The following is a 57671-nucleotide window of genomic DNA, read 5'->3' as shown; positions in this document are numbered from 1 at the left end:
CGCTGTTAAGAATGAATATCTGGAATGACTGCTTGGCAGTCGATATTCATTCTTAAAGGCGAACGCTACGCTTCTTATGGATGATTTCTTTCCCTCCGCTCCGCCCGGATCGAGATCAATTAGCGCTCGTTAGGGGTGGGGCAGAAAAGATAAGGACAGCATGGTGTTCACTATGTAGACTATCCATATCAAGGCAGTCTACCAAGTCATATTTTCTGCTCACTTCTCCATCTGATTGAGATTGCGATCTGAACTATCAACCATAATGGTAGATATTTGCTTCAACTAAGAACTTATCAACTGAGTACAAATAAAGTGATTCTTCGTTCCAAGCGAAGGGACCAGAATCATCTGTGACCATAGCGAGGTATCTCAAGAATCACCAAATATTGATTTTCAAAGTTATCAATTTAATGTAATCACTACCTGATACACCTAGCAATATTAACTCAGCATCACCTAATCTAAGGAGGAACAAAAATAACATGATTAAAGCTACTGTCTACGTGACCATTAAGCAAAGCGTACTTGACCCACAAGGTGTTGCTGTTCAAGGTGCACTTCATTCTTTAGGATTCAATGAAGTCGAGAGTCTTCGCATCGGGAAGTACATGGAGATTGAATTGGATACAGATAATCGTGAAGAAGCAGAAGAACGCTTGAAAGTGATGTGCGAGAAGTTGCTAGCTAATACGGTTGTTGAAAATTACCGTTTCGAACTGGAGGGTTAAATCCATGAAATTTGCAGTCTTGGTATTTCCGGGCTCTAACTGTGATATTGACTGCTTCAAAGCAGTTGAAGACACTTTAGGGGAATCGGTAGAATATGTGTGGCACACAGCGACAGACTTATCAGCGTATGATTGTATTTTGGTTCCAGGTGGCTTTTCATATGGAGATTACTTAAGATGTGGAGCGATTTCTCAATTTGCTCCGGTGATGACTGAAGTGGCTAAAGCCGCAGAACAAGGCAAATATGTACTTGGGATTTGTAATGGATTCCAGATTTTAACTGAAGCTCGTCTGTTACCTGGTGCTTTACTTCGTAACGAATCGATGAAATTCCGTTGTCATGATACATTGCTAACGGTCGTGAATAACCAGACTCCATTTACTCGTGATTATGCAGATGGTGAAGAAATTACGATTCCGATTGCTCACGGTGAAGGAAACTACTATTGTGATGATGCGACGTTAAAACAATTAAAAGATAATAACCAGATCGTTTTCCAATATGGACATAATCCGAATGGATCGTTACATGATATTGCAGGGATTTGTAATGAACGTGGCAATGTTGTAGGCATGATGCCTCACCCTGAACGTGCAGTGGATGAATTGTTAGGATCAGCAGATGGCAAAAAAATGTTTACATCTATTTTGAAAGCTTGGAGGGATCAACATGACGCAGCAAACATCCGTTAAGGAACCGACGGCGGAGCAAGTCGCAGACCAGCAAATATACAAACAAATGGGTGTATCGGATAGCGAGTATGAGTTGATCTGCGGTTTTCTCGGACGGAAACCGAACTACACCGAAATCGGCGTATTTAGTGTAATGTGGTCGGAACACTGCGCATACAAAAACTCCAAACCGTTACTACGTCGCTTTCCTACAACTGGAACTCGTGTATTGATGGGGCCGGGTGAAGGTGCAGGGATTGTCGATATCGGTGACAATCAAGCTGTTGTTTTCAAAATCGAAAGTCATAATCACCCTTCTGCGGTTGAACCTTTTCAAGGAGCGGCAACAGGTGTAGGTGGAATCATTCGTGATATTTTCTCTATGGGAGCAAGACCTGTAGCGGTATTGAACTCTTTGCGCTTCGGTAAACTCGAAAGTGAACGTGTGAAATATTTGTTCGAGCATGTGGTATCCGGGATTGCAGGTTATGGTAACTGTATCGGGATTCCAACGGTTGGCGGCGAAGTGATGTTTGATGAAAGTTATGATGGTAATCCGCTTGTGAATGCGATGTGTGTAGGATTAATCGATCATGACAAAATTCAACGTGGTGTCGCTAAAGGGGTAGGTAACCCTGTATTTTATGTAGGGCCTCCTACAGGACGTGATGGAATTCATGGAGCTACGTTTGCCTCTGAAGAATTGACAGAAGAATCAGAAGCTCGTCGTACCGCAGTACAAGTCGGTGATCCATTTATGGAGAAACTGGTCATGGAATCTTGCTTGGAATTAATTGATTCCGGTATTGTGCTAGGGATTCAAGATATGGGTGCAGCAGGTCTAACATGTTCAAGTGCGGAAATGGCAAGTAAAGCAGGAAACGGTCTAGAATTGTATCTCGATCAAGTACCACAGCGTGAAGATGGCATGACAGCTTATGAAATGATGCTCTCTGAATCTCAAGAACGGATGTTGTTCGTGGTGGAGCCGAAAGACGAAGCACAAGCGATGGAGATCTTTGAACGTTGGGGCGTTATCTGTGCCAAAGTTGGTAAAGTAACCGATGATGGACGACTGAAACTATTGCATCATGGCGAAGTAGTAGGCGATATGCCTGTACATGCTCTAGTGGATGAGTGCCCTATTTATGATAAGCCTTCTTCAGTGCCAGCGTATTATGAGCAACAAGCACATGTGGATACCAATCGTTATGAAGAAGTGACTGATCTGAGTGGTGCTTTGAAATCGATTCTAGCTTCACCAACCGTAGCCAGCAAAGCTTGGGTCTATGATCAATATGATTATATGGTGCGTACAAGCACAGCTGTTCGTCCGGGTTCAGATGCAGCCGTTATTACGATTCGTGGTACACGCAAAGCACTCGCCATGACAACCGATTGTAATGGACGTTATGTGTATCTTGATCCAGAAGTAGGCGGTAAAATTGCTGTCAGCGAAGCCGCTCGTAATATTGTCTGCTCCGGTGCAGAACCGCTTGCGATCACAGATAATCTCAACTTTGGTAGCCCTGAAAAACCAGATATTTTCTGGCAAATGGAAAAATCAGTAGACGGTATGGCAGAAGCTTGTCGTGTACTGGATACTCCAGTCATTGGCGGTAATGTCAGTCTTTATAATGAAAATACGCGTGGAGCGATCTACCCTACGCCTGTTGTAGGTATGGTTGGCTTGATTCATGATACAGATCATATCACTACACAAGGCTTCAAAAACGAAGGCGATATTATTTTCGTACTGGGAGATACATTTGCAGAATTAGGCGGTAGTGAATTCCAGAAAGTGATTCATAATATTACCGAAGGTCGCCCGCCTGCACTGAATTTGGATATCGAAAAGAAATTGCTAGGTAGCGTACTGAGTGCAATTCAAAGTGGACTGGTGCAATCTGCACATGATCTATCTGAAGGTGGATTGTCTGTAGCTTTAGCAGAGTCTTGTATTAGTGGTAAATTAGGTGCAAGCGTAGCACTCAACAGCGATAACTTGCGTCATGATCTATTGCTATTTAGCGAAAGTCAATCTCGTATCTTGTTATCAGCAACACCTGCACAAGCAGATGCATTAGAAAGTCATATTCAATCTCAAGGTGTACCTGTACGTCGTATCGGTCAAGTGCAAGGCACAGAACTTCAAATCCAAGTGGACGGCAAACAAGTCTTGGCAGAGCAGGTGAACGATCTGCGCCAAGTCTGGGAGGATGCGATTCCATGTCTGATGAATTAAACAAACAGACGTTATGGACAGGTGATTATTATAATCAAGGCACCGGTCCGAATGATATTTTTGATACTTTAAAAGAAGAATGCGGCGTGTTCGGGGTCTACGGACATTCCGAAGCCGCTTCTCTTTCTTATTATGGATTACATGCACTTCAACATCGTGGTGAAGAAAGTGCTGGCTTATGTGTAAGTGATCGCAACCAATTTCATTACCATCGTGGGATGGGACTGGTCAAAGAAGTGTTTGATAAAGACACTTTAGGTTCTTTAACAGGTGATATCTCGATTGGTCATGTGCGTTATTCAACCAGTGGAGATAGCCGCCTTACCAATGCACAACCGTTAGTATTCCGTTATCGCGCTGGTGAATTAGCACTAGCAACGAACGGTAATATCGTCAATGCACCACAGATTCGGCGTGAACTGGAAGAAGCAGGTTCTATTTTTCAAACGACCAGCGATACAGAAGTTGTAGCTCACTTAATTGCACGTTCTAACAAGCCTCTGGTCGAAGCAGCCAAAGATGCATTTCGACAAATTGTAGGCGGTTTTGCTTTTATGATTATGACCAATGAGCAATTAATCGTTGCTTCTGATCCTAACGGATTGCGTCCAATTACGATGGGTCGTCTAGGGGAAGCGTATATTTTTGCTTCGGAGACCTGTGCTCTTGAAACGATTGGTGCAGAGTTAGTACGAGATGTTCAACCGGGAGAATTACTGATTTTGGATCAACATGGATTGATCGAAGATCGTTATATCGAACCGCAACGTAAAGCGCTATGTTCGATGGAATATATTTATTTTGCAAGACCGGATAGTGATATGAACGGTGCGAATCTACATGCCGCTCGTAAACGGATGGGTTCTGTGATGGCACAGGAATCATTTATCGATGCTGATCTAGTGACAGGTGTACCGGATTCCAGTATTTCAGCCGCTATCGGATTCGCGGAACAAACGGGTATCCCTTATGAACTTGGGATGATCAAAAATAAGTACACTGGACGAACATTTATCCAACCAAGTCAAGAATTACGTGAACAAGGTGTCAAAATGAAGCTTAGTGCTGTACGCCGTGTGGTGGAAGGTAAACGTGTCGTGATGATCGATGATTCGATTGTACGCGGAACCACTTCACGTCGTATCGTCAATATGCTACGTGATGCAGGCGCTACAGAAGTGCATGTACGTATCACTTCTCCACCTTTTAAAAATCCATGCTTCTATGGTATTGATACACCGGATCGCCGTGAACTGATTGCTTCCACGATGTCGATTGAAGAAATGCGCAAAGAACTGAATGCCGATTCACTTACCTTTTTGAGCTTTGAAGGCTTGATCAAAGCAGTCGGTGGCGACAACAGCACAGACTACAAAGGTGGCATGTGCATGGCATGCTTCGACAACGATTATCCAACTCAAACGGACTTCGGCGGCGAAGAACAATTCGGATGTGGATGTTAGTCGAAGGCTTTACATCTGGAAAGGTGGCTGGCGTTTGAGCTAGGGACCGCTATGGGACAGGAATGATCTTCCCGATCGCTGGTAAGACTTGGATATCTTGATTAACCGCCAAGCGGTTGATATCCAAATCTTAAAGGCGAACGCTACGCTTCTCACAGATTCATTCCTGTCCCGTCGCTCCGATGCTCAAAAGCCACCATTTCAGAGTGATGCAAAGTTCGATCTAGTGGGAGTGGCAGGGTAGATCAGAATGATCTAAAGCAGTGGATGTTGATGCTACTCTTTTGGTGCAAGTTGGAAGAATGGTAAGGCACTGTATTGTCCTGTCGTCCTCACAGTAGGGATTTTAGAACTTCTTGAACATTTAGAATGATGGATTTAAAAAAGATATCTATTTGTATCATATGTATAGTATTACTAGGTTTTAGAGGTTTTGTATGGAATGATATTCAATATTATTTGTTGAAGTATGAACAGAAAATTTAAGCAATCTAAGCTTTTTGGAAGTTATGAAAAGTATGCATTTTCTTTAAATGTTCATTATATTTTTACCTACTATGAGTCTATGGTGAATAGCGCTAGACTTTCTAAAAAAATGAATTAAGTTTTCAATATAAATAGCAATTTCTCAAAGATCACCTATATCTATTTAAATTAAAAAATATACACTTGTTCAACAAGCAACAACTACGAACCTATATACAATCCAACCAGCGATTACGAAGTAGAGCCTCACTACATTACCAAAACAACCTTAGAGAATTAGGGTCTGCTTTTAGAAAAGTTGAACCACGCTCAAGCGGAGAGGAAAAGGATTGTTCGAAAGAGCGAAGCGCTCGCCTTACAAGTTTTCGATAGAAAACTACATCGGAAGCATAAGCTAAGGTTGGATATCGACTGCCCAGCAGTCCTATCAAGATATCCAATCTTAACAGCGACGATAGAACAACCTTTTCCTCGCAGCGCTGTAGCTCACCAACTCTTCTACCCGCAACCCCATTTCCTAAGCCCAAACGAAAGGTGCGATGTACAGTGTCAGAAGCCTATAAAAGTGCCGGGGTCGATATCGCGGCAGGGAATGAAGCAGTAGAACGGATGAAAAAGCACGTTAAAACAACGTTTCGCCCGGAAGTGATGACAGAACTTGGTGGTTTCGGTGCATTGTTTGGCCTGAACAAAGATAAATATGATGAGCCTGTACTCGTATCTGGTACGGATGGTGTCGGCACGAAGCTGAAGCTTGCTTTTGCGATGGATAAACATGACACGATTGGTATCGATGCTGTTGCCATGTGTGTGAATGATATCGTGGTACAAGGTGCAGAACCGTTGTTTTTCCTTGATTATCTAGCATGTGATCGTGTGATTCCTGAAAAGATCGAAGCGATTGTATCCGGTATTGCTGATGGATGTCGTCAAGCAGGATGTGCCTTGATCGGTGGCGAAACAGCTGAAATGCCAGGAATGTACTCGGAAGGTGAATATGATATTGCTGGATTTACCGTAGGTATCGTAGATAAAGCCAAAGTGATCACAGGTAGTGAAATCGCATCTGGTGATGTCGTACTAGGCTTAGCTTCTAGTGGCATACACAGTAACGGCTTCTCACTGGTACGTAAATTGTTACTTGAAGATGGTGGATATGATCTCAAAGATACGGTAGCAGAACTTGATGGTGCTGTACTTGGAGATGTATTGCTAGAGCCTACTAAAATATATGTTAAATCAACACTTGCGTTACAAGAAGCGGTTAAAGTCAAAGGGATGGCACATATTACAGGTGGCGGATTTATCGAAAATATTCCACGGATGTTGCCTGAAAATGTGAATGTTGATATCGAATACGGAAGCTGGCCGATCTTGCCTATTTTTCAATTGATGCAAGCTAAGGGCGGTATTAGCCACAAAGATATGTTTACGACATTCAATATGGGTATCGGTATGGTGATTGTAGTTGCTGCGGATCAAGCAGAACAGGCATTAGCAGTTCTCAAAGAACAAGGCGAGACTGCATACAGACTTGGCAGTGTGCATGAAGGAACCAAAGTTGTGACATTTACCGGAGTCGATGTGTAATGAAGCCTTTTCGAATTGCTGTCTTTGCTTCAGGAGAAGGCACTAATTTTCAAGCGATGGTCGATGCATGGCAAAAGGGGTATTTCGGTGCAATAGAAGCAACAACGATCGAATTGTTAGTTTCAGATAAACCGCAAGCCCCTGTGGTTCAACGTGCGATACAAGCGGGTGTAGATACGTATGTTTTTCGCCCTAAAGAATACAGTAGTCGTGAACAGTATGAAATAGAGATTGTAGCTGAACTGGAACGCCGGGGGATTGATCTGATTGTGTTGGCAGGCTATATGCGTTTGCTTACACCGACAATCGTGAATCCTTATATGGGTCGGATGATCAATGTACATCCGTCTTTATTGCCTGCTTTTCCAGGAAAAGATGCATTAGGTCAGGCACTAGCATACGGTGTGAAATTAACAGGGATTACGGTTCATTTTGTAGATAATGGCATGGATACAGGGCCGATTGTGGCGCAACAAGCTATAGAAGTACAGCCACACGATACAGCAGAGACGCTAGCCGAACGGATACATGAGATTGAACGGAAATTGTATCCACAAGTGGTGGCTCAGATTGCACAAGGTAAAGTCACGCTTGAAGGACGACAAGTGATTGTGGAAACATAACTTTTTTCAAATTAAAGGAGGAATAAATCCATCATGAGTATCAAAAGAGCGCTAGTGAGCGTGTCTGACAAAGCAGGTGTGGTTGATTTTTGCCGCGAGTTGTCTCAATTGGGTGTTGAAATTATTTCGACAGGTGGGACTAAAAATCTGCTTGCTGAAGCAGGAGTACCAGTGATTGGTATTTCAGAAGTAACTGGATTTCCTGAGATTCTAGATGGTCGTGTCAAAACATTACATCCGGCAGTACATAGTGGTCTGTTGGCAGTTCGAGATAGCGCGGAACACCAACAGCAAATGAAAGATTTGGAATTGGGATATATTGATCTGGTCGTTGTGAATCTGTATCCTTTCCAAGAAACGATCTCCAAACCAGATGTAGCTTATGAAGATGCGATAGAAAATATTGATATTGGTGGACCTACGATGTTGCGTAGTGCTGCTAAAAATCATAAGTTTGTGAGTGTAGTCGTAGATTCTAATGACTATGCGCAAGTGCTAGAAGAAGTACGTGCAGAAGGGGATACAACACTGGATACACGTAAACGTCTAGCAGCTAAAGTATTCCGCCATACTGCGGCATATGATGCTCTAATCTCTGATTATCTGTGCAATGTATTAGGTGATCCTTTGCCAGAGCGTTACACAGTAACATATGAGAAGATTCAAGATCTTCGTTATGGCGAAAATCCACATCAAGCAGCAGCTTTTTACCGTAAGCCTATGGCACCAGCAGGTACACTGACGACTGCGGAGCAACTTCATGGCAAAGAGTTATCTTACAACAATATCAATGATGCCAATGCGGCTCTACAAATTGTTAAAGAATTTACAGAACCTGCTGTCGTGGCTGTCAAACATATGAATCCTTGCGGAGTAGGCGTAGGCGAGACAATCGCTGAAGCATACAACAAAGCATACAATGCAGATCCAACTTCGATTTTCGGTGGGATTGTAGCAGCTAACCGTACAATTGATGCAGAAACAGCGCAACCGCTCAGTGAGATTTTCCTAGAAATCGTACTTGCCCCAGATTTCACACCAGAAGCATTAGAAATTTTGACGAAAAAGAAAAATATTCGCTTGCTGAAAATGGGCGAATTGACTTCATCGGAAGCACGTACATCGCAACATGTGGTGACTACGATTGAAGGCGGTATGGTCGTACAAGAAAGTGATGTACATTCGATTACAACAGATGATCTAAAAGTCGTCACTGACCGTTCTCCTTCTGGAGAAGAATTGAAGCAATTGTTATTCGGATGGAAAGTCGTGAAGCATGTGAAATCCAATGCGATCGTATTAGCAGCCGATGATATGACCGTTGGCGTAGGTGCAGGTCAGATGAATCGTGTAGGAGCCGCTAAAATTGCGATCGAACAAGCAGGAGAGAAAGCAAACGGAGCTATTCTTGCTTCAGATGCCTTTTTCCCAATGGGCGATACGGTCGAATTGGCAGCCAAAGCAGGTATCAAAGCGATTATTCAACCGGGTGGATCGATCAAAGACGAAGAATCAATCAAAATGGCTAATGAATATGGTATCGCTATGGTATTCACAGGCGTACGTCATTTCAAACATTAATCGTATAGGAATATGATTTGGCACAAATGGAAATAGATTCACTGAGAAATACTACAGAATCGGATGATAGATAGTTATAAAACAATGTTTGTACTTCTATAAATTCGCTTGCAATACGCAACAAAAAAGACCGAATTTTTCTTGTTCGGTCTGTTGTTTTATTGGCTTGAAAAATCCTTCTCTATAGTAAAGGAGCGTGACGTGATGGATATTTTAGTGGTTGGTGGTGGAGGACGTGAGCATGCAATCATCTGGTCGCTTGCCCAAAGTCCAAAAGCAGATAAAATTTACTGTGCTCCTGGAAATGCAGGCATTGCACAACTAGCGGAATGTGTACCGATTCAAGTGAATGAATTTGAGAAATTAGCTGATTTTGCGGAAGAACAAAAAGTAGGCTTGGTTGTGATCGGTCCAGATGATCCACTAGCTGATGGGATTGTAGATGTTTTTGAACATCGTCAAATTCCAGTATACGGTCCTCGTAAAAATGCAGCACTTATCGAAGGTAGCAAAACCTTTATGAAAGACTTACTTCATAAATACAATATTCCAACAGCCGCTTATGCAAAGTTCGATGATTATCCGTCTGCTCTTCAGTATCTTCAACAACAATCGATGCCTATCGTGATCAAAGCCGACGGACTTGCCGCAGGTAAAGGGGTAACGGTTGCGCACAGTATGGACGAAGCGGTCGATGCGTTACAGTCGATTATGCAAGATAAAGTATTTGGTGAAGCAGGCAGTAAAGTAGTGATTGAAGAATTTTTGGCTGGACAAGAAATGTCGATCTTAGCTTTTGTTGATGGAGAAACGGTTCGTCCTATGGCGGCGGCGCAAGATCACAAGCCTGCATATGATAACGATCTAGGTCCGAATACAGGTGGAATGGGAACCTATTCGCCGTTACCACATATCCAACAAAGTATTATTGATGAAGCAATAGAGACGATTATTTTTCCAACTGCCAAAGCGATGGTTGCCGAAGGTCGTTCATTTAGCGGAGTATTATTTGCAGGATTGATGATCTCACCAGATGGCACGCCCAAAACGATTGAATTTAATGCACGCTTTGGTGATCCTGAGACGCAAGTGGTCTTACCACGTCTACAAAGTGATCTGCTAGAGATTTTCCTAGCGACGATAAATGGTACACTTGCCGATATTGAGATCCAGTGGAGTGAGCAAGCCGCTGTATGTGTAATCCTTGCTTCAGGAGGTTATCCTGCTGCTTATGCTAAAGGATTGCCGATTAGTGGGCTAGAACATACAGATGAGCAAGCACTGGTATTTCATGCAGGTACAGCATTAAGCACAAATGGTGAAGTGGTGACCAATGGCGGACGTGTACTGGGTGTTGTAGGATTAGGAACAGATATTGCAACAGCACGTGCCAAAGCGTATGAACATGCTGAAAAGATTACATTTGAAGGTAAGCATCAGCGTAGTGATATTGCGGCTAAAGCGATGCAAGATCAATAAAATAGATAAGCCGTCTGAGTTAAAAAAGACGGCTTTTTTTATTGGCTACATACTTTTATTGTAACAACTAATTAAGACTGTGAAATATAAAATGATGGTATAACATATTTTACAGAAAATTTACGGTTATTTTCCATAATATTGTTGACTGAATTGCCATATATTGATTAGATAGTAAGGTCTATTCTTTTTAAGGAAAAGATATAATAAATCTAAAGAAGATTGTCATTAACAAAGGGAGGGTGAATAAAGAAGTAGTCACCGTGCAAAATATGCTAACTAAGTTGTATGAGTTACAGATATTCAAAAGGGAGAGAAGCGAAAAAAATGAGAAAGATTAGCACAATGATAGCCATAAGTATGATGAGTATGTTACTTACAGCTCCACTAATGTATGCAGCAGAATATCAATATGATGATCTAGGTCGAGTCACTTCAGTTACTAAAGATGGCAAGCAAACCACATATACGTATGATCAAGGTGGAAATATATTAAGTGTCAAATCCAGTACTAGCAGTAAGTCATTACGTCAAACGTCCAATGTGATGACAGGTTGGACAGCTTATGCTACAAAAGGAATCAAAGCGAGTTATCGTACAGCAACAGAAGATGTATACGCACCTACAACCACCACAATACCTCAATCAGTTGTACATAATGTGTATGGCGACACTACCGTAGCAAGCGATGTATACCATTCCTCTTCTTCTATGATGAACACACAATGGATCGAAGTATCGTCTAAACGTACAGGCGCTGCGAATATTTATCGTGATATTTCTGTGAAAGCAGGGCAAGCTTACTCTTATAATGGGTGGGTACAGACCCAAAATGTAAAAGATGCTGTCGTGCAAGTCATCATCAATTATTATGATAAAAACAATAAATTAGTGCATTACAACAACATTTTGAACCTCAAGCAAAATACAGACTGGCATACGTACGGTGCCAACTTAAAAGCTCCAGCACAAGCGGTCAAAGCCCGTGTTCATTTGCAGATTGTTCTGCTCAAATCAAATGGTACAGCACAAGCCGGATTTGCTGATCGTACATTTGAACAGACATCACAGGGGGATAACCGTTAATGAAAAATAAATATCTACGGTTAGCCTTATTGTTTGTTGTTTTATTTGCTGTAGTCGCAGGGTTCAAAATGAATTCTGCTTCTGCGGAGACCGGCGTATATACATTAGGTCCTGGAAGAACAATGGATTTTACATATACAGCTTCTTCCTCTGCAACTATTTATGTGACAGGTACCAATTATGATTATGTAAAGTACTTAGCAAGCGGAGATGTATCTGGTTTCTATACTAAAACAGCATATGTTCCAATTACTTTATCTATTAATCAGACCGTGCGAATAACGAATAATTCGTCTTCTAATATGACAATAGATATGAAAAGTAAAACATTTCAACTCTCGTCTCAAATTTTTAAAGCACTGACTCGATATTCTGTACAACCGGGAGCTAGCGCTTATGTGAAAAATGGTAATTTAGACTACTCTTTATCGGTTGATATTGGTGGTATTAACTCGAATATTCATTATAGTGCAGATGGAGAATTGATTGTTTCTTCTTTCACTCGTAAAGATACGGGTGGAGGAGAAGTTGTCGAAAAGGGTGGCACTATTCTTGTTACTAACCGTGACAATGTAGCATTCGAAATTGTAGGTCCAACCATTCCGATAGATATTACTGGAACTAGTTCAACAGCTGATTTCAGATACAATCTAACTAAAGGTGGTTCTGTACAAGCAACTAATAATACGACCAAAAACTTCTATGTGTATATTGACGGCACAGATAATTATGAATTTTCAATCTTTGATGAGGATGGAACACTGGCTTCATCAGGAGTAACCAAGACTCCAACTAAATATGTTAAAGCAGGGCAAAGTATCGTTTTGACTAATCCTAGCGATGCTTCTATGTTGGTTACAGGTGCATCTCCTGCATTCTATACCACAACCCAAGTTGAACCGCCGATGATTACCAAAACGTTAGCACCCGGCAAAAGTATTAAAGTGCTTAACAACTCTGGCGATACCATGAAACTGTTAACCGATGATATAGGCAATGGTTTCCAGATTGCAGAGTACAAATCCAATGGCGCTGTAGATAGTTACGATATTTTAAATACAAGTGCTAACTACATTATGGGAAATGGTAACTATGTTGTGATTACCAATCCTGCTTTTAATACACAATCAATTAAGATTAAGATTCCTAAATTGAATTCAGTGATATCCGATTCAGCTAACCCTGCTTTATTGGATCAAGATATTTCTCCAGGCCATTCGGTAGAAATTAAAAACGTATCGCCTACCAAAACAGGAATATTTGTATCTGGTGAATTTGATTATGCTCTGTATGATAGTGCAGGCATTAATGAGTATGCACCTGTAGTGAAATCTTCAAATATTTATCCTGATCCAGGTGAAAAAGTAGCTATTACCAATACCAGTAACAGCAATACAAACACAAGTATCCATGCTCCTTATGAAGCATTTGTAGCGACTGCTCGTACGCAACCCGTCACGTTTAATCGTGTACTGAATGTAGGCGAAACATTAAAAACAATCAACACCTCTAATTATTCATTCTATATCAATGCAAGTGGGCAACATCACTATGCTGTCTACAAAAAAGATAATAATAAAGTTGATGATTTTGATAATCCGATCGTAAGTGCAAGACATCTGATTAGCAAAGATGAGAAAATGATCACCACCAATAGTGGTAATCAAGCGATGACGGTATCCGGTCCTTATGACGCATTTGATATCAGCAGTCGCGCTGAACCTGCTTTATACAAAGGTTATCTCAATGCAGGACAAAGTGCGAAATTAACAAATACCAGTCCGGCGCTGTTCAGTATGTTTACGGATGGAATATATGATCAAGCGAGTTATCGTGCAGATGATACATTACGCTCACTAGATCATGATCGTGTCGCCAAATCATTACCTTTTTATAATGGAGAACGAGTGACGCTAACGAATGCTGGAAGCAGTCAACTTGTTATTTTGAGTCCTTATGATGTAACAACGGCTCAATCGAGTAGCGATCCTGCACTACTGGTGAAGCAATTAGCTATTAATCAGAGTGCCGAGTTTATTAACAAAGATAAAGCCAATGAAACGGTTTATTTTACAGGTAAACATGACTTGATGGATTATGATACAACAGATCAGCCTAACAGCTATTACCGTGGTACCACTACAACGTACCGTTCTGTAGATCCTAATCAACGCTTAGCTGTCATGAATACGGATGTAAAAACAATTGATGCATATGCGGCTTTTGAATTATTTACAGGTAAAGACCGTACCAATCCAGTCACATTCAAGAAAACATTATCTACAAAACAAAGTCTAGACTTCACGAATAAAACAAGCAAAACATTCTTCATTTATCCTAATGGAACGTATGATTTTGCAGAGTATCAAGCAGGGCAATCGATCGAAATGGGAAGAAAAGAAACCAGTTCTTCCAAAAGCCTGCTGACATCTAATCGTATGTCGGTCACCAATGTGATTTCAACAGATTTAACAGTAGAAGGGCCTTATGATGCATTCACGATACAAGCACGTACGAATCCTGCTTTGTTTGAAGAAGTATTATCGAAGCGTGAAAGTATCGAAGCTCAATATACAGGTACTAAGTCAGGGCAAGTACGTCTGACGGTCAATTATGATTCTGCTTTATTTTCAAATGATGTATTAAGTGAATATGGTCGTAACCATACTGGTTCGGCTGTACAAGTGGTAGCGACAGGTGAACGTGTCGCTGTACAAAATGTAGATGCAACTCCCGGTTTGGTATACGGAGCGTATGACACATTTAAAGTAATACCGCGTACCAATCCCGTCACATTCCAGAAGGTACTGAATACCGATGAGAATGTAGATATTACCAATACACAACCATCCAAATCGTTTAACGTGTATCTCAACGCTGTAGATAATATCTACGACTATGTCAAACGAGATGCAACTGGTGGAGTCGATGGATTAGGACGAGCAGTATCGGGTGGAGTTGAACTTCTAGAGCATGGAGAGCGCATTGCGATTACAGCGCCAACAGCGCATTCTGTAATGATTGAAGGCTCTTATGATGCGTTTAAGATCGCTAATCGTACGAACCCAGCGTTGATGAAAAAAGCATTAGCACCCGCTCAAAGTCTAGAAGCGACCAATATAGATAGTATTCCTTCTCGATTAATTATCGAGCAAATCTATGATATGGCAACGTATGATAGTACGGGTGCACTAAAACAATATAGTCATGGATTAAGTGGAACACCTTCACAAACACTAGATCCTAAGGCCAAAATAGCCATTCAAAATAGTGATACGATCTACAATGTGGTATATGGTCCTTTCGAGTCGTTCCAGTTAGCGGACCGAAGTAATCCAGTTACTTTTACCAAAACGTTATCTACGAATGAGTCTATAGCATTTGAACAAAATGCACTGAATCAAATGTTTTTATATTTCAATGGTAATCCGTATGATTACGCACAGTACAAAGCCAATAAAGAAGTGCGTGAGTACGGTTGGGACGAACTGCTTTCGCAAGCGATGACCAAAGGAGATCGTCTTGTTGTTGCAGCATCAGGTACAGCTAATGTAACGGTTCAAGGTTCGTACGATGCCTACAAAATGACAACAGTGAGCGGTAAACCTGTAACGATCAAAACGCTTGAAGTCGGCGAAAGCTATTCAATCCGTAATATTTCGCCAGGCAACTTTTTTGTTAAATTAGCAGGTAATCATAGTTATCAACTGTACAATGCGAATGGCAAACTCACCATTTCGAGTACAGGAACAACAGCTAGTTATCACGACGTTCCTGCTTCATCACGTCTGGTTGTAACGAATGTAGATGTAGCACCTATTACAGTCTATGCACCGACAGAAGCGATCAAAGTGACACAAGGCGATGATCTGTTAGTCAAAACATTGACGATGGATCAGACGATGAAAGCGACCAATACATCAAGCAGTTCAGCTACATTATCTGTAGATGGTAAGTACGATGTGGCCGTATATGATGCTTCAGGCAAACCTGTTCAGTATGATCGCAAAACAACCGGTAATTCGGTATCTGTTCCAGCAGGTGGTTATGCGATTCTTACAGGGCAACAAGCGTCCAATACACTGGTTAATGGAAATAAAGATCATTTTAATTTCCAAGATCAGGACACTCCGGCACTATCACTTTACACATTAGCACCGAATACGATGGTCAAAGCAACCAATGTACACGATCATGCGCGTGCACTTAATGTAGGTAGTAAGTTTAGTTACTGGACAGAGCAAGGGGAAGAACAAACAGGTTCAGGTACAGTTACGATCGGAGCAGGCAATACGACTGTGATTCGTAATACGGGTACAACCACATATGAACTTTATAGTCCATATGGTTCTTTCAAAATGGAAGTCACAACAACGACTCCAGTTCCTGTACCGCCAGTAGTGAATCCTTCTGTAGGAACCATCGATCCAGCCGATTATGATCAACAGACGTATTATGCAGATCCTGTTGACACTTCTACAGGAGCACAAATTATCAATAAAACGATGATGGTTGCTCATGGAACAGTCGATATTCCTTTCCAAGCTCAGTATTATGCTCTTTTACAAGGTAATGCGGGTCTTGGTAAAGGATGGAGTCATAATTTTGAAATGCGTTTGAGTAAAAACAATACAACAGGTCAGATGACGGTATATTGGAATGCTTTCCGTACCAATAACTTTATGCTAAATAGTGATAAAGCTACCTACACTCCTGTTGAACGTGCAGTACGTAATGACCAATTGCAAAAAAATGCAAACGGCACATACACATTGACCCGTTATGATGGAACACATTACATTTTCGCTGCTAACGGAACACTGCAATCAATGGGTGAACGTGGCGGCATTACAATGACGATGCAGTATGATAGTTCAGGTAAGTTACTATCTGTGACGGAACCGACCAGTGGAGCGAAGTTAGTCATCACTTACAACGCTATCGGTAAAGTAGCGACAGTTGCCGATCAAGCGGGTCGTACATCTACATTTACTTATGATGATACCGGTCGATTGATTACACTTACCGATCCAGGAAGCCACAAAACAGAATATACGTATAACAAAAATAATCAGATTGTGACAGGTTCATTAGATGGCAAGCTTGTATTCTCAAATGCGTACGATAGCAAAGGCAGAATATTGCGTCAGAATGATGGAATCACTGCACATCAACCAACAACATTTGCTTATAGCAATGCAGACGGAATGCTCACGACGACGATTACAGATCGCAACGGTGATATTCAAAAACGTGTGCATAATATCAATTATCAATTGGTTGAAGTTCAAGATGGTAATAGCGAAAAAACAAGCTACACCTATGATGCTCAAGGCAATCGTACCAGTATTACGAATGCGCTAGGTCAGACAGCGAAGTTCGAATACGATAGCAAAGGGAATTTGACCAAAAATACAGATCCATCCGGTCTATCGATGACTTTGACCTACGATGCCAAAGGGAATTTGCTCAAAGCAACAGGACCTGATGGCAATAGCATTACAAGCACGTATGATGCCAATAGTCGTCTGCTCAGTACAACCGATACCGAAGGTTATAAAGTATCGTATGAGTACAATGACAAAGGCATGTTAACAGCAGCAACCGATCCGCGTGGCGGGAAGACGATCTATAGCTATAATGGCTATAAATTGGATACGGTGACTGCTTCTACAGGCGAGATTATGAAAGTGGGTTACGATGCCGCAGGTCGCATGACGACTCAAAGCGATGCAGAAGGTAACCTTTCCCAAGCTGTTTATAATGATAATGATCAATTAATCAGTATGATTGATCCGCTCAAAAATAAAATCAGCTACACGTATGATCGTCAAGACAATCTAGCAAGTGTTACCGATGCACGTGGTAATTCGACAAGCTACACCTATGATGCTAATGGACAATTAACAGCGGTTCGTAATGCACTGGGTGGAACACTTTCGATCACTTATGATAGCGAAGGCAATATGACAGCTGTCACTGATCCGTTAGGTCGTAAGAGTTCATTTACGTATGATGCCGCAGGTCGTCTGATGACAGAGACCAATGCCGCAGGTGCAACAGTGAAATATGCCTACGATAAGTTAGGTCGTCCAATCGAAGCGTATGATGCACTCAATCACAAAATGTATACAGTCGAATACGATACCGCAGGTAATCCGGTCAAAATGACAGATGCGCTAGGCTATACGTATACAAGCACATACAACGATCTTAATCAGTTAACCCAATCAGTCGATCCATTAAAACGCACAACGACCTATGGATATGATCGTAAAAACCAATTAACATCGGTTAAAGATGCGATTCAAGGCAGTACATCGCAGACAATCGATGCGTTTAGCCAGATTACTCAAATGGTAGATGCTAATGGTAATCGTGCCAAATATCAGTACGATCTGCTTGGACGTCTGACTTCAGAGCAAGACGAAGCAGGGGGCAACCATAGCTACACGTACAACAATGTAGGATTACTAGGTAGCGATACCGATAAAAATGGTCGCAACAGTAAATATAGCTACGATGCCGCAGGGAATTTGAGCCAATTTACCGATGAAGCGGGTAGTGTATCGTATGACTATGATGCTAATGGAAATATCACTTCGGTTAAAGGCAGCAACGGTGAAGTATTGGTACGTAACTATGACAAATTGAACCGTGTTGAATCGTTCACCAATGGAGATGGACAGAGCATTTCGTATGCGTACGATGCCGCAGGACAATTAACAGGACTTACGTATCCAGATGGCAAAAAAGTATCCTATACGTATCAAGCCAATGGTCGATTGTCGACAGTAACAGACTGGGCAGGACGCCAAACTTCTTATACGTATGATGCGAATAGTCGCTTATTATCGACAACACGTCCAGATGGAACGAAAGAAGTTCGTACGTATGATGCCGCAGGACAAGTATTGACATTGAAAGACTTGCAAGCAGATGGAACGGTATTGTATGAATACAATTACACGTATGATCAGGTTGGACAAGTGACGAATGAAGACGGTGGCGATATCAATGCCGATCTGAATACTGTTATAGCCGATGTCTATGGCCCTGGATTATCTCCATCGCTTGAAGATGTGATGATTCAAAGCGAAGGATTACCACAAACCACAGACAATGTCTCATCCGATGTTCAAACCGATGCATACACACAGCCAGCCAGTGTAACCGCAGATGTATACGGTACAGGCGATATGACGATGACGTACAGTGCAGACAATCGTCTAGCTACGGTCAATGGTGAAGCAGTGAAATATGATGCCGAAGGAAATATGTTGGTCGGTCCACTGGCTGGACAGATGCAAAACTATACCTTCGATGCACGTAACCGTCTGGTGGAAGCCGGTGGGATACAATACGGATACGATCACGAAAATCATCGCACGTCGATGACCACTAACGGAACGACCACGAAATATGTGATCAATCCCGAAGCTGTGTTGTCTCAAGTGTTGATGGAAACCGATGGAACAGGCAAACCAACCGCATGGTATGTGTACGGTAATGGCTTGATCGGACGCCAAGATGCGAATGGAGCGTACCAAAGCTACCACTACGACCGTCGAGGAAGTACACTCGCATTAACCGATGCTAAGGGACAACTCACCGATACGTACAGCTACGGTACCTATGGTGAATCGTTAGGACACGAAGGAACTACCGAGCAACCGTTCCAATACAACGGACGCGACGGAGTTATGACCGATCCGAACGGATTGTACCAGATGCGAGCAAGGTACTACAATCCAGAGATCAAGCGCTTTGTGAACCGAGATGTATTGAGTGGAAGTATCGACGATGGACTAACCATGAACCGCTATGCGTATGTGAATGGGAACCCAATTTCGTATATTGATCCATTTGGACTGAGTGCAGATGGAGATTCTTGGTTCGCAACAGGATTAAGCTATGGAGCCGATGCGATTCCTGTTTTGGGAACCGTGAAAGGTTTCCAAGAAACGATTACGGGCGTCAACTACATTACAGGTGAGCAATTGTCTGTAGCTGACCGAGTCGCCAATGGGATTGGTTCATTAACGGGCTTGATTCCAATTCCGGGAACGAAGTATGTTGGGAAATATGGAACCGAAGCGGCGATTGATGCTGGAAGTTGGGTTGTTAAGCAGTTTGGGAAGAATGAAACAAAGCAAGTAGCGAGTAAGTTACCACTAAAAGTTAATTTGCAGTTATTTGCTAAAGAGATAGAAACTCCTAGAACTTTTTTTGATGATATGGATGCTGCTGAAGCTTCTAGATATCAGCGATATTGGGAACAGAACATAAATCCAAATTATAAAGGAAATCCAAACACAAGGCAGAGAACTTATGCTGTACCTGGTACACGAAGCATTATAGATCAAAAGTTAAGTAACACTGGAGAATTGTACAAGAGAGAAACAATTTATGATCAGTTTGGTAGAAGGATAGGAAATAATGATTATACAAATCATGGTAAGCCGCATCATCATGAGAGTCCGCATTATCATCCTAATCCATGGCAAAACCCTACACAACATGGACCGAATAATGCAGGTCTTCATCCTGATACTCCGAGGTGGTAATATGATACCAATTGCCCATTATCTTTTTGCAATATCGTATAGTGGTTATTATCAAAAGAAAGATTGGCAGAATTGGGCTGACCAACGCATTATGAAACAGATATTAGTAGAAGATTGGTTGATTAGTATTTCGCTATCTAATAGCATTGAAATGTTAAGTGATGCACTTAGTGATTTATTGATTTCGGAGAGAGCCGATATGGAAAATAAAATTACTTCTAGTGATGCAATAATTGGATATTTTTACCTGATGTATTTAGAAGGAAAACTATCTATTTATGAATTACTCTTAAATTCTGGAGACGAGGCAGATGGTGGTGAAGGTGCGTCTATTGAATGTGAAGAATGGTACGCACTAAGTACTAATTTAGAAGGAAATATATTTTTAGCAGAAGAAGCTACTTTTAAAAAGAAAATAGCAGCATTATATGCTCCTTTTAAAAAGATTGCTCAATTGCAATTGGAAGAATTAGAAAACTATTAATATCATTTTAACCTTGCGTAGCTTCATGCTTTGCAAGGTTTTTTTGTGAAGGAGTATTTATTATGGGAATCTCATTTCATATATAGATCCATTTGGACTCAGTACAGATAGTGATGAGATGTTGAAAACAGTTGGTAGTTTCTTAGCGGATGCTGTGCCTATTTTAGGAACGGTAAAAGGTGTACAGGAAGTCTTTACTGGAACGGATTATGTGACAGGTCAAGAACTTTCTGTAGGAGACCGAGTTGCTACTGGAGTAGGTACATTAGTTAGCTTTGTACCTGGCGGGAAAGTCGTTGGGAAGACAGCAACTAAGAGTGCTATTGATGGTGGTAGCTGGCTTATTCGTAAATTTAGCAAAAAAAATAGTGCTGATGAAGTTTTAAATGAGAGCATAGATTATAGAAATGTACAAAGGTTACAAAATAGTAGAAAAGAAACATTGGCTCTTACAAAAGAAATTAGACAGTTTAAACAATACTGGGGTCAATATGGAATTAATGTCAAAGTAGATAAGAAAGGAAAAGTACTTCGAGGTGAGCTTGAAGCAGGCTTTGATTATGGTAGCGGGGAAATATGGATCAAGAAAAACCCAAGCTTAATTAATTTGTATCATGAAGGATATCATGCAGAGCAATGGTTAGCGATAGGAAAAGAAGCTTATATGAATCTTAATCGATTAGAACGGGAAGAATATGTATTTTCGAGAGTGATGCAAAATGAAAATTTATTTGATACACCATCAATTAATCATTCAAAAGAATACATTGATAGATTACGTTCAAAATATAATAATTAGAAGGTGAATAAATTGAGAAGATATAATAGAACTAAAGAAGAGTTAAAGAAAATACTTGAAGAAGTAGATCGGAATTTTCCAAGACATCATCGTAGGGTCGAAGAAATTACTGTAGAAACTGTATTAAAACCAGAAGAAGCAATAGCAATTGCTAAAAAGTATCTTCAAGAAAAAAAGATGGATGGAACTGTGAATGAACAAATTAAAAATTTGTTTTTTGATGAAGCCTATACGTTTGGAATTAATGAAGAGGATCGAGATTTTGATGATCTTCGACCAGCATGGAGAGTGACAGTTGATCTGCCACCAAGTACGTTTACTTTTGAAGACTACACGTTAATTGTATCGGATCGAGATAAAAAAGTACTGGGCATCTTAGATGCAAATGGTCATCCAGCTAATTTAAGATAATTATAATAAAGCTATACAAAAGAAACATGAAATGACTAACAGCCATTTCATGTTTCTTTTCTTTTCACAGTTTTTTTAAAATTAATAAAAGGATTTAAAATAAATGGTAGCATCGCTTAGAGCAAATGTGTGAAATCTAATAAGTATAGAAAAATGAATATGGACTATGAAATTGTGTAGGGTACTGTTAAACCACATTTATAGATAATTCAATAATCTTATTGCAACACTATAATGCGTTTAGTGATTTTCAAGTGGATAAAAGTACTAGAGAGTTTTGAGATTATTGCTTTGCAAATCAATATGGCATGAGTGGAAGTATTGCGACGGACTGAGGATGAACCGCTATGTGTATGTAAATGGGCTAATTCAAAATTAAGAGATATTATAAAAGATTGACTTAGACATCCGGAAGGATTGCATAATGGCATTTGGTATAGAGGGCAAATATTCAAGATGTGGGGTTAACAAGTGATTAGATCGCTGAGATGAGAACACTTATAAGTGAAACTGAATTTGTTAACCATATTAGTAAACATAGTGGGAAAAGTTAAACTAAAACACATAATAAGTTATTAGAGATTATTGATTCTTCTGCTGACTATAATATTCTTAAAAGAAAGTTGCAAAATTGGGCGAACTATAGTCTTGAGGTTAGAATAGAAGCCTGTCAGAAGATTGAGATATTGAAGGAGAGTTAAAATGGAGAAAAACGGAATTGTTTCTTTATGGATAGGAACGGTGATAAACGCTGAAGAATTAGATAGATTATTAACTACTTCTTATTCTGATGAAGGAGATTATATTAGATCAATATTTGCTGAATATTTTAAGATTATCAGATATGATGAAGATTTAAGAGAAGCAGAATATTATGAAAATAAAGTGGATAATTTTTATGAATTGTTAGAAGGATTTTCTTACGATTATAAGGTTATTTCAGAGTTCAAAAAAGTAACAGAAGAATTGCCAGAGAATATCAATGTAGCAATATTACCTTACAATTTTGAGTATAATGGAGAAGTTGTCCAAGCTACAATTCAATCGAATTATTTGCAATTTGTAGGTTCTATAAAATATAAATAGTATTTTGGCTCTATTTATAAAAAACAATTATGTTGATATCAACATAATTGTTTTCTTTTTTAGTTATAATTTAAAAAAAGAAAATGTAATAGTTATTTTATAATATATTAACTTATAAGAGCGAGTACAATAATCCAGAGATCTAGATTTTTGTAAATCGAAATGTTCTGAGTAGAAGTATTGACGATGGACTAATGTAGTCTATATCTACCCTATTTTGGGAACCGTGAAAGGTTTCTAAAATAGGGTAGATATGTGAATAATTATTTGCAGATAATCGAATGGCTAGTGACGACTTAAAAATAAGAAATATTAGTAATCTCAATCAAAAGTAATTCTTTGTTCTAAGCCTTTCAAGGTTACACATAGAATCATAAAAAGGAGTGAACTCATTGAATAATAATGATTTGAAAAAATCTCCATTTATACTTAGACTCGACCACAAGTATTTCAGAAATGAGAACATTTGTTTAGGAGGACAACTTGTTGAAATAATCAATTGTATTAAAGAGGAAACTTCGGATCTTGTTTGGTTTACATTCGATGTACTTGCTAGTAGCAATCAAGTTGTTAAAGAATTATTTCCGGATGAATATTCGAAATTTCTAAATACAGAAGAATTGATCCAAAAAGCAAATGAGATCATTCAGTTCTATTCAGGAGTGTTCATAGGCATTAAGAAGGGCAAACATGTAGAATGGAACTTTGATCGTTTACCAGATACAGAAGAAGATGAAGGCTTACAGCATCCCGAAGCTGAAATCGAAATTCGCCCATTTGATACTTCCTATTTTGAAGTCTATGGTATGGACGTAGTATCGAATATAAAATAAAATCTTATTTGATGTCATCCAATTAATGATATGCTTTAATGAAAACTAAAGAAAAGAACACTTTGGATCAAGGAGCACATAAAGTGAAGAATCAGCCGAAGTATGCAGAAAATATCATAGTTTTAGTTCAATACATGAAGTCTTACAAATGGTTTGTTAAAGATAAGGAAATATGGTTTTTAGATTTCAAAAAATTAATTTCTGCTTATCTTGAAAATGGTTTTGATATCCCTAATCCCAATGACTTTTCGGAAAGATTTAATATTCCTGTAGTTAACGAGGAGACAGCTGAAGAATTTTTAGAGAAAATTATAGATAGTGAAGTTAAAGTAGAAGAACTCAAAAATATATTGAAACAAGACACACATGTAGATATGTTAGACATGTCCCCTTCTTTATACATTAATTTCGATCAGAAAGAATTGATATCTTACTATCCTGAACCTGCTTCTTATGAATTATATGTACCCGATGGATGGATTGGAAGTTATAAAGATTTTATTAAAGATGTTCCTGAAATCTATTGTTATTGGATAATAGATGGGAATAATTTATTTTACAGATAGGGTAAATAATATCTGCATTTGAGCCTATACTAAGATGGAGGAGTACCTTATGCACTTAGAAACACAGCGACTAGTTATTCGAGAAATACAAGATACCGATTGGAAAGCGATACATACTTATACTCAATTACCTGAAGTCACACAGCACACAGCATGGGGGCCAAATACTGAAGCAGATACTCAAGCGTATGTGAAAGAAGTGATCGCTCAACAACAGCAATCGTCTCGTCAAGATTATGAATTCGCCATTTGCCTCCAGCATGAAGGGACGTTAATCGGCGGGATTGGTATTCATGTTCACCAGACGAATGCTGAGATTGGTTATGTACTGAACCCTGATCATCAGGGCAAAGGTTATGTGACAGAAGCGGCTCAAGCTATACTCACTTATGGATTTGAGACATTGGATGTACATCGAATCTATGCTACTTGTCGTCCGGCTAATAGAGCTTCTGAGAAAGTTATGCAAAAGATCGGAATGACACGTGAAGGCATGATGCGTGAACACTGGTATTATAAAGGCGAATTTCATGATTCCTATCTTTACTCTATATTGGCAAAAGAATATCGAAAACACTCCAACGAATCAAACAAAAAGAAACTTTGAATAAGATATGTTCATTAAGCAAAGCATTTCTCAAATTTGATTAACAATTTGGGATTGCCTTTGAATCTGAGTTTGCCTGTTAGTAATGCTACGCCTACATTTTTTTCTTTCGCCACAATTTTAAGCCATGTTTTGCTATCTACTGTAATCTGAATATCGGGTTTGCCATGAAGACCGTCGGTAACCTGAAGCTTTTTATCGCGAATATCGAATGTGGTTTGTCTCGTTTCATTGCCGGTGAATGTGAAATGATACGTACAGTTTACATCGGTGGCTTGATTAGGTTGAAATACATGAGGCATCAGGGTGACCAAAAGACTGATCGAATTTGGTATAAGTCCATTCCCAACACGTTTGACTGTTTTATGGGGAAAACGTTTTTGAACATGTGCTTCTGCATCTGAGCCAGGGATAACATATATCGTCTCTTCTTTGGTTTGCAATGGCTTCAGGATATCATTCATAAATTCTTTACGATTTTGCAGAAATGGTCCGATGACATCATCGCCAGCAGGACAAACGGATAAGCAATAAGCGGCTTTGTAGTTAGCGCCAAAACTCAAACTTTGCCACCATGAAGCGGATTCTGTTGCAGGAACTTCATTCCGAAATTCTTTCGTGTTCTTGCTGTCTACAATCGTTTCTACAAAATCGCTAAAACCGCCCATAAACTCACGATAATTATGTGTAGCGCATGATGAAAAGTTAAATTGTCCATCTGCACCAATCGCACCCACAGGGCAGGCAGCCACACAAAGCTTGCATTCCAGACATGGATTGTAATCAATCGGTCGATCTTCTTTGTTGACTTTAGCATCTAGTATAATAGCACCAAGAAGAATAAAATTTCCGAACTTCGGATGAATCACATTACGATGAATGCCCATCTTACCTAATCCTGCGGCAACGGCAACAGGTTTGAGTGAAACCACCCATGCTTTACCAGGAAACTTATCCATTTCCATCGGGAAACCCATAGCTGCATTTAAAGCTCGTACTCCTCGTGCTTCTAAGGCAGATACGATGTTATGGGATGTGTCGGCTACCTTATCTCCAGTGTGATGAAATTCAATATTAGCAAGAGAGCGTGCAGGGGTACGGATCGGTTCTCGATTCATTCTGGAAACGAAACTGATCATCGTTTTGGCATGTGGAAATACAGATAGAATATCCTCACGCTGATCATCCAATTCGGAGCGTTCGATAGAGATCACTCCCACATCATCTGCTCCAGCTTCAAGACATAATTCGCGTATCCAATCATAATCAAGTGTTTCATTGTCAAGAGTAGGGGATTGTGCGGCGGATTCATAGTAACGCAGAACCGTAGGATGTTTTTTCATATCAGCCATGTTTATCTGCTCCTTTTAATTAGGTGTATATACACCTTTTTGATTAAAAAAAATTAATTTTCTCTATTTAGCTTAACAATATCAGACAATTGACCAAGTAAACCTGTATAACGTGTCTCACCCATATAGTCTTGAACACGGGTCTGTGCCTGTTCCCACAATGGAAGTGCATGGTCGAGAAGTTCTTTACCTTCAGGTGTTAAAGCAATAAAACGTTTTCGACGATCCTTTCCCTCTGTAATAGATACCCAGCCGTTTCTCTCAAGAGGCTTTAGATCGCGTGGTAAAGTAGTACGATCCATAAGAAGTACTTCGGCTAGAGAAGTAATAGTAACAGAGCCAGTCTGTTCAAGTGCCATTAGCAAAGATAACTGTGTAGCTCTGATCCCGACAGGTCTTAAATATTCATCATATAAACTCGTAATAAATCGCGAAGCTTTTCTAAAATTCAAGCAAGCACACATTGTGGTATAATCGATTTTCTCTGGAAAATCGGAAATTGAATGTTGTTTTGTCATAAATATGAGTATATACACATATTTGTTGATGTCAATATAATGATGATCTTTACTTGTATATCCTATCTATAGATCAGGATGATCTTATTCTTAAAATGTAGATGGTTGTGCTACAATAAATCCTTACGCTATGATAATATTCAATCATAGATTAACCCTATCCGTATGTGCATCTTTAACTACACTCGGATCATAGAGAAAGGGCAGTAACTATGGCGAAAATGACAATGGCAGATGTGGCTCGTGAAGCAGGAGTATCCAAAAGTACAGTCTCCCAGTATCTAAACGGGCGTTATGAATATATGAGCAGTACGACCAAAGACAAAATAGCTATGGCGATTCAAGCATTGGATTATCGTCCCAATGTGCTAGCACGTAGTTTAAAACAAAAACGTACATTTACTATTGGTGTGATCGTGGCGAATATGTTGCACCAATTTTCATTAGAAGTTTGTCGGGGGATCGAGAGTTATTGTCGAGAACAAGGCATTAGTGTGATCCTTTGCAATACAGATGAAGATGAAGCAAGAGAACGAGAAGATTTGGAATTACTGCGTTCCAAACAAGTCGATGGTGTAATTGCTTTTCCATCGGGTCAGTTAAAACCGTTGTACCAGAAGTTAGTTCAAGAAGGATTCCCATTGGTATTTGTAGATCGGAAGCTTGAAGGCGTACAGGTCAATCGTGTAGTAGTCGACAATGAACAAGCCGCCTATACGGCAACAGAGCACTTGATTACTAGCGGGCACCAACAGATTGCGATGCTAACGGCACCTTTAATGATTTCGACTCGGGTAGAACGGGTTCAAGGATATACAAGGGCGATGCAGGAAAAGTTACCGCAGATCACACCGATGATAATCTCGGATGAAGTTGGTCAACTACGACACCAATTAAGTGCATGGGCAGATCAGCACCAATTACCAACTGCGATTATTGCTGGAAATGATCTAGTCTTGCTAGAAGTACTAGCTTTTCTCAAAGAACATCAGTTGCAGATTCCGCAAGATATGGCTTTGATTGTGTTTGATAATATTCCATTTGCAGAGTTATTGACCCCTACATTATCTACGATTGTTCAGCCTTCTCATGATATGGGCAGACAAGCCGCAGAAATGTTGATTGCTTCGATCTCCGCAGAGAGTACTGGGCAAGAACCTCCAGCGATACAAGAAAAGCAATTTACCTGTACATTGATGATTCGAGAGTCTTCTGCCCAAGTCATTAATATACAATAAAATGAATAGTACGCTTTTAGCTTTTTAAATATATATATTGTAATGATATAAAAGAGACTGCTTCAGATCACAGTTACAGATCTTGAGCAGTCTCTTTTTGCGTTACACGATCATATAATCAATCCAATCGATTCGTGTACATCCCATTTGATCGAAAAAGCGATGAGCACGCGTATTATGTGGAGCCGCTACCCAGCTCATATGAGCAAATCCATGATCTTGAGTGTATTTGTGACAGTGCTTAAACAATTGAACTTCAACTTCCGTATCTCGTAAATGTTCTTGCAGATATAGATCGTTCATAATGGTCACTTTTTCTGCTTTGATTGAGCTAAATGAGAAGTACAATGTTGCAAATCCTACAGTCTGATTATTTTGCTCGACTACAAATTGAACCCCTAATTGCAATTCCAATAACGTATGGATCAGATAGTGAAGCTTTTCTACAGCAGGCTTCGGCTTTTGATAAAAGTCTCCGATGTATTCATTCATAATAGTGGTCAATGCGTCTACATCTGTACTTGTTGCTTGACGGATAACAGTAGGTATAGATTCCAATACAATCATCTCCTTTATGTATAAGAGATTAATATACACTATTATGCATAAATATACAAATTAATATGTAATAACTCATCTGGGATAGTACGATTAGTTCAAAAGTACCTTTTACCATATAAATACAGATAACGTTTACAAAAAGGCTTGTATTTCTAAAATGATTGGATTATACTCACTTCATAAACCGATTTACTAAACCGATTTATTAAAAGTCTTTTATAAGTGAAATGAATGAATATCTTACAGATGAATAGTGAAATAACAGACATCTTTATTATACGAATGCGAAAAGCTGAAAGGAGTACACATCGATGACCACTACCATTATCCCCACATCTGTATTTGCAGATGTTGTTCATAGCAAAGTACCTCAAGCACAAGTGGCGACACGTATTGCTGAGATTGGAGCGGAGGGTATAGAGATTCGGCGTGAATGGTTTGTAGAGTCTGATCTGTTATTGCCGTTAGATCGATGCAGACAAGCGATTGAGCAAGCAAATCTTGCATATACTGTTTATTCGGTACCTGCATCGTTATGGCAAGATACTCATTTGCTAGATCAAGACATTCTTTATCGTTCTTTGAGAGAAGCACAGCAATTAGGAGCAGACGCAGTCAAATTGTCACTCGGTCATTATGAAGTTACACAGTCGTCTATAGAAGGACTTCTTGCAAGTCTTGATCAGTTTTTTGCTAATCAGGATTCAACCTCTAGTTTGCAATTATGGATCGAAAATGATCAGACGCTAGAGGGTGGTGATCCTGCACGGTTGCTTTGCTTTTTTGAACAATTAGCTATTTTGCAAGCGCATTCGCCACTGTATTCGATCGGGATGACTTTTGATATTGGCAACTGGTTATATACAGGACATGATGCTCTTCAAGCTGCCCGGCAGTTAGCACCTTATGTGGCATATATTCATGCTAAGCATTCGGTTCAGCAAGAGAATAGATATTTAACGCTTCCTTTACCGACAGAGGAACAAGCATTATGGCGTCAAGTCATCGAAATTCTTCCGAATCAAGCATGGCGGGCGATAGAATTTACATTATCAGATGATACACAGATTGAGTATTACAATCATGTACTACGCACAGCAGGAAGGAGCCATCATACGATGGATACTACGACAGATACCGCTAAAGTAGATAAAAATGAGCTTTTAACATCATCCACCTTACCTACCAAAAGTGATAACACATCACTGGATATTGTTACTTTTGGCGAAGCGATGACGATGTTTGTAGCCGAAGAAGTAGGTGATCTGCACAATGTGTCTTTATTTAGTAAACGACTAGCTGGAGCAGAAGCCAATGCAGCGATCGGATTTGCTCGTCTAGGTCTTCGCTCGGGTTGGGCAAGTCAGGTAGGAGCCGATGCTTTTGGCACATTTGTACAACAACAATTAGCAAATGAGCATGTCAATCTGGATCATGTACATGTAGATTCAGAACACCCTACAGGATTTCAGCTCAAATCCAAAGTGATCAGCGGTGACCCGCAAGTACAATATTTTCGTCGTGGATCAGCAGCAAGTCAGATGAGTATCCAGAATCTCGATCTTTCTTATTTTAGATCAGCACGCCATTTGCATATGACAGGGATTCCTTTGGCATTATCAGATACTAATCGTGAATTCGCTCAGCATGTTATTCAACATATGCGTGATAACGATAGAAGCATTTCATTTGATCCTAACTTGCGTCCAACATTGTGGAATAGTGAAGCGGAGATGATCCAGACGATTAATCAGTTTGCTATTCAAGCAGACATCGTGTTACCGGGTATTGAAGAAGGGCAGATATTAACAGGATCAGCAGTACCTGAAGAAATTGCCGATTTTTATCTGAAGCAAGGGGTGAAAATGGTTGTCGTCAAATTAGGTCCATCTGGTGCATATTACCGCAGTCAGGAGCAAGAAGGTATTGTACCCGGATTTATGGTAGACCATGTGATAGATACAGTTGGTGCAGGCGATGGATTTGCTGTTGGAACGGTTAGCGGTTGGTTAGCTGGACTTACCATCGAACAAGCGATTACCAGAGGGTGTGCGATCGGTGCATTAGCAGTCCAATCCATCGGTGATCATGAAGGATATCCTACTGAGCATGAATTACAGCAATTTATCGAGCATCAGCCAAGATATGTATCACCAGCAGATGGAATAGTTGAGCATACTTCAAGTCAAGACCCATCTTTGGAAGGAGTGAAATAAACATGCAAGAAAAGACAGCCTTACCTGCTTCTCGTTGGTTGCGATTAATTCCGGTTATTTTTATTACGTATAGTCTGGCTTATCTGGATCGTGCGAATTATAGCTTTGGTGCGGCATCAGGAATGGCACATGATCTGAATATTTCAGCAGCGATGTCGTCGTTACTGGGAGCCCTTTTCTTTCTAGGTTATTTCTTTTTCCAAATTCCGGGCGCTCATTATGCGGAGAAAAAAAGTGCGAAAAAGCTTATTTTCTGGTCGTTGATTCTGTGGGGTGCACTGGCATCTGCAACAGGGATGATTACCAATGTCAATCTATTGATCGTGATCCGCTTTGCACTTGGTGTCGTTGAAAGCGCGGTCATGCCAGCCATGCTTGTTTTTAATGCACACTGGTTTACGAATAAAGAACGCTCACGTGCGAATACCTTTCTGATTCTAGGTAATCCTGCAACTGTATTGTGGATGTCGATTATTTCAGGGTATCTAGTGACCGCTGTAGGTTGGCGGTGGATGTTTATTATAGAAGGAATGCCAGCTATTATCTGGGCATTTGTCTGGTGGAAAGTGGTACAAGATAAGCCTTCTCAAGCCAAATGGTTAACCGATGCGGAGAAACAAGCTTTAGAAGATGAATTGGAACGTGAACAAGCAGGTATGAAGCAAGTGAAGAATTACCGTGAAGCTTTCCGTTCACCCACTGTTATCAAATTAAGTCTGCAATACTTTTTCTGGAGTATTGGGGTGTACGGATTTGTGATGTGGTTACCTTCGATTATTGCCAAAGCACCAAATATGACGATGGTATCGACAGGTTGGTTAGCGGCTGTTCCCTATGTGCTCGCTGTCATTCTGATGTTAGTGACTTCATTCTTTTCTGATAAAATGCAAAGCCGTAAAAACTTTGTCTGGCCCTTCTTATTAATTGGAGCACTTGCCTTTTACGGATCGTATCTCATTGGCCCGAATCACTTCTGGATTTCATTTGTATTACTGGTGATTGCAGGTGGGGCGATGTATGCACCGTATGGTCCATTTTTTGCTATCGTACCGGAAGTATTACCTCGTAATGTAGCAGGCGGAGCGATGGCGCTGATTAACAGCATGGGGGCGTTAGGTTCATTTGCAGGTTCTTATATTGTAGGTTATCTGAACGATATCACAGGTGGATTCGATGCATCGTATATGTTTATGGCGGGCTCGTTACTTTTATCTGCGATCTTAACTATGATGGTACGCAAACCACAGACTCAGAAACCTCAAGCTTCTCCAGAATGGAAAACAAAAGTCAGTGCCACTTAAATAAAAGAATAGTGAAAGTGTAAAATAACGTCACACAACAATAGAACAGTGTATTTCTTTTATATCTAAACGATGTAAAAAATAATTTATATTTAGTGAAGGAGCAGAATAAATATGACTGAACAACAGCCAGTGCGTATACAGCTCGCACTAGATCGGATGACGATTCAAGAAGCTATCCATATGGCACAACAAGTCGAACCGTATGTAGATTGGATCGAAGTCGGTACATCGCTTATTAAAGAGTTCGGTATCGAAAGTGTACGTCAGATCAAGCAAGCTTTTCCTGATAAAATCATCGTGGCGGATATCAAAACATTCGATAATGCGAAATATGAATTTGAACTTTGTTTTGAAGCTGGAGCAGATGTAGCGACAGTTATGGGTGCGGCGCCTGATGCTACATTAGAATTATGTATGCAGACTGCTCGCAAATATCAGAGACAGACAATGATCGATCTGCTAAATGTATCTCAAGAAAAAAGGCATCAACTTAAGCAATATACAGATGCTGTATTATGCCATCATGTGAGTAAAGATGAGCAGGAGCACCACGGACAAGTAGCAGGATCATCTTCTATTCAACAGACTACGACTGATGCCATTGCCAATAACAGTACACCGAAGATTGCTGTAGCAGGTGGAATTACGTTAGAGACGTTGCCGACGATATTACAACAATCGCCCACTGTTGTCATAGTAGGTTCTGCAATTACCCAATCACATGATCCTGCTGAAGCTGCTCAACAGATTCGAGAACTAATCCATACATTCTTTTCACAGTCTACAAATACAACAGCTTCAATATAATATATTTTAAAAATGGAGTGATATCTATGAATGACATTCAATCGACAACAGCAGAACAGATTATTGCTGAAATTAGTCAGGTGATTGCCCGTGTACCACAAGAGTCTATCAGTAAGCTAGCCACGTTGCTTGTTAACAGTCAGCGTATTTTTGTAACCGGTGAAGGACGATCTGGATTTATGGCCAAATCATTTGCTATGCGCTTAATGCATCTAGGTGCAGATTCTCATGTGATCGGAGAAACGGTGACGCCTGCACTTGCTAGCGGTGATCTACTGATCGCTGTATCTGGATCAGGTACAACCAAATCTGCTATATGGACAGCAGACAAAGCTAAAGAGTTAGGATGCTCTATTGTGGCGGTGACTACCGACGAATCATCACCACTGGGTATACTAGCAGATATGATTTTGCATATCCCAGCAGCGACCAAGTATAGACGTGAAGGAGAAGCGGCAAGTATTCAACCTTTGGGATCATTATTTGATCAATGTACACATGTCTTACTGGATGCAGTATGCTTAGCCTATGGACAACTTCAACAAGTCCAGCATGATGACGTATTTGCTAAACATAGCAATGTAGGATAAAGAATAGTATTTCTTTTTAACCCCACAAATATAAGATTATCAATACCATATAAACAGGTAGACTAAACAAAATAATGCTCCATGAATTAACCATACCGCGGTCTCTTGAAGTAGAATCAATCGCTTGATTTGCTCGCATCCGATCTCCACTGACTAACGTACCTGAAAGAGCCAGTGTAACAACAATTAAAATCACGGCAACCACTTGAAGTATATGCTCAAATCCATACGGTAATACAAATTGAACAAAATACAGTACAACTAGAAAAAGAGCACCTGAGCCTAAAAGCAAACCTGTTTTTCTCATAAGAGTATTCACCTTTCTACTATGTAATAGGAACAGCTATGGATATACAATCTACTAGAATAAAACAAAAGACTGTCGAATGTATATTCGCAGTCTTTTGTGTATTATATCATTTATGATGTTATTACTTTGGAATAACTAGAGTACTTTTTCTAAAAAGCTAATCGTACGTTCGTGTTGAGGATTACCAAATACCTCTTCAGGTGTACCTTCTTCTACCACATAACCACCATCCATAAAGATCACACGATCGGCTACTTCACGAGCAAAGCCCATTTCATGCGTTACGATCATCATGGTCATTCCTTCTTTGGCAAGAGAGTTCATAACACCTAGTACTTCACCGACCATTTCAGGATCAAGTGCAGAAGTAGGTTCATCGAATAACATAATGTCCGGATTCATAGCCAGTGCGCGTGCAATCGCTACACGTTGCTTTTGACCACCTGATAATTGGTTAGGTAGTGCATCGGCTTTATCTGCTAATCCAACACGATCTAGCAATTTGAGAGCAATATTACGAGCTTCTGCTGGAGACGATTTTTTCAGTTCGGTTGGAGCTAACATAATATTTTTGATTACGCTCATATGCGGGAAAAGATTAAAGTGCTGGAACACCATTCCGATATTTTCGCGTACTTTGTTGATATCGGTTTGTTTATCGTTGATGTTGTAATCATCGACAATAACCGTACCTGCTGTAATCTCTTCCAGACGGTTAATACAACGAAGGAAGGTACTTTTACCCGAACCAGATGGACCAATGACACAAACCACTTCGCCTTCTTTAACTTCCAGATCAATACCTTTCAGTACATGATTGGAGCCAAAGCTTTTTTTCAGACCGGTTACTTTAATTTTATCCATTGCTGACCTTCCTTTCGATGTGGTTAGAGATTTTAGTAAGGATTGTAATAACAATTAGATACATAATAGCAACGACTAGCCAGATATCAAACGATTGGAAAGTACGAGCAATAACGATTTTACCAGATTGTGTCAATTCGACTAGACCGATAACAGACATAATCGATGTATCTTTCAAAGTGATCACTAGCTGATTGATAAATGAAGGGATCATTAATTTTACAGCTTGTGGAATAATAATTTTGATCATCGCTGTACGGTAAGGTAGACCGAGTGAGCGAGCAGCTTCCATTTGTCCACGATCAATCGATTGAATACCACCACGAATAATCTCAGTGACATAAGCTCCTGCGTTCAGACTCAAAGCCAGAACGGAAGCGACAAACAGTGGCATTGTAAATCCAAAGGCTCCTGGAAGACCAAAGTAGATAAAGAATGCTAGTACAAGTAACGGTATACCACGGAATACATCAACGAAAATAGTTGCGATAATACGTAGGATGCGGTTATGACTCACTTTCATAAATCCAAAGATTAAACCTAAAATAAATGCGAAGAATAGTGAAACGATCGTATAAACAACAGTATTCAATAATCCTTTAAGCAAGTAAGGGAAAGACTGTTGAATCAATTCGAATCTACCTAACTTTGCAGCAGGCACACCATTTCCGGATTCACCTAAATATTCTTTTAGAATTTTATCGTATTCACCGTTGCTACGAATATTAGCCAAACCTGCATTGAATTTTTGTAGCAATTCTGCATTTTTGCCTTTATTGACAGCAAATCCATAAGAACCTTTAGCTTCTTGTTCAGTTGGAGCTAATTGCAGTCCATTTCCTTGTTGAATACCATAAGCCAGTACCGGATAATCATCAAAACCAGCAACTGAGTTTCCTGTTTTGATATCATCATAGACCTGTGCAGAATCTTCAAAAGGAACTAGGCTAAAACCATATTTATCTTTGATAGATTCAGCAAATGTATATCCTTGTGTTCCAATTTTGACAGCAACATTTTTACCACGTAAATCTTCATACGATTTAACATCAGCGTTACCTTGCTTAACTGCCATAGCTACGCCAGCTTCAAAATAAGACTTTGAAAAATCAAATGTTTGCTTACGTTCATCGGTAATACTCATTCCAGCAATCATACCGTCAACTTGATCAGTCTGTAATGCTTGAAGAGCTGCATTAAATCCTAACGGCTTAACTTCATAGCTAAAGTTCTGGTCTTTAGCAATTGCCGCTAATATATCCATATCGATTCCTACAAATTCTTGTTTAGCATCTTGAAATTCGAAAGGAGCAAATGTAACATCTGTACCGATTTGATAAGTTTTGCCTTCCTGTGCTTGTGCAGTTGCAGTCGTGGCAAAGCTTCCTGTAGATACTCCAAAGAAAAGAAGGAGAGCCATTACTAACCACATTACCCTAGATTTCTTCATAAAATCCTCCATTTCATTGACTTCTTCATGTCTATTAGCAAGTATTGTCATGCCTATACTTGAATCGAGCGAGAAACAACCTGCTCACGATTCATATTGCTTACAATAGATATCTCAAATTGATATCTTACATCACATGTCTTCCCATTCTACAAAAAAAACAAGCTATTGACTATAGGTCATTGTACTTTTCAGTTAATTATGTATCACGTAAACGGTATCATTCTAATACTGATGTTAGGTATTGCACAAATTATAAGTAATCTCATGCTAAAAATCCAAATATAGTCAATTCACATCATTACTATATTCTTATATGGTTGTGTATCGAAGATGGTATTTAACACCCTGTCACTTTACACCTCCACCACATATGATAAAATGCAATGAACATATTAAGAAGGGAACGGGATATATGAAATTAGTTATTTTAGATGTAGATACAGGGATTGATGATTCGTTAGCACTGGCATATGCAGCTCATTCACCAGAATTGGATATTTTGGGAGTGACGACGGTATTCGGTAATATTACAGTCGAAGAAGCAACGCGTAATACGCTGGTCGTATTAGATAAATTAGAGCGAGAAGAAATTCCAGTCTATGCAGGAGAAAGTAAGCCGATGAGCCGTGAATATACGAAGCCTTTTGCCCGTCATATTCATGGAGAAGATGGAATTGGTAATCAGTATCGGGAACCTTCCGAACGTCAAGCGCAGCATATGAGTGCAGCTGACTTTATCGTTCAGCAAATTCAAGCGTCTCCAGGCAAAGTCACTGTAGTGGCAGTAGGGCCGTTGACCAATATTGCCAAAGCTATTCAGACAGACCCTACTATTGTGAATACGATTGAACGATTAGTGGTGATGGGTGGGGCGGTTACTGTACCGGGTAATGTTACACCTTATGCGGAAGCTAATATTTACTCTGATCCTGACGCAGCTGCTTTTGTCCTTACATCAGGAATGCCGATCACATTGGTAGGACTGGATGTCACGATGAAAACATTGCTCACCGGTGTTCATTTGGACGAATGGAGACGGGAAAATAGTGCGTTATCTGTCTTTTTAGCTGATATGACGGAGTTCTATATGGGTGCTTATAATGAGATTGTAACAGGTGGCAAAGGTTGTGCTTTACATGATCCATTAGCTGTAGGCGTAGCGATTGATCCTACAATAGTACGCACGACTTCGTATGCTATTCATGTGGAATGTACCGATCCAGACGCATTAGGCAAAACGACAGGCAAACACGATACAGCTGTGGCACATATTGATGTTGCATTAGATGTAGATTCTTCTCGCTTTTTGAAACACTTTTTAAGTCGAATCGTCTAATCTTTTCTATTATAAGTAATCATTATTCAGAGCCGATCTGTTCAATGTAAGATGAGTGTAGTCTTGCATAACGGGTGGGCTTTAGATGATGATATCTTATTAATATACATAAAATGTTACAAATACCGATTAAAGTAGACATTCTCTTTCATTTTTTATTGTTACTGTAAGGTAAATACGGTATCATTGAAATATGTAGCTAAAAGCTATTGATAAACGCTTACACGAATCGTTTCGACACGAATGAGCATTGTACTAGATGCTGATCTATATACGTTTGACAATATACAATAGTAAGGCCAGGTGTAATTCCATGAGCAGCAAGAATCCAAAGCGACAAGATACTACATCCGCAGCACAACGCAAGCTGGAGACGTTGCGAATTTTGGAAGCGGAAGGAACCGTACGGGTATCCGGACTAAGCCGCCGTTTTCAAGTGACTGAAGAGACGATAAGACGTGATTTGGAACGTTTGGAAAATGAAGGTGCTGTGGTGCGTACCCATGGTGGAGCCGTATTTAACCGGAACCGGGAACAATATGAATCGCCTGCGGTACAACGTGAAACACAGAATCTAGAAGAGAAAAAAGCGATTGTTGAATACGCATTATCTTTAATTGAACCTGGCGATGTGATCGCACTAGATGCCAGTACAACCTGTTTACATTTGGTCAAACAATTACCGAATCGTTCACTAACTGTACTGACGTATTCACTAGCGATTGCAAATGAACTGGTGCAAAAAACCGAGATCAATGTCATTTTGATCGGTGGGTATCTAGATCGAGATTCTATGGCGAACACAGGGATTCATGCAGAGAAAATGGTCGAAAGTTATCATGTGGATAAATTTCTATTTTCCTGTCATGGATTTGATCTGACACGCGGATTAACAGAACCTTCTGAAGCACATGTACAATTGAAGAAGAAGATTATTGAGATCTCCGATGAACTCATTTTGTTAACCGATAGTACGAAATTTCGTCGTAAATCTTTGGTGCGCCTAATGGGGATGGAAGATTTGAATCGTTTTGTAACCGATGATCAGTTACCTCAAGAAGCGATTCAAGATTTGCAAGATATGGGCGTTGATGTGATCGTTGTCGAGTAGCCAGCATATTCGCTTATAGTAGTCAAAAAAGCCTTTTCCGTTATGGAAAAGGCTTTTTTGTACCCTTTGAAAAGGTAAGTCTTTTGCTGTTTTTAGATTAATTTTCAACAAATTCATCGGTTAAGCTTGAAAATAGGGTACGTTAGGAGTACTTTAGATAAATGAGAAAACGTTGAGAACCGTATAGAGATGGTTGAGATCAATGAGGCGTTTGGAGTGAGGAGAGAATCAATGACAGCAACTGGTGAATATAATCCGCAAATCGTAGGCATGGAAGATATTGTACGTGCCCATCATGTATTACGCGAAGTAATCGTACGTACCCCTTTACAACGAGATAATACATTATCTGAAAGATACGAATGTAATATCTTTTTGAAACGTGAAGATATGCAAGTCGTTCGTTCTTTCAAAATCCGCGGGTCGTATAACCGTATTCGTAGTCTTTCCCAAGCAGAATTAGACAAAGGGATTGTATGTGCTAGTGCAGGTAATCATGCGCAAGGTGTAGCTTTTTCTTGTGATGCTCTGAATATTCACGGCAAAATCTATATGCCAAGTACCACACCGAATCAAAAAGTGAAAATGGTGAAAAAATTCGGTGGCAAAAATGTAGAAGTGATTCTGGTTGGTGATACATTTGATGACGCTTATGAAGAAGCAATGAAAACGTGTGAAGAACAAGGGATGGCATTTATTCATCCATTTGACGATCCGAAGATTATTGCAGGTAATGGTACAATAGGCATGGAAATTATGGAAAGTTTAGACGTACCTGCTGATTATATTTTTCTTACGATTGGTGGCGGTGGTCTAGCTGCTGGTGTGGGTCAATACATGCATACAATGAGTCCATCCACACAATTGATTGGTGTGGAACCAGCAGGTGCGGCTTCGATGAGTGAAGCTATTGCTCGTAATGAAGTAGTCACACTTGGTGAAATTGATAAGTTTATTGATGGTGCAGCAGTAAAACGTGTCGGTCAGCTTACTTTTGATATTTGCCGTGATGTATTAAATGATGTGGTGAAAGTGCCTGAAGGTAAAGTATGTTCGGCTATTCTGGATCTGTATAATGAAAATGCGATTGTAGCTGAACCAGCAGGCGCATTACCTATTGCGGCGCTTGATATGTATCGCGAGCAGATTAAAGGCAAAACAGTAGTCTGTATTATTAGCGGCGGCAATAACGATATTGATCGGATGCAAGAGATTAAAGAACGTTCATTGATCTATGAAGGATTGAAGCATTACTTTATGATCAACTTCCCTCAACGTGCGGGAGCTTTGCGTGAATTTTTGGAAAAAGTATTAGGGCCGAATGATGATATCGCTCGCTTTGAATATACCAAAAAACACAATAAAGAAAATGGCCCAGCACTGGTAGGTATTGAACTGAGTACACCAGAAGATTACGGTGCATTGGTGGAACGAATGGAAGCACATGGTATTAAATACACCGAGCTTAATCGTGATCTGAATTTGTTTAATTTGCTGATCTGATGAGTATTCTTAGAGTTATAGTTGGGTTTTGAGCGGAATTACTATATAATTAATAAGTCGTGCCAGTTTATTATTTATAGGAGGCTTTACCCCAATGTTAGTAATTCATGCCGAAATATTGATCCAACCCGAACACGTAGAAAATTTTCTACAACTTGCTGATCCTTTTGTAAATGCTTCACAAGCAGAAGAAGGCAATATTCGTTATACATTGATGGTGGATTTACATCAATCCAACCTATTCACGATGGTCGAAGAATGGGAAAGCCAAGAAGCGCTTACAGCTCACGAACAAAGTGCTCATTTTCTCAAGCATATCAATGATACAAAAGATATGGCAGCTGCACCTTTGAAAGTCAAAGTATATGAAGTTATGCAATTGCCTGTTGTTTAATAGGTAAAATAAGCTTATCCCACACAAAAGCTACTTCTTTCGAGAGGTAGCTTTTTGTACGATGATATTGTAGGTTTGCAATATCATTTGGGTTTTGTCATCATATAGGTTATAATTAGTAAGTGAGGTTTTTAGAACATTAAAAAAATCATATTACATTATATACTTATAGGAGGTTTACTTATATGTTTGTTATTCATGCTAATATCACGATTAAACCTGACAGAGTAGAAGAATTTTTAGTAGAAGCAGAAGGTTTGGTTAGCGCTTCTCAAGCAGAAGCAGGTTGTATCCGTTATACATTGATGCGCGATCTTCACCAACCTAACTTCTTCACAATGGTAGAAGAATGGAAAGATGAGCAAGCTGTACAAGAACACAACCAAAGTGCTCATTTCCAAAAATTCGTTAAAGATATGAAAGAATTTGCAGGTGCACCTTTGGATGCGAAACTGTTCAACGCAACAGAAGTACCAAGAGGTTAATTCCATATATATCAATTTACGTAAGCTAAAGCCCTTTCCATTGGAGAGGGCTTTTTTTTATAATTAGTATACATAATTCTGTAAAGTCGTCCGATAAATCTTATAAGATAAATGTCGAAATTACTCGAAAGACTAATGTAGACAGAATCTGATCAGTACTAAAAAAGAACATTTACTGTCTTAAATTATATTTTTCGCTATTTAATTTTACGTAATCTTAATCAAAAGAATCTACGTATTATAGATAGCAAGTGGTAGGTAAGGCATTACTTTATAAGAGAAAAAGGAGAATCAGTTGAATGAAAAAATATATAGCTATCGTAGTCTCGTCACTGCTTACATTATCTTTGGTTCATACCGGATTAGTATATGGAGAAGAGTCTGCTCCTTCTATCACAGGAGCAGATCAAGAAGTCGTTATCGTATATAAAAATCAAGCAGGTAAAGAAGCTGCTATTGAGCAAAGTGTAGAAGTACAACATGAATTCAAAACATTACCTGCGGTATCCGCAACCGTCAGTGCAGGTGAATTGCAAGATTTGGTGCAAGATCCCAATATTGCGTATATCGAGCGTAATGTTCCGTTTCAAGTTACCGATTCTTCTGATTTTCAAGTATTAGGATCTACTGTCAATGCAACAGAGCAATCGCAATGGAATTATCAAGCAGTACAACCTAATCAAATGTGGGATAAAGGATACAACGGATCAGGTATCAAAGTAGCTGTTATCGATTCAGGAGTAGCCGCTCATAGTGAACTTACGATTGCTGGTGGTGTATCCACGGTCGATTATACAACTTCATACGCAGATGATAATGGGCATGGAACACATGTAAGTGGCATTGTTGCTGCTCATAGTGGCGATGGCGCTGTAACAGGAACGGCTCCTGGCGTGCAGTTATATGGTGTCAAAGCATTAGGTGCAGATGGCAAAGGAAATCTGCAAGATGTGCTAGAAGGAATCGATTGGGCGATCCAAAATCGTATGGATATTATCAATATGTCGTTAGGAACTGAATATGATTCACAAGCATTACACGATATGGTCGATAAAGCGTATAACAATGGTATTTTAGTAGTCTGTTCTGCGGGAAATAGTGGAGCAGGAACAGATACAGTTAATTATCCTGCACAATACAGTAGCGTGATCGCTGTAGCCGCAGTCGACAAAAATTTGAATCGGGGCGACTTTTCTTCTACAGGTCCTAAAGTGGAAGTCTCTGCACCTGGTGTTGATATTGTGTCTACGTATTTAAATGGTAAATATGCTCTAGCTAGCGGAACTTCTCAAGCGGCTCCTCATATTGCAGGTATACTAGCAATTTTAAAACAAGAACATCCTTCGGAATCTATTGCGAATTTACGTACGGATTTGGAAGATTATATTGTCGATCTAGGAGCATCAGGAAGAGACAATTTATATGGATATGGATTCGTTACTTTCGCTCCTAAAGTAGATAAAACAGCTCCAGCAGAAGTAAATGGATTAACAGTCAGTCAAGCAACAACGAACTCTTTAACATTGAACTGGCAGAACCCGGTCGACAAAGATTTTGCAAAAGTAAATGTCTATAACGATACAGGCAAATTAGTAACTTCTGTAACCAAAAATGTATATCAAGCGGAAGGGTTGTCTCCATCGACAACATACTCATTTACACTAAAAACGGTAGATACAACAGGCAACGAATCCACTGGGAAATCCATCTCAGGTCAGACATTATCACCGTCTACTGAAGCTACACCTGTAGTGGAAAGTAAACCAGTTATTCCAACACCAACACCTGTATTCGCGCCAACACCAGCTGTAACTGTACCTGTGGTTACCACACCAGCACCAACTAATCTAGTCGCTGCTGTTCCATCTGGTGGTGGGGGCGGAGGCGGTGGTGGTGGAGGCGGCGGTATTCCACGCCAACCATCAACACCAAGTACAACCGTTACAGCACCAGCTGTTGCTCCAACACCAACACCGACTCAAAAAGCAACACAACAACTCAATACAGCCAAAACATCAGGTAAAGCAGCAGACTGGCTTAAAGCTAAATTTGATGGCAAAAATGTAAGTGATGCTAATTTCCAAAAGCAATTATCACAGATTAAGCAAACGATGGGAATCAAAGACTTGCCAAGTAAAGCGCAATTATCTCCTTCGATTCCGGTAAGTATCAGCTTGCAAGTTGCACTCAAAAATAAACAATACAAATATATCGATTCCTCTTCTATGACACCGGATCATGTCACAGTGCTTAACAGTAATGGAGAAGTAGTAACTAATGTAAATGTCTCGGTGAAATGGAATCGTATCTTTATCACACCAACAGCAAGTGGATTTGCCAAAAACGAAACGTACAATATCATTATCGAAAAAGGCATCAAAGCGAAGCCAACAGCGAAAAGTGATCAACAAGTTTCATCCACGACGCCACTAATCTTACAATTTACAACACGTTAAAAATATAGATAAGAAAGGTGCATACCAATGAAAATCAAATCATGGCTTCAAATAGGGCTTACCCTATGTCTAGCATTCTCTTTATGGAGCACAATCTCTTCTACCAAAGCGCAAGCCGCTGATGGGCTTCCTTTTTCAGATATTTCGAATAGTTACTGGGCAAAAGATACGATTCAATGGGGATATGAAGCAGGCTTAGTCAATGGATACAAAGACGGTCAGTTCAAACCAAACAAAACAGTTAGCGAAGCTGAATTTTTAGCGATGTTGATTCGCACATTTGAACCAGAAGTGACGAGTAGTAAAACAGGGAACTGGGCAAATCCTTATTATGCTCGTGCCAAAGCTTTGAATTATCCAGTGAGCAGTTATACCAATACAACTACTCGTAATCAGATTCTTACTCGTACCGGGGTTGCACAATTGATCTCTTCTGCCGAAGGTGTGAATTATACGGGCAATGATGCGATTCAATATATGTTAGCTCTAGGTCTAGCTAACGGCAGTGATGCTTCTCAAGTGTCGATCGCTTCTTTTAAAGGGAGCAAAGCATTAACTCGTGCAGAAGCCCTTCAATTTATCAAAAACTTTGCAGATTACGGTGTAGGCGGATTGCTTGATCGTCCTACAGAAGCTTCGAATCCAGCAGATCTGCCTGCTTTACCAGCAGCGAATTAAACAAACGTACGAATGATGATCACAAAAAAGCTACTTCTGTTTATAGGTTGATGACCTATAGAGAAGTAGCTTTTTTGTGATCTATTCTATGGTGGTGTGAATATCTACATTAAGGAGCAACAGGTGAAGTACCATCCGGATCATGATTCATATGAAGCAACTCATCAATATTCGTATTTGATACAACCGTTAATCGCTTGAGGGTCAGTGGATCATCTCCAGGTCGGACAAATCCTTGGTGTACTGTAAATGCCATACGATATCCAGACTCTTTCAGTGCATAGACCATTTGCATACGGAAATCCCCGAATGGATAAGCAAAGTAAGGAGTATTGATCCCTGTTTCAGAACGCATAATTTTATCATCAGCGATAAAGCTTGCTTCATTCATACCAGCAGCATAATCATCGCCACAGTGAAGTAAAGTTTTGTAATGTAGATTATACGTATGACTGTTATATTCAAATACATCTTTAGAAGCTTCCATTTCTTCTTTGGATACATAGCTTGTTTTGTGTGGATCAAATGCTGTCGTTTTGTCTTGAATCCGTGAACCAATCACGAATAATGTTGCATGGAATCCATATTTTTTGAGAATCGGATACGCATAGATAATATTGTTTTGATACCCATCATCAAATGAGATCACGACTGTTTTGTCAGGTAACGAAATTTCTTCATCCACATATTGTTCTAACTGTTGTAGAGTTGCCGTATGGTAACCGTTATCGTGCAAGTATTTCATATCTGCTTCAAATGATTCTAAATTTACAATCGAATTATTAGTGGGCTCGGTATTATCCTTTTTAGGGGTAATATAATGATACATCAGTACAGGGATCTTATCGGCTGTACCTTCAGGAGCAACATAATCTGCGGCTAGTGCAACATTACGTTGATTAAGTGCATCACGATGTTCATAATAAAAGACTTCATTCTGAGCAGCGACCCATGAGCTACATATTTTATGTGCAAGGATAGAAGATTTGGGGAAATTCACCCCGAGAACATAGACAACCAGTAATACTGCCATGAGGGCAAGTGCATATTTTTTCCAATGCTTTTTCATTCGTGTTTAAGTACTCCTTTATAGCCAGGTGGTAAAATCTTATTATCGGACAAATACTACTTTTTTTAAATGGACACAACATAGAATAGACAGTCAGACAACATAAAATGTAACATCTGAACTTTATTTTAAACGAAATGAATATATAAAAAGTTACATCGTCTTCTTGAAATAGTAACAATATTTTTGCTTATGGTTGGTAAAAAAAGGGTAGTAAGGAAATCTGAATTAAGCTTCATTTCTTAAGTGAAATAATGAGTAAGCAAAAAAGAAGGCAACCTTAATAAAGGTCTGCCTTCTTTTTGCTTACTGACCGATATGAGAAGATTTATCGAATAAAAGCTTGAGGTCGTTGCTCTAGCGCATCGGCTAACCATCTAGGATGCATACGAAGTAGATTGGCGGGTAACTGATCGGTAGGGAAAAATTGATAATCAAGCGATTCTTTAGGATCGACGATAAGCTCGCCACCGATAATAATTGCTTCAAAACAATTGGTAATAAAATGAACATTTTTTCCATTAGGATATTCAAAAATCTGGCTATCTGGATCAGAATAGACCCCAATTAAGCGTGTGACTTCTACATCTAATCCTGTTTCTTCTTTCATCTCTCGTACAACTGCTTGTGTGACTGTTTCTCCTTTTTCTACATGTCCTGAAGGTATGCCCCATTGTCCGACATCAAGCCGCTGTTGCAAAAAGACATGACCCTCGGCATTAAAAATAATGACAGCAATCCCTGCATAAAGTTCATCAATAACGACAGACAAAGTATTTCCTCCTAAACGAAATAGAATCATTGAATTTTGAGTCTATTATACACTTTCCTTAGATCAGAAAACATTTTTGGGTTAATACCCTTTATTTACTAAAATAACATTAAATGATATTATTTAGTATATATTGTAAATAAAATATCATCGGAGGGTAGAATATGAATAAAAAATTATTTTTGGCAGCTCCTTTTAAAAATCTAATGAATATGGAAACAGCTACCTTGGAAAAAGGAACGCAGAATTTCTTAATAAGATTGATCGATTTTTTTGAAAATCGAGGTTATGAGGTACATAATGCGCATAAAAGAGAACAATGGGGACAGAAATTTATGCCTCCAGAACAATGCACCAAAATTGATTTTGACGAGATTGAAAAATGTGATTTATTTGTGGCTTTGCCCGGTATCCCAGCATCCCCAGGAACTCATATCGAAATAGGTTGGGCATCTGCTATGCAGAAAAATATGATTTTACTGTTAGATCATGATCTTGAACAGTACGCTTATCTGGTGAGAGGCTTACACACAGTATGTCCTGTTGATTATGTAACGTATCATACGGAAGAAGATTGTATTCAGCAGTTGGAACAGGTATTGCAAGAAAGGCTTATTGCTTATGATCTTTAATCATTTTCATGATGCTTATCTGTATACGCTTGCCGAGGTATATCATAAGCCGCAATTCTATAATCAGCCACGTGGCAACCGAAGCCGGGAAGTTCTGAATTATACGTATGGGATTGAATCTCCTATTGAACGCATCTGTTATGTACCCGAGCGGAAGACCAATATTATTTTTAATTTTGCAGAAGCTTTATGGTATCTATCAGGTAGTAATAATCTGGACTTTATCCGTTATTATGCGAGCAATATGAGCAAATATTCGGCAGACGGTCGCACATTAACAGGAACAGCTTATGGACCCAAATTATTTGCATATGGGGATAAGCGATTGAACCAATGGGAGCGTATTAAAGAAGTGCTTCGTGAAGATCCTGATTCCAAACGTGCATTTCTATCTATTTTTGATGCCAGTGAAGTACTTCAACTAGAAAATATTGATGTGTCTTGTACCATCGGATTGCAGTTTTTTATCCGTGAAGATCAACTGTATATGAGTAGTTATATGCGTGCAAATGATGCTTACCGTGGCATGCTGAGTGATGTATTTTCGTTTACTTTTCTACAAGAACTTATGGCTACCGAGTTGGGACTAGAGGTGGGGAAATACTATCATAATGTAGCTTCTGTCCACATTTACGAGACAGATTATGTCCAGACGAAGACAGTACTCTCCAAAGCTAAACAGATCGGAACTGTACCAGCCTATCCTTTTCCTCCTATGCCTCTAAAAGATAATCGATCAGATCTGCAAGTTGTTTTTGAGTATGAACAGCAACTTAGACAAGGAACAATAACTTTAAAGCCACTGGATATTGATCGTTTGGAAATAGATGATTACTGGAAACAGGTGATTTTGCTATTCGCTGTGTATCAATCGATTCAACAAAAGCAAGTAATAGACCATGCGCTTTACCAAAAATTGATTCCCCTTTATCAGATGCTTGTTCAGCAGAAGTGGGAATCTTACCTTTCGATCATAATGGAGGAGATGTAATGCATACTTCTTGGAAAGAAAATACTGTATCCACTCAATTCAATGCGTATAACGATATGTTAGAAGATATCTTAGGGTTCCGTTATTTGTTTGCTGTGTTGGATTCAGATCCTACTATTCATACGATCCTTGATTATGGCTGTGGCCCTGGAAAAGTGGCTGAACGCATAGCAAATCAACACCGGCGTTATCAAGTCATTGCTGTAGATGAATCAGAGAATATGTTAAAAATAGCAACAGATCAACGAGCACATCCGCAGATCAATTATCAATTGATTCACAATAATCAATTAGACTTTTTAGAGTCGGATTCGATAGATTGCGCTGTGAACTGTTTTGTGATTATTAATAATTCTAGTGTAGATCATATTCGTCATATGCTTACAGAAATCTACCGAGTACTAAAGCCGGGCAAGCCGTTATTAGTATTGGATTCGAATCCAGATGCAACCGGATATGAGTTCACTACATTTCGCAATGGAGAAAAAGGAAAGAAATATACAGACGGAGACCGCAAACAACAGTTTCTCAAGATTCCTGAAAGTTCAGATTTAATCTTAAATGATTTTTATTGGTCCAAGCATTTTTATGAAGAGATGTTAGAACAAGCAGGTTTTGATTCTATTCAGATCATGGAACCATGTATTGATGATATTTCGGTCAGCAAGTTACGTCAGTATGAGGAGCAATATGATCACTCGAAATGGGGTGATGAGCAGTATCAAGCCCCTTTTGTTATCTATAAAGCTATAAAATCGGCGTAAGCATGTGATAGACCAATCGATATAAAGAGATGGGGTAATAATAATGAGGAATAGTACTGTTCGCCAAAAAGGATTTTTGGTTGTTATTTCGTTTCTAATGATGTTTGGTATCCTGCCCAATGCTAGTTACAGTTATGCAGCGGCTACAGATCAACCAACAGTCATCAATGTAGCATTATACGATTATGTTCCTGATCCAGAGCGTTTTCAGCAAGCCGTAGTGAAAAATTGGGCAGAAGTTGAGCCTAATGTACGCTTGAATTTTGTCAAATGGGATGGATATGAAGCTGATCCAGATGCGAATGTAGATGTGTTCGTATTTGATGCGATCTTTTTATCTCATTTTGTAGACAAAGGATACTTGAAAGCGATACCACAAAATAAAATTCAAGATCGCCAAGATATTATTGATTTTGCTATGGAAGGATGTACAGTAAATGGAGCAGCCTACTGTATTCCGCAAATTGTGTGTACGAATTTATTATTTTATCGGGAAGATGATACAGCCCTTGCCTCTGTCCGTAGTGTACCCGACTTATATCGCATTTTAGGTGAACGACAATCGACAGGCGTTATTCCTGACAATAATGAAGGGTTGCTGATTGATATGTCTGGCGGTACTACCAAAGCAGCTATGTACCTTGATGCGTTGTTAGATACTCGTCAAGAATATAGCGATTATACCGTTTTACCTGACCCTAATACATTAAATTCAAAAGCATTTAAAAGTCTAAAACAATTACAAAAAATGGGTGGTAAAGATCAAATTGAGTACTGGCCTGACAACAACGATGCTTATATTCGAGCAGATTGGTTCCGTAGCGGTATAGGTCGTGCATTTATTGGATATACAGAAGCAATGTCTAGTATGGGTGATTATGCAGATGATGTGAATTTTAAAACGATCTCCATGTCCAATAAGACAGATATTCCTGTGTTTTATGGAGATATGGTTGGTGTGAATTCGGCTATTACAGATCCTGCCAAGCAAGACATTGCTATCAAATTAGCAAATGTGATTACAGCTAGTCAAACGATGGTAGATGCTATTTCTCCAAATGAAGCTAAAGTGTATCCTCAATATTTGTTACCTGCAAGACATAGTGTATATCAAAAAATGCAACAGCAATTCCCGATTTATAGCCAATTGATCCCGATTGCTACTCATCCCGATAACAAAATATTCAAAATGGGACCAGATGCAAGAAATTGGATCGAACAAGCCAAAGTCACTATTACAGATCGCTTAGCAACAGTGGCTGTGCAGTAACCAAAGCTACTTCTATTCTATTGAGATTAGGAGACGGATGATGAAAAAATTACTAACGATTGCAGGCTCTGATTGTAGCGGAGGCGCTGGCATACAGGCAGATCTCAAAACATTTTCAGCGTATGGTGTATTCGGTATGAGTGTGATTGTATCTGTAGTGGCTGAGAATACAGCTCGTGTGATCAGTATTCAGAATATCACGCCAGAAATAATCAGCGATCAGATTGATGCAATCTATGAAGATATCGGCACAGATGCTGTTAAGATTGGTATGTTATCGGATCGTGATTGTATGGAAGCTGTTGCTTATAAGCTTAAGCAGTATCGTCCTGAACATATTGTGATCGATCCTGTCATGTATGCCAAAAATGGAAGCCCATTAATGAAACAAGAGGCAGTAGGTACATTGATTCGAGACATTTTACCACTTGCCGATATCCTGACACCTAATATTCCAGAAGCAGAGCGAATTACAGGGATAACGATTGAATCGATGCAGGATATGGAAGAAGCTGCTAAGCGAATAGCCGATCAAGGCGTACGTCATGTACTTATCAAAGGTGGGCACTCACTTGGCGATGAAGCTACAGATATATTATATGATGGTCAGCAGATGTATTATTTTACAGAAAAACGAATTTCTACTTTGAATACGCATGGTACAGGATGCACGTATTCTTCTGCTATTGCAGCAGGGCTTGCATTAAGTGGTGATTTGCACGAAGCGGTTAAGCAGGCCAAAGCTTATGTAACCACGGCGATTCGTCATTCGTTGAATCTGGGTTCAGGTCCCGGCCCTACGCACCATTTTTATGATTTGTATCAACATGGATTGCGTCAGAGTGATTCAACCAAGCTCAATTAATAAGGTGAAGCTATCCAGTGAAGGATAATGAAAATATCGAACAGATTAGAGGGATGTCCTTTAATCTGTTCATTTTTTACCCTATTGGCATTTTAAATAGACAGGCAATACAAAGCGAATAAGGAGACAAAGAAGTATGCAACGAAAACCAAAGCGGTCTAAACGAAACAAAGAGAAAAAGCTAGAATCTTTTTTTGCACACTGTATTAGATATTTTCTTCTGGTGGAGATAGGGCGAATTGTAGCAACCAAGGTAAAATAACAAGCAAAGAAAGTAATCATTTTTATGTATATCGTTTGACAGCTTTGATTTAAGGTTAAAGTAATAGAGAGCGACGATACTAAAGTAGTGTACTTTATTGTTTCATACTCAAAATTTTTTTGCTAAAAATTTGATTGTGCACAAAAAAGTTGTATACTATGTATTGAGTGGAGTATATAACTAACGATTGCATTCGTTTCATATACGTAATACATCTTAATCTTTTAAAAATATAAAACTTCGAAGGAGTCGATTAATATGACTAAAAAAGTATTGTTAGTAGCGACAAGTGCTACAGAAATGAACGGACACCCAACAGGACTATGGTTAGAAGAATTGGCTGCACCTTATCATGTATTTCAAGATGCAGGCGTAGAACCTACGATCGTATCGGTTAAAGGCGGTAAAGTAACACTGGATCAAAACTCTATTCCAGACGGTATTCCTGCTGAATTTCAATCGGTAGCAGATATGCTTGAAGATACTAAAGCTCTTGCAGACGTAAATGTAAGCGACTTTGCAGGTGTATTATTTGCAGGTGGACACGGTCCTATGGTCGATTTCGCAAGCAACCCTGTGATCGCTCAATTGATTCATGATACAGAATCACATGATGGTGTTGTTGGCGCTGTATGTCATGGCGTTGGTGCATTAGTAGATGTGAAAAAAGCAGACGGTACTTACTATGTACAAGGCAAAAACATTACAGGTTTCACAGATGAAGAAGAAGATATGGTGAAATTGACTAAATATGTTCCTTTTCTATTAGAAAGCAAATTGCGTGAGCAAGGTGCAGCATTTGTAGCCGCTTCTGCTTTTGCAGACCATGTTATCGTTGATGGCAAATTAGTAACAGGTCAAAACCCTGCTTCTAGTGAAAGCACAGCGAAAGCGATGCTTGAATTGCTATAATTGTTAACTTCTCCTTTATATCTATAGATATATTTAAAAAAGCATCAAGCCTCTGGATTTCTTCAGAGGCTTTTTGTTTTTCAGATTTCTTTTTACCGATCACATCGATGATATCTCAAAGATTATATAAGTAAATATATACGTATGCAGATAGATAAACGATTGTGACAATGATGCAAATAAGATAGACTGACTTTAACTGTAATCAAGATACGATGCATATTTTGTAAATAGAAGCTTGTACAGGTCAGGAGGAGCTACGATGAGAGAGCAGGAAGAACGTCGCCGTGTAGGGATTATGGATATAGGATCGAACTCGATTCGTCTGGTTATTTATGAAACAGGGGATGGAGGCGGATATCAGGTTCTCAAAGAATGTCGAGAATCTGCTCGTCTAAGTGCAATAGTTACACCTGAAGGAGATATGCCACTTGAAGCGGTCAGTGTGATCGTTCCTGTTCTAAAACAGTTTGCTGAAGTCAGTGTAGCGTATGAAGTAGAAGAGATTCGTGCTGTGGCTACAGCGGCTATTCGTAATGCGAGTAATGGCGAAGAAGTCATCGACTACTTGAACCGTGAAACTGGACTCACGATAGAACTGTTACCGGGTGAAATGGAAGGGCATTACGGCTTTATTGGCGTAGTTAACCGGATCGATATCGAAGACGGCTATATTATTGATATTGGAGGCGGAAGTACAGAGATTACTTTATTCCGTGATCGTGCTCGCGTTTCCAGTGTGTCTTTTCCTTTCGGAGCTGTCAATATGAATGTGCGATTCGGCAATGAAACGACCGGGCGTTGGGAAGAGTCTTCGGTTGAAGAACTTCGACAACTGGTGCTAGATGCCGCGCAAAAGCATGAATGGATTAGTGAGCACCCTGATCTTCCTATGGTCGGTCTAGGTGGAACGATTCGTGCTGTAGGTAAAATGCATCAACGTAAATTAAAATATTCTCTGGAGCAGATTCATCATTATACGCTAGAAGCAGAAGATACTGACTATTATTATCAACAGCTTCCAGCTATGAGTAATGATCAGCGCAAACGCATTGCCGGTCTATCCAAAACTCGTAGTGATATTATTGTACCCGGTGTTATTATTTTGAATACGTTATTCCGTTATATGCATTGTTCTCATTATGTGATTAGTGGAACAGGTCTACGTGATGGATTGTTCTTCGAATGGGAACGTGGCAAAGACAATGCGATTGTCGAAGATGTGTTGGAATATGAGATCGGTGCAGCTTTACACGGAGAGCCCTTGCCCCGTCAACGCCATTTACGCTGGGTGCAACAGTTATCTTCTGAACTATACGAAGCACTTGGAGAAGGTCAAGGAGACGTCTCTAATCGCAAAATCCTACGTACCGCTTCTTTAATGTATCGGGTAGGTATGAAAATTGGCTATCATGACTTTGAAGAGCATACTCGTTATCTATTAACGACTCGTGCTGTAGCTGGACTTAATCATCGGGAAACGGTTCTAGTCGCATTTATCGCTATTTTCGGCAGTAAAGGTAAAATCAAAAAAAGAAGGATCTCTACCGAGTACGCCGATATTCTTCATCCTAAAGACGAAGAACGTATTCGCCGCTTAGGCGCTGTTCTTCAATTAGCTGCTGCTATGGATGTGAGCGAAACGCAACCTGTTGATCGCTTAGTCGCTGTACGCAAAGGAAGAGACTTCGAGCTGACAGTTCACTGTCATACCGAAGCCTCTATGGAAACACATGAAATTACGGAAGCGGTTAGAGATTTGGAGAAGGAGTGGGACGTAAGAGTGAGACTGGTGGTACATATGGTTTCCAAGAATTAATTTCCCACGCTTTAAATTGACTGCGTAACGGAGGCTTACCGTTATCAAATCGCTCATAACTGCCACTAGGTAGTAGCAATCTAGCTTTGATATTATCCTCAAGGATAAGAGCTAGAATGCGCTGCATAGTGGCTTTTGTGTTTTTATCAAACAATGGACACATCAGCTCTACACGACGGGTTAAATTACGAGTCATCCAGTCTGCACTAGATAGCCAGATTTCAAGATCGCCACCATTTTCAAAAGAATAGATCCGTGAATGTTCCAGATATCGATCGACTACACTGCGAACGGTAATGCGTTCACTCAAGCCAACGACACCCGGACGTAAACAGCACACTCCACGTATAATTAGATCGATATTCACGCCTGCTTGAGAAGCGATATATAACTCGTCGATAATTTGTTGATTGGATAACGAGTTCATTTTGGCAATAATGCGTGCAGGTCTACCTTTGCGTGCATGTTCAGCTTCCCGTTGAATCAATTCGATAAATTTATTCATCATCGTATCCGGCGCAACCGCTACGGCTTGCCATTCATGACTTTCAGTATAGCCTGTAATATGGTTAAACACTTCTGATGCATCTTCACCAATATGAGGATTTACCGTTAACAGACCAATATCGGTATATGATTTAGCAGTAGACGCATTATAGTTCCCTGTACCGATATGAATATAACGTTTGAGACCATCGGCTTCACGGCGTACCACAAGAATTAATTTGGCATGTGTTTTGAGTCCAACTAGACCATAGACCACATGACAACCTGCTTTTTCCAGAGTACGTGCCCATGCAATATTACGTTCTTCATCAAATCTAGCTTTAAGTTCAACGACAACCGTTACCTGTTTACCCGATTCAGCAGCTTTGGCGAGCGCTTGAATAATCGAAGAACGTCCGCTTACACGATACAACGTCATCTTGATTGCCATGACATCATCATCTTCAGCCGCTTGTTCAATAAAATCACTGATTACATCAAATGATTCATACGGATGATACAGCAATACATCACGCTCTTTAATGACGCTGAAAAAGTCGGTATCACTGCCTTCTGGAAATTCAGGGGCATACCGTGGAATCTCTGGTGGATAGCGTAACGATTCATGATTTTGTATAGAGTCCGAGAATGGTAGCAAAAATCCAAGATCCAAAGGTCCATCGATTTCATACACGGCTTCAGATACATCGAATTCTTCCTGTAACATACGAAGTGCAAAAGGATGGAAATCTTTTTCAACTTCGAGACGTACAGGTGCACCACGACGACGTTTGCGTAGTTTATTTTCAATTTCTTCTAGCAAATCTTCCGCTTCTTCTTCGTTAATATCCAGATCGGTATTACGAGTCAAACGGAAAGCATTTACCCCTACAGGTTGATAGCCTCCAAACAACGTATGAATATGATGACAGATCAATTCTTCAAGCATAATATACTGTTGTTTTTTGCTGTTTTGACGGTGAGGTAAAGAAACCAATCTTGGAAGATTAGAAGGAATCTGTACGATAGCAAAGTAGAACGCATCATGTTCATTCTCAGTAATGGGTTCACGACCGCCATGCTCTAGCACGACAGAAAGGTAGACATTCAATCCATGTACCAGTGGGAATGGACGACTCTGATCGACTGCCATCGGTGTCAATACAGGGAAAATAACATCTTCATAATAAGTATCTGCTGCTTTGCGCTGAGCGATACTAAGATCGGTATAACGATTCACCGTAATGCCCTGTTTACCAAGTAGACGCATCAGTTCACGGTATGTACGATATTGAGTATGAACCATTTTTTCTACTTTTTTGGTCAAACGTTTGAATAGACCAGACGGAGTATAGCCGGTAAAGTCTTTTTTGAGATAACCTTCTTTAATTTGATTGCGAATACCAGCAACACGTACACTCATAAATTCGTCTAGATTACGGGATACAATGCCCAAAAATTTGATACGTTCTAACAGGGGAGCGTCTGGATCTTGAGCTTCTTCCAGTACCCGGCTGTTGAATTCGATCCAGCTTAGATCACGGTTAATATAGCTTGAGTGAGTAGGATGGTTCACTTGTTTATTTTCCATAATGCCTCCGCTTAATCTTTGTTATCCAACTATATTCTTTATCTAGTGTAACTTGCAGTATGTGTAATTCCAAATCATACGAATACCTTTGTCATAAAGTGTCAAAACAACTCATATAGAGTCATTATAACGTGCAATTGTTAACGCTGTGTAAAGGCTGATTACCATTCGTTCCATAAATTAGGGCCATTCACTTTACCAATCGCTTTTTTTTGCGTACGTCCAAAGTTAAAACCATGGGTACGCAGTTCATAACCTTCTTCATTCAGTATGTCTGGAGAAATCGTTTTTTGCAATTCAGCAACTGAACGGGTGAGATAACCGGGCTTGTGCATATTAACAAGTAATAGATCATGATGTAAATGACTCAAACATTCGGCTAATGTCATTAAGTATGTGCTCCTTCAGATAATTACATCGCTTATTTTTAATATATTACCCTTGTCGCTTGTTTTTGATAATAGGCTAATGATGAAAAAAATACCCGATCACTTCATATGCAGATGATTCAAGCATAGAGGCAATCAGGTATTGGTTATTCTTTTAAATTCAGAATATGTTTGAGTTCGGTATGAGAATTCACATTCAGACGTGGTAAATGCATCAGATCATCACCAGGATGAACAAATCCAGGTCTGACAGTAAACGCCATCCGATATCCATTTTCACGTAACGTATAGATCATTTGATCCTGATACTCACCATACGGATACGCAAAGTAAGGTGTATCAATCTTTGTTTTATTTTTCATTAATTCAATATCATTTTTGAGACGATCATTTTCTAGACCCACCGCAGCGGTATCTCCACATTGAATCGTATTTTTGTAATGAAGATTGTACGTATGACTATTATATTCAAATACATCTTTGGTCGCTTTCATTTCTTTGCGTGAAATGGTTGTTTTTTCTTTAGGTAGAAATTTTTGTGTTTTGCTTTTGAGCTTGGTACCTACGATAAAGATCGAAGCATGGAATCCGTATTTCTTCAATACAGGATAGGCATAGACCACATTGTTCTGATAACCATCGTCAAATGTAATAACCACTGTTTTTTGAGGTAACTGGATCTCCCCATTCACATATTGCTCCAATTCAGACAAGGTTGCTGTTTTGTAGCCTTGATCGTGCAGATATTTCATTCCTTTGCTAAATGACTCCAAGCTCATTCGAGCATTATTTTTCTTTTCTACATTATATTTCTCAGGCACAACATAGTGGTACATCAGTACAGGAATCCGAGCAGCTTTGCCTTCAGGAGCCGTCTTAATCGATTCAGAAGCAGATGCTACATTATCTTCGCCTGCATGGAGCAAGTTAGCAAAGAGGTCATTCTTGGTATCGTAGGAAGCTTTACAAGTCTTATAAGAAAAAGCTGAAGCATGTGGATACTTTAAGCTAAGTATGTAAAACGTAATCACAAATGCAATAGAAATATAGAGCATGATTACAAATAAATATCGAGCTCGCATCACTATTTCTCCTTTCTAAGCGCTTGGCAGTATAAGAGCGACTAAGTTCAATACAGCAATGATTTTTATATTATAAAATATCTTACATTAGCGCTTGGCAGTATAAGCGCTGAGATCATTCTATATCTAATATCGGCTTCGTCAAACTAAAATTTTATGGTGCTGTGGTTCTATGTTCTATCCCGGTATTAAAGGAAATTTCTTCTGCAAACGCTTTACCATAGCGCATTTTCAAAAGTTTGTCAGTGATATAATTCACTTGGTTTGGAGAGATGAAGGAG

General features: G+C 39.6%; 47 protein-coding genes. 36 read left to right on the top strand and 11 right to left on the bottom strand.

Going from position 1 to position 57671, the window contains the following annotated elements:
- The first annotated feature begins 485 nt into the window (after positions 1-485).
- The 17 genes from purS (at position 486) to RCP16_RS15675 (ending at position 25310) form a co-directional block, all read left to right on the top strand.
- On the top strand, positions 486-731 hold the full coding sequence (gene purS, locus RCP16_RS15755; RefSeq protein ID WP_069328921.1) for a phosphoribosylformylglycinamidine synthase subunit PurS: 246 nt from the start codon (positions 486-488) through the stop codon (positions 729-731).
- Positions 732-735: 4 nt separating this feature from the next.
- Positions 736-1425, top strand: a complete 690-nt coding sequence (purQ, locus tag RCP16_RS15750) for a phosphoribosylformylglycinamidine synthase subunit PurQ (protein ID WP_069328922.1) — start codon at positions 736-738, stop codon at positions 1423-1425.
- Positions 1403-3649: a phosphoribosylformylglycinamidine synthase subunit PurL gene (gene purL / locus RCP16_RS15745; RefSeq protein ID WP_308640772.1), complete on the top strand. Its 2247-nt coding sequence runs from the start codon at positions 1403-1405 to the stop codon at positions 3647-3649. Before purQ ends, purL begins: the two co-directional genes overlap by 23 nt.
- Positions 3634-5112: an amidophosphoribosyltransferase gene (purF, locus tag RCP16_RS15740; protein ID WP_069328924.1), complete on the top strand. Its 1479-nt coding sequence runs from the start codon at positions 3634-3636 to the stop codon at positions 5110-5112. Before purL ends, purF begins: the two co-directional genes overlap by 16 nt.
- Before the next feature lie 1032 nt (positions 5113-6144).
- Positions 6145-7188, top strand: a complete 1044-nt coding sequence (purM, locus tag RCP16_RS15735; RefSeq protein WP_273593170.1) for a phosphoribosylformylglycinamidine cyclo-ligase — start codon at positions 6145-6147, stop codon at positions 7186-7188.
- Entirely contained in the window at positions 7188-7811 is a 624-nt protein-coding gene (gene purN, locus RCP16_RS15730) for a phosphoribosylglycinamide formyltransferase (RefSeq protein WP_308640771.1), read from the top strand. The genes purM and purN overlap by 1 nt, the downstream gene beginning before the upstream one ends.
- Before the next feature lie 33 nt (positions 7812-7844).
- Positions 7845-9392, top strand: a complete 1548-nt coding sequence (gene purH, locus RCP16_RS15725) for a bifunctional phosphoribosylaminoimidazolecarboxamide formyltransferase/IMP cyclohydrolase (protein ID WP_308640770.1) — start codon at positions 7845-7847, stop codon at positions 9390-9392.
- Positions 9393-9596: 204 nt separating this feature from the next.
- Positions 9597-10871 (top strand): phosphoribosylamine--glycine ligase, encoded by a 1275-nt coding sequence (gene purD / locus RCP16_RS15720; RefSeq protein ID WP_308640769.1) that lies wholly within the window; start codon positions 9597-9599, stop codon positions 10869-10871.
- Between the two features lie 363 nt (positions 10872-11234).
- Entirely contained in the window at positions 11235-11957 is a 723-nt protein-coding gene (locus tag RCP16_RS15715; protein WP_308640768.1) for an RHS repeat domain-containing protein, read from the top strand.
- Positions 11957-20524 carry an RHS repeat-associated core domain-containing protein gene (locus RCP16_RS15710; RefSeq protein WP_308640767.1) on the top strand — a complete coding sequence of 2856 codons (8568 nt, stop codon included), beginning with the start codon at positions 11957-11959 and terminating at the stop codon, positions 20522-20524. The genes RCP16_RS15715 and RCP16_RS15710 overlap by 1 nt, the downstream gene beginning before the upstream one ends.
- A gap of 1 nt (position 20525) precedes the next feature.
- A complete protein-coding gene (locus tag RCP16_RS15705) occupies positions 20526-21008 on the top strand; it encodes a hypothetical protein (RefSeq protein WP_069328602.1) in 483 nt (160 codons plus the stop codon).
- 118 nt (positions 21009-21126) lie between these two features.
- On the top strand, positions 21127-21807 hold the full coding sequence (locus RCP16_RS15700) for a zincin-like metallopeptidase toxin domain-containing protein (RefSeq protein WP_308640766.1): 681 nt from the start codon (positions 21127-21129) through the stop codon (positions 21805-21807).
- 3 nt (positions 21808-21810) lie between these two features.
- Positions 21811-22218, top strand: a complete 408-nt coding sequence (locus tag RCP16_RS15695; protein WP_371748109.1) for a hypothetical protein — start codon at positions 21811-21813, stop codon at positions 22216-22218.
- Between the two features lie 702 nt (positions 22219-22920).
- Positions 22921-23304 (top strand): immunity 22 family protein, encoded by a 384-nt coding sequence (locus RCP16_RS15690; RefSeq protein WP_308640765.1) that lies wholly within the window; start codon positions 22921-22923, stop codon positions 23302-23304.
- A gap of 392 nt (positions 23305-23696) precedes the next feature.
- Positions 23697-24137 carry a hypothetical protein gene (locus RCP16_RS15685; protein ID WP_308640764.1) on the top strand — a complete coding sequence of 147 codons (441 nt, stop codon included), beginning with the start codon at positions 23697-23699 and terminating at the stop codon, positions 24135-24137.
- Between the two features lie 38 nt (positions 24138-24175).
- Positions 24176-24703, top strand: a complete 528-nt coding sequence (locus tag RCP16_RS15680) for a hypothetical protein (RefSeq protein WP_308640763.1) — start codon at positions 24176-24178, stop codon at positions 24701-24703.
- Between the two features lie 49 nt (positions 24704-24752).
- A complete protein-coding gene (locus RCP16_RS15675; protein ID WP_308640762.1) occupies positions 24753-25310 on the top strand; it encodes a GNAT family N-acetyltransferase in 558 nt (185 codons plus the stop codon).
- A gap of 14 nt (positions 25311-25324) precedes the next feature.
- Here the strand turns inward: RCP16_RS15675 and RCP16_RS15670 are convergent, their stop codons facing one another.
- On the bottom strand, positions 25325-26662 hold the full coding sequence (locus RCP16_RS15670; RefSeq protein ID WP_308640761.1) for an SCP2 sterol-binding domain-containing protein: 1338 nt from the start codon (positions 26660-26662) through the stop codon (positions 25325-25327).
- Between the two features lie 53 nt (positions 26663-26715).
- The gene (locus RCP16_RS15665; RefSeq protein WP_308640760.1) at positions 26716-27180 is read right to left on the bottom strand and encodes a MarR family winged helix-turn-helix transcriptional regulator; all 465 of its coding nucleotides are present in this window, start codon (positions 27178-27180) and stop codon (positions 26716-26718) included.
- 212 nt (positions 27181-27392) lie between these two features.
- Here RCP16_RS15665 and RCP16_RS15660 point away from each other — a divergent pair, with 212 nt between their 5' ends.
- Positions 27393-28418 (top strand): LacI family DNA-binding transcriptional regulator, encoded by a 1026-nt coding sequence (locus tag RCP16_RS15660; protein ID WP_308640759.1) that lies wholly within the window; start codon positions 27393-27395, stop codon positions 28416-28418.
- A 102-nt stretch (positions 28419-28520) separates the two neighbouring features.
- On the opposite strand, the gene RCP16_RS15655 is transcribed toward RCP16_RS15660, so the two are convergent.
- The gene (locus RCP16_RS15655; protein WP_308640758.1) at positions 28521-28976 is read right to left on the bottom strand and encodes a GNAT family N-acetyltransferase; all 456 of its coding nucleotides are present in this window, start codon (positions 28974-28976) and stop codon (positions 28521-28523) included.
- A 314-nt stretch (positions 28977-29290) separates the two neighbouring features.
- Here RCP16_RS15655 and RCP16_RS15650 point away from each other — a divergent pair, with 314 nt between their 5' ends.
- From RCP16_RS15650 to hxlB, 4 genes are all read left to right on the top strand, one after another.
- On the top strand, positions 29291-31195 hold the full coding sequence (locus RCP16_RS15650) for a PfkB family carbohydrate kinase (protein WP_308640757.1): 1905 nt from the start codon (positions 29291-29293) through the stop codon (positions 31193-31195).
- A gap of 2 nt (positions 31196-31197) precedes the next feature.
- On the top strand, positions 31198-32496 hold the full coding sequence (locus tag RCP16_RS15645) for an MFS transporter (RefSeq protein WP_069327530.1): 1299 nt from the start codon (positions 31198-31200) through the stop codon (positions 32494-32496).
- A gap of 114 nt (positions 32497-32610) precedes the next feature.
- Complete coding sequence (gene hxlA, locus RCP16_RS15640) at positions 32611-33306, top strand: 3-hexulose-6-phosphate synthase (protein WP_308640756.1); 696 nt, start codon at positions 32611-32613, stop codon at positions 33304-33306.
- A 26-nt stretch (positions 33307-33332) separates the two neighbouring features.
- Positions 33333-33896: a 6-phospho-3-hexuloisomerase gene (gene hxlB / locus RCP16_RS15635; protein WP_308640755.1), complete on the top strand. Its 564-nt coding sequence runs from the start codon at positions 33333-33335 to the stop codon at positions 33894-33896.
- 16 nt (positions 33897-33912) lie between these two features.
- Here the strand turns inward: hxlB and RCP16_RS15630 are convergent, their stop codons facing one another.
- The 3 genes from RCP16_RS15630 to RCP16_RS15620 form a co-directional block, all read right to left on the bottom strand.
- Positions 33913-34203, bottom strand: a complete 291-nt coding sequence (locus tag RCP16_RS15630; RefSeq protein WP_308640754.1) for a DUF5316 family protein — start codon at positions 34201-34203, stop codon at positions 33913-33915.
- A gap of 138 nt (positions 34204-34341) precedes the next feature.
- The gene (locus RCP16_RS15625; protein ID WP_137225477.1) at positions 34342-35070 is read right to left on the bottom strand and encodes an amino acid ABC transporter ATP-binding protein; all 729 of its coding nucleotides are present in this window, start codon (positions 35068-35070) and stop codon (positions 34342-34344) included.
- Positions 35063-36520 (bottom strand): amino acid ABC transporter substrate-binding protein/permease, encoded by a 1458-nt coding sequence (locus RCP16_RS15620; RefSeq protein ID WP_069327526.1) that lies wholly within the window; start codon positions 36518-36520, stop codon positions 35063-35065. Before RCP16_RS15620 ends, RCP16_RS15625 begins: the two co-directional genes overlap by 8 nt.
- 415 nt (positions 36521-36935) lie before the next feature.
- Here RCP16_RS15620 and RCP16_RS15615 point away from each other — a divergent pair, with 415 nt between their 5' ends.
- The 7 genes from RCP16_RS15615 to RCP16_RS15585 all read left to right on the top strand — a co-directional run bounded on the left by RCP16_RS15615 (position 36936) and on the right by RCP16_RS15585 (position 44486).
- Positions 36936-37859 (top strand): nucleoside hydrolase, encoded by a 924-nt coding sequence (locus tag RCP16_RS15615; RefSeq protein WP_069327525.1) that lies wholly within the window; start codon positions 36936-36938, stop codon positions 37857-37859.
- A 313-nt stretch (positions 37860-38172) separates the two neighbouring features.
- The gene (locus RCP16_RS15610) at positions 38173-38970 is read left to right on the top strand and encodes a DeoR/GlpR family DNA-binding transcription regulator (RefSeq protein WP_069327524.1); all 798 of its coding nucleotides are present in this window, start codon (positions 38173-38175) and stop codon (positions 38968-38970) included.
- Positions 38971-39201: 231 nt separating this feature from the next.
- Positions 39202-40473 (top strand): threonine ammonia-lyase IlvA, encoded by a 1272-nt coding sequence (ilvA, locus tag RCP16_RS15605; RefSeq protein ID WP_137225473.1) that lies wholly within the window; start codon positions 39202-39204, stop codon positions 40471-40473.
- A 94-nt stretch (positions 40474-40567) separates the two neighbouring features.
- Positions 40568-40867, top strand: coding sequence for a putative quinol monooxygenase (locus tag RCP16_RS15600; RefSeq protein WP_273593189.1), 300 nt, complete (start codon positions 40568-40570; stop codon positions 40865-40867).
- 185 nt (positions 40868-41052) lie between these two features.
- Entirely contained in the window at positions 41053-41352 is a 300-nt protein-coding gene (locus RCP16_RS15595; protein WP_069327521.1) for a putative quinol monooxygenase, read from the top strand.
- Positions 41353-41651: 299 nt separating this feature from the next.
- Positions 41652-43808, top strand: coding sequence for a S8 family serine peptidase (locus RCP16_RS15590; RefSeq protein ID WP_308640753.1), 2157 nt, complete (start codon positions 41652-41654; stop codon positions 43806-43808).
- Between the two features lie 27 nt (positions 43809-43835).
- Entirely contained in the window at positions 43836-44486 is a 651-nt protein-coding gene (locus RCP16_RS15585; RefSeq protein WP_308640752.1) for an S-layer homology domain-containing protein, read from the top strand.
- A 109-nt stretch (positions 44487-44595) separates the two neighbouring features.
- On the opposite strand, the gene RCP16_RS15580 is transcribed toward RCP16_RS15585, so the two are convergent.
- On the bottom strand, positions 44596-45555 hold the full coding sequence (locus tag RCP16_RS15580; protein ID WP_273593192.1) for a polysaccharide deacetylase family protein: 960 nt from the start codon (positions 45553-45555) through the stop codon (positions 44596-44598).
- A 328-nt stretch (positions 45556-45883) separates the two neighbouring features.
- Positions 45884-46327 (bottom strand): NUDIX domain-containing protein, encoded by a 444-nt coding sequence (locus RCP16_RS15575; protein WP_308640751.1) that lies wholly within the window; start codon positions 46325-46327, stop codon positions 45884-45886.
- A gap of 164 nt (positions 46328-46491) precedes the next feature.
- Here RCP16_RS15575 and RCP16_RS15570 point away from each other — a divergent pair, with 164 nt between their 5' ends.
- The 7 genes from RCP16_RS15570 (at position 46492) to RCP16_RS15540 (ending at position 53842) form a co-directional block, all read left to right on the top strand.
- Entirely contained in the window at positions 46492-46959 is a 468-nt protein-coding gene (locus tag RCP16_RS15570) for a nucleoside 2-deoxyribosyltransferase (RefSeq protein WP_308640750.1), read from the top strand.
- A complete protein-coding gene (locus RCP16_RS15565; RefSeq protein WP_308640749.1) occupies positions 46949-47950 on the top strand; it encodes a thymidylate synthase in 1002 nt (333 codons plus the stop codon). The genes RCP16_RS15570 and RCP16_RS15565 overlap by 11 nt, the downstream gene beginning before the upstream one ends.
- A complete protein-coding gene (locus RCP16_RS15560) occupies positions 47950-48714 on the top strand; it encodes a class I SAM-dependent methyltransferase (RefSeq protein ID WP_308640748.1) in 765 nt (254 codons plus the stop codon). The genes RCP16_RS15565 and RCP16_RS15560 overlap by 1 nt, the downstream gene beginning before the upstream one ends.
- Before the next feature lie 43 nt (positions 48715-48757).
- The gene (bcmE, locus tag RCP16_RS15555; RefSeq protein ID WP_308640747.1) at positions 48758-49984 is read left to right on the top strand and encodes a thiamine pyridinylase; all 1227 of its coding nucleotides are present in this window, start codon (positions 48758-48760) and stop codon (positions 49982-49984) included.
- Positions 49985-50024: 40 nt separating this feature from the next.
- Positions 50025-50849 carry a bifunctional hydroxymethylpyrimidine kinase/phosphomethylpyrimidine kinase gene (thiD, locus tag RCP16_RS15550; protein ID WP_308640746.1) on the top strand — a complete coding sequence of 275 codons (825 nt, stop codon included), beginning with the start codon at positions 50025-50027 and terminating at the stop codon, positions 50847-50849.
- 520 nt (positions 50850-51369) lie between these two features.
- Entirely contained in the window at positions 51370-52023 is a 654-nt protein-coding gene (locus RCP16_RS15545) for a type 1 glutamine amidotransferase domain-containing protein (protein WP_308640745.1), read from the top strand.
- 262 nt (positions 52024-52285) lie between these two features.
- A complete protein-coding gene (locus tag RCP16_RS15540) occupies positions 52286-53842 on the top strand; it encodes a Ppx/GppA family phosphatase (RefSeq protein ID WP_137225453.1) in 1557 nt (518 codons plus the stop codon).
- On the opposite strand, the gene ppk1 is transcribed toward RCP16_RS15540, so the two are convergent.
- The 3 genes from ppk1 to RCP16_RS15525 all read right to left on the bottom strand — a co-directional run bounded on the left by ppk1 (position 53775) and on the right by RCP16_RS15525 (position 57390).
- Positions 53775-55919 carry a polyphosphate kinase 1 gene (ppk1, locus tag RCP16_RS15535; RefSeq protein ID WP_069327509.1) on the bottom strand — a complete coding sequence of 715 codons (2145 nt, stop codon included), beginning with the start codon at positions 55917-55919 and terminating at the stop codon, positions 53775-53777. The genes RCP16_RS15540 and ppk1 overlap by 68 nt on opposite strands.
- A 161-nt stretch (positions 55920-56080) precedes the next feature.
- Positions 56081-56308: a hypothetical protein gene (locus tag RCP16_RS15530; protein ID WP_069327508.1), complete on the bottom strand. Its 228-nt coding sequence runs from the start codon at positions 56306-56308 to the stop codon at positions 56081-56083.
- A 146-nt stretch (positions 56309-56454) separates the two neighbouring features.
- Entirely contained in the window at positions 56455-57390 is a 936-nt protein-coding gene (locus RCP16_RS15525) for a polysaccharide deacetylase family protein (protein WP_137225449.1), read from the bottom strand.
- Between the last annotated feature and the right edge of the window lie 281 nt (positions 57391-57671).

Source organism: Paenibacillus nuruki, assembly GCF_963311185.1.
GTDB classification, from domain to species: domain Bacteria; phylum Bacillota; class Bacilli; order Paenibacillales; family Paenibacillaceae; genus Saccharibacillus; species Saccharibacillus nuruki.
This window is presented reverse-complemented; position numbering and strand designations above follow the sequence as displayed.

What these genes read in the sequence shown, in the direction of transcription:
- RCP16_RS15680 (WP_308640763.1), top strand. Translation starts at nt 24,176, where the DNA reads ATGAAAACTAAAGAAAAGAACACTTTGGATCAAGGAGCACATAAAGTG.
- RCP16_RS15560 (WP_308640748.1), top strand. Translation starts at nt 47,950, where the DNA reads ATGCATACTTCTTGGAAAGAAAATACTGTATCCACTCAATTCAATGCG.
- hxlB (WP_308640755.1), top strand. Translation starts at nt 33,333, where the DNA reads ATGAATGACATTCAATCGACAACAGCAGAACAGATTATTGCTGAAATT.
- ilvA (WP_137225473.1), top strand. Translation starts at nt 39,202, where the DNA reads ATGACAGCAACTGGTGAATATAATCCGCAAATCGTAGGCATGGAAGAT.
- RCP16_RS15705 (WP_069328602.1), top strand. Translation starts at nt 20,526, where the DNA reads ATGATACCAATTGCCCATTATCTTTTTGCAATATCGTATAGTGGTTAT.
- RCP16_RS15710 (WP_308640767.1), top strand. Translation starts at nt 11,957, where the DNA reads ATGAAAAATAAATATCTACGGTTAGCCTTATTGTTTGTTGTTTTATTT.
- RCP16_RS15565 (WP_308640749.1), top strand. Translation starts at nt 46,949, where the DNA reads ATGATCTTTAATCATTTTCATGATGCTTATCTGTATACGCTTGCCGAG.
- RCP16_RS15610 (WP_069327524.1), top strand. Translation starts at nt 38,173, where the DNA reads ATGAGCAGCAAGAATCCAAAGCGACAAGATACTACATCCGCAGCACAA.
- thiD (WP_308640746.1), top strand. Translation starts at nt 50,025, where the DNA reads ATGAAAAAATTACTAACGATTGCAGGCTCTGATTGTAGCGGAGGCGCT.
- RCP16_RS15585 (WP_308640752.1), top strand. Translation starts at nt 43,836, where the DNA reads ATGAAAATCAAATCATGGCTTCAAATAGGGCTTACCCTATGTCTAGCA.
- RCP16_RS15670 (WP_308640761.1), bottom strand. Translation starts at nt 26,662, where the DNA reads ATGGCTGATATGAAAAAACATCCTACGGTTCTGCGTTACTATGAATCC.
- RCP16_RS15665 (WP_308640760.1), bottom strand. Translation starts at nt 27,180, where the DNA reads ATGACAAAACAACATTCAATTTCCGATTTTCCAGAGAAAATCGATTAT.
- RCP16_RS15675 (WP_308640762.1), top strand. Translation starts at nt 24,753, where the DNA reads ATGCACTTAGAAACACAGCGACTAGTTATTCGAGAAATACAAGATACC.
- bcmE (WP_308640747.1), top strand. Translation starts at nt 48,758, where the DNA reads ATGAGGAATAGTACTGTTCGCCAAAAAGGATTTTTGGTTGTTATTTCG.
- RCP16_RS15600 (WP_273593189.1), top strand. Translation starts at nt 40,568, where the DNA reads ATGTTAGTAATTCATGCCGAAATATTGATCCAACCCGAACACGTAGAA.
- purQ (WP_069328922.1), top strand. Translation starts at nt 736, where the DNA reads ATGAAATTTGCAGTCTTGGTATTTCCGGGCTCTAACTGTGATATTGAC.
- RCP16_RS15715 (WP_308640768.1), top strand. Translation starts at nt 11,235, where the DNA reads ATGAGTATGTTACTTACAGCTCCACTAATGTATGCAGCAGAATATCAA.
- RCP16_RS15700 (WP_308640766.1), top strand. Translation starts at nt 21,127, where the DNA reads ATGTTGAAAACAGTTGGTAGTTTCTTAGCGGATGCTGTGCCTATTTTA.
- purF (WP_069328924.1), top strand. Translation starts at nt 3,634, where the DNA reads ATGTCTGATGAATTAAACAAACAGACGTTATGGACAGGTGATTATTAT.
- purH (WP_308640770.1), top strand. Translation starts at nt 7,845, where the DNA reads ATGAGTATCAAAAGAGCGCTAGTGAGCGTGTCTGACAAAGCAGGTGTG.
- hxlA (WP_308640756.1), top strand. Translation starts at nt 32,611, where the DNA reads ATGACTGAACAACAGCCAGTGCGTATACAGCTCGCACTAGATCGGATG.
- RCP16_RS15540 (WP_137225453.1), top strand. Translation starts at nt 52,286, where the DNA reads ATGAGAGAGCAGGAAGAACGTCGCCGTGTAGGGATTATGGATATAGGA.
- purL (WP_308640772.1), top strand. Translation starts at nt 1,403, where the DNA reads ATGACGCAGCAAACATCCGTTAAGGAACCGACGGCGGAGCAAGTCGCA.
- ppk1 (WP_069327509.1), bottom strand. Translation starts at nt 55,919, where the DNA reads ATGGAAAATAAACAAGTGAACCATCCTACTCACTCAAGCTATATTAAC.
- RCP16_RS15660 (WP_308640759.1), top strand. Translation starts at nt 27,393, where the DNA reads ATGGCGAAAATGACAATGGCAGATGTGGCTCGTGAAGCAGGAGTATCC.
- RCP16_RS15580 (WP_273593192.1), bottom strand. Translation starts at nt 45,555, where the DNA reads ATGAAAAAGCATTGGAAAAAATATGCACTTGCCCTCATGGCAGTATTA.
- RCP16_RS15530 (WP_069327508.1), bottom strand. Translation starts at nt 56,308, where the DNA reads ATGACATTAGCCGAATGTTTGAGTCATTTACATCATGATCTATTACTT.
- purS (WP_069328921.1), top strand. Translation starts at nt 486, where the DNA reads ATGATTAAAGCTACTGTCTACGTGACCATTAAGCAAAGCGTACTTGAC.
- RCP16_RS15630 (WP_308640754.1), bottom strand. Translation starts at nt 34,203, where the DNA reads ATGAGAAAAACAGGTTTGCTTTTAGGCTCAGGTGCTCTTTTTCTAGTT.
- RCP16_RS15615 (WP_069327525.1), top strand. Translation starts at nt 36,936, where the DNA reads ATGAAATTAGTTATTTTAGATGTAGATACAGGGATTGATGATTCGTTA.
- RCP16_RS15545 (WP_308640745.1), top strand. Translation starts at nt 51,370, where the DNA reads ATGACTAAAAAAGTATTGTTAGTAGCGACAAGTGCTACAGAAATGAAC.
- RCP16_RS15645 (WP_069327530.1), top strand. Translation starts at nt 31,198, where the DNA reads ATGCAAGAAAAGACAGCCTTACCTGCTTCTCGTTGGTTGCGATTAATT.
- RCP16_RS15650 (WP_308640757.1), top strand. Translation starts at nt 29,291, where the DNA reads ATGACCACTACCATTATCCCCACATCTGTATTTGCAGATGTTGTTCAT.
- RCP16_RS15590 (WP_308640753.1), top strand. Translation starts at nt 41,652, where the DNA reads ATGAAAAAATATATAGCTATCGTAGTCTCGTCACTGCTTACATTATCT.
- RCP16_RS15525 (WP_137225449.1), bottom strand. Translation starts at nt 57,390, where the DNA reads ATGCGAGCTCGATATTTATTTGTAATCATGCTCTATATTTCTATTGCA.
- RCP16_RS15690 (WP_308640765.1), top strand. Translation starts at nt 22,921, where the DNA reads ATGGAGAAAAACGGAATTGTTTCTTTATGGATAGGAACGGTGATAAAC.
- purD (WP_308640769.1), top strand. Translation starts at nt 9,597, where the DNA reads ATGGATATTTTAGTGGTTGGTGGTGGAGGACGTGAGCATGCAATCATC.
- RCP16_RS15625 (WP_137225477.1), bottom strand. Translation starts at nt 35,070, where the DNA reads ATGGATAAAATTAAAGTAACCGGTCTGAAAAAAAGCTTTGGCTCCAAT.
- RCP16_RS15620 (WP_069327526.1), bottom strand. Translation starts at nt 36,520, where the DNA reads ATGAAGAAATCTAGGGTAATGTGGTTAGTAATGGCTCTCCTTCTTTTC.
- RCP16_RS15570 (WP_308640750.1), top strand. Translation starts at nt 46,492, where the DNA reads ATGAATAAAAAATTATTTTTGGCAGCTCCTTTTAAAAATCTAATGAAT.
- purN (WP_308640771.1), top strand. Translation starts at nt 7,188, where the DNA reads ATGAAGCCTTTTCGAATTGCTGTCTTTGCTTCAGGAGAAGGCACTAAT.
- RCP16_RS15595 (WP_069327521.1), top strand. Translation starts at nt 41,053, where the DNA reads ATGTTTGTTATTCATGCTAATATCACGATTAAACCTGACAGAGTAGAA.